General features: G+C 70.5%; 57 protein-coding genes, 2 tRNA genes and 1 pseudogene (1 of these 60 cut by a window edge). 37 read left to right on the top strand and 23 right to left on the bottom strand.

The annotated features are described in order from the left end of the window. Positions 1 to 189 precede the first annotated feature (189 nt). The 3 genes from AAW14_RS09860 (at position 190) to AAW14_RS09870 (ending at position 3,790) form a co-directional block, all read left to right on the top strand. Entirely contained in the window at positions 190 to 792 is a 603-nt protein-coding gene (locus tag AAW14_RS09860) for an AmfC protein (protein WP_265562136.1), read from the top strand. A 525-nt stretch (positions 793 to 1,317) separates the two neighbouring features. Beyond that, positions 1,318 to 2,574 carry a GNAT family N-acetyltransferase gene (locus AAW14_RS09865; RefSeq protein WP_265562138.1) on the top strand — a complete coding sequence of 419 codons (1,257 nt, stop codon included), beginning with the start codon at positions 1,318 to 1,320 and terminating at the stop codon, positions 2,572 to 2,574. Positions 2,575 to 2,881: 307 nt separating this feature from the next. After that, complete coding sequence (locus AAW14_RS09870; RefSeq protein WP_265562461.1) at positions 2,882 to 3,790, top strand: winged helix-turn-helix domain-containing protein; 909 nt, start codon at positions 2,882 to 2,884, stop codon at positions 3,788 to 3,790. Positions 3,791 to 3,811: 21 nt separating this feature from the next. On the opposite strand, the gene AAW14_RS09875 is transcribed toward AAW14_RS09870, so the two are convergent. Then, positions 3,812 to 4,000, bottom strand: coding sequence for a hypothetical protein (locus AAW14_RS09875; protein ID WP_265562140.1), 189 nt, complete (start codon positions 3,998 to 4,000; stop codon positions 3,812 to 3,814). A 210-nt stretch (positions 4,001 to 4,210) separates the two neighbouring features. Between AAW14_RS09875 and AAW14_RS09880 the strand changes: the two genes are divergently transcribed. The 3 genes from AAW14_RS09880 to AAW14_RS09890 all read left to right on the top strand — a co-directional run bounded on the left by AAW14_RS09880 (position 4,211) and on the right by AAW14_RS09890 (position 7,098). Beyond that, the gene (locus tag AAW14_RS09880; protein ID WP_265562142.1) at positions 4,211 to 5,089 is read left to right on the top strand and encodes a winged helix-turn-helix domain-containing protein; all 879 of its coding nucleotides are present in this window, start codon (positions 4,211 to 4,213) and stop codon (positions 5,087 to 5,089) included. Further along, complete coding sequence (locus AAW14_RS09885) at positions 5,038 to 5,826, top strand: HAD family hydrolase (protein ID WP_265562143.1); 789 nt, start codon at positions 5,038 to 5,040, stop codon at positions 5,824 to 5,826. Before AAW14_RS09880 ends, AAW14_RS09885 begins: the two co-directional genes overlap by 52 nt. Positions 5,827 to 5,991: 165 nt before the next feature. After that, positions 5,992 to 7,098: a phosphotransferase gene (locus tag AAW14_RS09890; RefSeq protein ID WP_265562145.1), complete on the top strand. Its 1,107-nt coding sequence runs from the start codon at positions 5,992 to 5,994 to the stop codon at positions 7,096 to 7,098. Between the two features lie 524 nt (positions 7,099 to 7,622). Here the strand turns inward: AAW14_RS09890 and AAW14_RS09900 are convergent. The 3 genes from AAW14_RS09900 to AAW14_RS09910 form a co-directional block, all read right to left on the bottom strand. Next, a complete protein-coding gene (locus tag AAW14_RS09900) occupies positions 7,623 to 10,010 on the bottom strand; it encodes an excinuclease ABC subunit UvrA (RefSeq protein ID WP_265562147.1) in 2,388 nt (795 codons plus the stop codon). Between the two features lie 164 nt (positions 10,011 to 10,174). Next, on the bottom strand, positions 10,175 to 10,387 hold the full coding sequence (locus tag AAW14_RS09905) for a hypothetical protein (RefSeq protein WP_265562149.1): 213 nt from the start codon (positions 10,385 to 10,387) through the stop codon (positions 10,175 to 10,177). A 74-nt stretch (positions 10,388 to 10,461) separates the two neighbouring features. Beyond that, positions 10,462 to 10,818, bottom strand: a complete 357-nt coding sequence (locus tag AAW14_RS09910) for a VOC family protein (protein WP_265562151.1) — start codon at positions 10,816 to 10,818, stop codon at positions 10,462 to 10,464. Positions 10,819 to 11,178: 360 nt separating this feature from the next. Here AAW14_RS09910 and AAW14_RS09915 point away from each other — a divergent pair, with 360 nt between their 5' ends. The 3 genes from AAW14_RS09915 to AAW14_RS09925 all read left to right on the top strand — a co-directional run bounded on the left by AAW14_RS09915 (position 11,179) and on the right by AAW14_RS09925 (position 12,901). Beyond that, positions 11,179 to 11,670 (top strand): helix-turn-helix domain-containing protein, encoded by a 492-nt coding sequence (locus AAW14_RS09915; protein ID WP_265562154.1) that lies wholly within the window; start codon positions 11,179 to 11,181, stop codon positions 11,668 to 11,670. A gap of 110 nt (positions 11,671 to 11,780) precedes the next feature. Further along, positions 11,781 to 12,434: a hypothetical protein gene (locus tag AAW14_RS09920; protein ID WP_265562156.1), complete on the top strand. Its 654-nt coding sequence runs from the start codon at positions 11,781 to 11,783 to the stop codon at positions 12,432 to 12,434. A gap of 128 nt (positions 12,435 to 12,562) precedes the next feature. Beyond that, positions 12,563 to 12,901, top strand: coding sequence for a DUF2516 family protein (locus tag AAW14_RS09925; protein WP_265562463.1), 339 nt, complete (start codon positions 12,563 to 12,565; stop codon positions 12,899 to 12,901). An 89-nt stretch (positions 12,902 to 12,990) separates the two neighbouring features. Here the strand turns inward: AAW14_RS09925 and AAW14_RS09930 are convergent, their stop codons facing one another. From AAW14_RS09930 to AAW14_RS09940, 3 genes are all read right to left on the bottom strand, one after another. Further along, complete coding sequence (locus AAW14_RS09930) at positions 12,991 to 14,286, bottom strand: PP2C family protein-serine/threonine phosphatase (protein WP_265562158.1); 1,296 nt, start codon at positions 14,284 to 14,286, stop codon at positions 12,991 to 12,993. A 299-nt stretch (positions 14,287 to 14,585) separates the two neighbouring features. Further along, positions 14,586 to 15,668, bottom strand: a complete 1,083-nt coding sequence (locus tag AAW14_RS09935) for a C40 family peptidase (protein WP_265562160.1) — start codon at positions 15,666 to 15,668, stop codon at positions 14,586 to 14,588. A gap of 426 nt (positions 15,669 to 16,094) precedes the next feature. Further along, positions 16,095 to 16,913 carry a class I SAM-dependent methyltransferase gene (locus AAW14_RS09940; protein WP_265562162.1) on the bottom strand — a complete coding sequence of 273 codons (819 nt, stop codon included), beginning with the start codon at positions 16,911 to 16,913 and terminating at the stop codon, positions 16,095 to 16,097. A gap of 215 nt (positions 16,914 to 17,128) precedes the next feature. On the opposite strand from AAW14_RS09940, the gene mshA reads away from it, so the two are divergent. The 3 genes from mshA to AAW14_RS09955 all read left to right on the top strand — a co-directional run bounded on the left by mshA (position 17,129) and on the right by AAW14_RS09955 (position 20,875). After that, positions 17,129 to 18,469, top strand: a complete 1,341-nt coding sequence (mshA, locus tag AAW14_RS09945; protein ID WP_265562164.1) for a D-inositol-3-phosphate glycosyltransferase — start codon at positions 17,129 to 17,131, stop codon at positions 18,467 to 18,469. A gap of 23 nt (positions 18,470 to 18,492) precedes the next feature. Beyond that, entirely contained in the window at positions 18,493 to 18,993 is a 501-nt protein-coding gene (locus AAW14_RS09950) for a YbjN domain-containing protein (protein WP_265562166.1), read from the top strand. A gap of 208 nt (positions 18,994 to 19,201) precedes the next feature. Further along, positions 19,202 to 20,875, top strand: coding sequence for a glycosyl hydrolase family 28-related protein (locus AAW14_RS09955; protein WP_265562168.1), 1,674 nt, complete (start codon positions 19,202 to 19,204; stop codon positions 20,873 to 20,875). 68 nt (positions 20,876 to 20,943) lie between these two features. On the opposite strand, the gene AAW14_RS09960 is transcribed toward AAW14_RS09955, so the two are convergent. Further along, complete coding sequence (locus tag AAW14_RS09960; RefSeq protein WP_265562170.1) at positions 20,944 to 22,197, bottom strand: MDR family MFS transporter; 1,254 nt, start codon at positions 22,195 to 22,197, stop codon at positions 20,944 to 20,946. A gap of 187 nt (positions 22,198 to 22,384) precedes the next feature. Here AAW14_RS09960 and AAW14_RS09965 point away from each other — a divergent pair, with 187 nt between their 5' ends. From AAW14_RS09965 to AAW14_RS09980, 4 genes are all read left to right on the top strand, one after another. Beyond that, complete coding sequence (locus AAW14_RS09965) at positions 22,385 to 23,146, top strand: phosphoglyceromutase (protein WP_265562172.1); 762 nt, start codon at positions 22,385 to 22,387, stop codon at positions 23,144 to 23,146. Between the two features lie 290 nt (positions 23,147 to 23,436). After that, positions 23,437 to 23,733 (top strand): L,D-transpeptidase family protein, encoded by a 297-nt coding sequence (locus tag AAW14_RS09970; RefSeq protein ID WP_265562174.1) that lies wholly within the window; start codon positions 23,437 to 23,439, stop codon positions 23,731 to 23,733. Between the two features lie 58 nt (positions 23,734 to 23,791). Continuing rightward, complete coding sequence (locus tag AAW14_RS09975; RefSeq protein WP_265562176.1) at positions 23,792 to 23,938, top strand: sigma factor; 147 nt, start codon at positions 23,792 to 23,794, stop codon at positions 23,936 to 23,938. A gap of 496 nt (positions 23,939 to 24,434) precedes the next feature. Further along, positions 24,435 to 24,995, top strand: a complete 561-nt coding sequence (locus AAW14_RS09980) for a hypothetical protein (protein ID WP_265562178.1) — start codon at positions 24,435 to 24,437, stop codon at positions 24,993 to 24,995. Positions 24,996 to 25,087: 92 nt separating this feature from the next. Here the strand turns inward: AAW14_RS09980 and AAW14_RS09985 are convergent, their stop codons facing one another. After that, complete coding sequence (locus AAW14_RS09985; RefSeq protein ID WP_265562180.1) at positions 25,088 to 25,339, bottom strand: hypothetical protein; 252 nt, start codon at positions 25,337 to 25,339, stop codon at positions 25,088 to 25,090. 140 nt (positions 25,340 to 25,479) lie between these two features. Between AAW14_RS09985 and AAW14_RS09990 the strand changes: the two genes are divergently transcribed. Then, complete coding sequence (locus tag AAW14_RS09990) at positions 25,480 to 26,955, top strand: glycoside hydrolase family 47 protein (RefSeq protein ID WP_265562182.1); 1,476 nt, start codon at positions 25,480 to 25,482, stop codon at positions 26,953 to 26,955. A gap of 37 nt (positions 26,956 to 26,992) precedes the next feature. Here AAW14_RS09990 and AAW14_RS09995 read toward each other — a convergent pair whose 3' ends face one another. The 5 genes from AAW14_RS09995 to phoU all read right to left on the bottom strand — a co-directional run bounded on the left by AAW14_RS09995 (position 26,993) and on the right by phoU (position 32,366). Beyond that, positions 26,993 to 27,244 (bottom strand): SCO4226 family nickel-binding protein, encoded by a 252-nt coding sequence (locus AAW14_RS09995; protein WP_265562184.1) that lies wholly within the window; start codon positions 27,242 to 27,244, stop codon positions 26,993 to 26,995. Between the two features lie 83 nt (positions 27,245 to 27,327). After that, complete coding sequence (locus tag AAW14_RS10000) at positions 27,328 to 30,555, bottom strand: M48 family metalloprotease (protein WP_265562186.1); 3,228 nt, start codon at positions 30,553 to 30,555, stop codon at positions 27,328 to 27,330. Then, positions 30,552 to 31,154, bottom strand: coding sequence for a hypothetical protein (locus AAW14_RS10005; RefSeq protein ID WP_265562187.1), 603 nt, complete (start codon positions 31,152 to 31,154; stop codon positions 30,552 to 30,554). Before AAW14_RS10005 ends, AAW14_RS10000 begins: the two co-directional genes overlap by 4 nt. Before the next feature lie 190 nt (positions 31,155 to 31,344). Further along, positions 31,345 to 31,602, bottom strand: a complete 258-nt coding sequence (locus AAW14_RS10010; protein ID WP_265562189.1) for a hypothetical protein — start codon at positions 31,600 to 31,602, stop codon at positions 31,345 to 31,347. A 74-nt stretch (positions 31,603 to 31,676) separates the two neighbouring features. Further along, positions 31,677 to 32,366, bottom strand: coding sequence for a phosphate signaling complex protein PhoU (gene phoU, locus AAW14_RS10015; RefSeq protein WP_265562191.1), 690 nt, complete (start codon positions 32,364 to 32,366; stop codon positions 31,677 to 31,679). A gap of 240 nt (positions 32,367 to 32,606) precedes the next feature. Here phoU and AAW14_RS10020 point away from each other — a divergent pair, with 240 nt between their 5' ends. Both AAW14_RS10020 and AAW14_RS10025 read left to right on the top strand, forming a co-directional pair. Next, on the top strand, positions 32,607 to 33,875 hold the full coding sequence (locus AAW14_RS10020; RefSeq protein WP_265562193.1) for a sensor histidine kinase: 1,269 nt from the start codon (positions 32,607 to 32,609) through the stop codon (positions 33,873 to 33,875). Next, on the top strand, positions 33,872 to 34,552 hold the full coding sequence (locus AAW14_RS10025; protein WP_009340348.1) for a response regulator transcription factor: 681 nt from the start codon (positions 33,872 to 33,874) through the stop codon (positions 34,550 to 34,552). Before AAW14_RS10020 ends, AAW14_RS10025 begins: the two co-directional genes overlap by 4 nt. Before the next feature lie 473 nt (positions 34,553 to 35,025). Here the strand turns inward: AAW14_RS10025 and AAW14_RS10030 are convergent, their stop codons facing one another. Continuing rightward, on the bottom strand, positions 35,026 to 35,700 hold the full coding sequence (locus AAW14_RS10030) for a copper chaperone PCu(A)C (protein ID WP_265562196.1): 675 nt from the start codon (positions 35,698 to 35,700) through the stop codon (positions 35,026 to 35,028). 655 nt (positions 35,701 to 36,355) lie between these two features. On the opposite strand from AAW14_RS10030, the gene AAW14_RS10035 reads away from it, so the two are divergent. The 7 genes from AAW14_RS10035 (at position 36,356) to AAW14_RS10065 (ending at position 43,515) form a co-directional block, all read left to right on the top strand. Continuing rightward, on the top strand, positions 36,356 to 36,838 hold the full coding sequence (locus AAW14_RS10035; RefSeq protein WP_003953493.1) for a CarD family transcriptional regulator: 483 nt from the start codon (positions 36,356 to 36,358) through the stop codon (positions 36,836 to 36,838). Between the two features lie 376 nt (positions 36,839 to 37,214). Continuing rightward, a complete protein-coding gene (gene ispD / locus AAW14_RS10040; protein ID WP_265562198.1) occupies positions 37,215 to 37,988 on the top strand; it encodes a 2-C-methyl-D-erythritol 4-phosphate cytidylyltransferase in 774 nt (257 codons plus the stop codon). Continuing rightward, positions 37,978 to 38,472, top strand: coding sequence for a 2-C-methyl-D-erythritol 2,4-cyclodiphosphate synthase (gene ispF / locus AAW14_RS10045; RefSeq protein WP_265562200.1), 495 nt, complete (start codon positions 37,978 to 37,980; stop codon positions 38,470 to 38,472). Before ispD ends, ispF begins: the two co-directional genes overlap by 11 nt. A 54-nt stretch (positions 38,473 to 38,526) precedes the next feature. After that, positions 38,527 to 38,934: a PPOX class F420-dependent oxidoreductase gene (locus tag AAW14_RS10050; protein WP_265562202.1), complete on the top strand. Its 408-nt coding sequence runs from the start codon at positions 38,527 to 38,529 to the stop codon at positions 38,932 to 38,934. A gap of 208 nt (positions 38,935 to 39,142) precedes the next feature. Next, complete coding sequence (cysS, locus tag AAW14_RS10055) at positions 39,143 to 40,543, top strand: cysteine--tRNA ligase (RefSeq protein ID WP_265562204.1); 1,401 nt, start codon at positions 39,143 to 39,145, stop codon at positions 40,541 to 40,543. A 96-nt stretch (positions 40,544 to 40,639) separates the two neighbouring features. Further along, positions 40,640 to 41,578 carry a 23S rRNA (guanosine(2251)-2'-O)-methyltransferase RlmB gene (gene rlmB, locus AAW14_RS10060; protein WP_265562206.1) on the top strand — a complete coding sequence of 313 codons (939 nt, stop codon included), beginning with the start codon at positions 40,640 to 40,642 and terminating at the stop codon, positions 41,576 to 41,578. 146 nt (positions 41,579 to 41,724) lie between these two features. After that, entirely contained in the window at positions 41,725 to 43,515 is a 1,791-nt protein-coding gene (locus AAW14_RS10065) for a DoxX family protein (RefSeq protein WP_265562466.1), read from the top strand. 101 nt (positions 43,516 to 43,616) lie between these two features. Here the strand turns inward: AAW14_RS10065 and AAW14_RS10070 are convergent, their stop codons facing one another. From AAW14_RS10070 to AAW14_RS10080, 3 genes are all read right to left on the bottom strand, one after another. Continuing rightward, positions 43,617 to 44,348 (bottom strand): nucleotidyltransferase family protein, encoded by a 732-nt coding sequence (locus AAW14_RS10070; protein ID WP_265562209.1) that lies wholly within the window; start codon positions 44,346 to 44,348, stop codon positions 43,617 to 43,619. A gap of 123 nt (positions 44,349 to 44,471) precedes the next feature. After that, on the bottom strand, positions 44,472 to 44,918 hold the full coding sequence (locus tag AAW14_RS10075) for a hypothetical protein (RefSeq protein ID WP_265562210.1): 447 nt from the start codon (positions 44,916 to 44,918) through the stop codon (positions 44,472 to 44,474). A gap of 233 nt (positions 44,919 to 45,151) precedes the next feature. After that, positions 45,152 to 46,288, bottom strand: coding sequence for an ABC transporter ATP-binding protein (locus tag AAW14_RS10080; RefSeq protein ID WP_265562212.1), 1,137 nt, complete (start codon positions 46,286 to 46,288; stop codon positions 45,152 to 45,154). A gap of 226 nt (positions 46,289 to 46,514) precedes the next feature. Between AAW14_RS10080 and AAW14_RS10085 the strand changes: the two genes are divergently transcribed. The 3 genes and pseudogenes from AAW14_RS10085 to AAW14_RS10095 form a co-directional block, all read left to right on the top strand. Further along, positions 46,515 to 46,588, top strand: a tRNA-Thr gene (locus AAW14_RS10085). A gap of 298 nt (positions 46,589 to 46,886) precedes the next feature. Next, positions 46,887 to 47,321 carry a hypothetical protein gene (locus AAW14_RS39720; RefSeq protein WP_265562214.1) on the top strand — a complete coding sequence of 145 codons (435 nt, stop codon included), beginning with the start codon at positions 46,887 to 46,889 and terminating at the stop codon, positions 47,319 to 47,321. Between the two features lie 138 nt (positions 47,322 to 47,459). Beyond that, positions 47,460 to 47,686, top strand: a pseudogene (locus tag AAW14_RS10095) (hypothetical protein); the annotation flags it as partial. A gap of 54 nt (positions 47,687 to 47,740) precedes the next feature. On the opposite strand, the gene AAW14_RS10100 reads toward AAW14_RS10095, so the two are convergent. The 4 genes from AAW14_RS10100 to AAW14_RS10115 are packed head-to-tail and all read right to left on the bottom strand — an operon-like array spanning position 47,741 to position 49,952. Next, positions 47,741 to 48,754, bottom strand: a complete 1,014-nt coding sequence (locus tag AAW14_RS10100) for an iron-containing redox enzyme family protein (protein WP_265562216.1) — start codon at positions 48,752 to 48,754, stop codon at positions 47,741 to 47,743. Next, positions 48,751 to 48,963, bottom strand: coding sequence for a CDGSH iron-sulfur domain-containing protein (locus AAW14_RS10105; protein WP_265562218.1), 213 nt, complete (start codon positions 48,961 to 48,963; stop codon positions 48,751 to 48,753). The genes AAW14_RS10100 and AAW14_RS10105 overlap by 4 nt, the downstream gene beginning before the upstream one ends. Beyond that, complete coding sequence (locus AAW14_RS10110; RefSeq protein WP_265562467.1) at positions 48,947 to 49,627, bottom strand: HemK2/MTQ2 family protein methyltransferase; 681 nt, start codon at positions 49,625 to 49,627, stop codon at positions 48,947 to 48,949. Before AAW14_RS10110 ends, AAW14_RS10105 begins: the two co-directional genes overlap by 17 nt. Before the next feature lie 31 nt (positions 49,628 to 49,658). After that, positions 49,659 to 49,952 (bottom strand): DUF5133 domain-containing protein, encoded by a 294-nt coding sequence (locus AAW14_RS10115; RefSeq protein WP_322741050.1) that lies wholly within the window; start codon positions 49,950 to 49,952, stop codon positions 49,659 to 49,661. Between the two features lie 194 nt (positions 49,953 to 50,146). On the opposite strand from AAW14_RS10115, the gene AAW14_RS10120 reads away from it, so the two are divergent. Further along, positions 50,147 to 50,659, top strand: coding sequence for a hypothetical protein (locus tag AAW14_RS10120; protein WP_265562219.1), 513 nt, complete (start codon positions 50,147 to 50,149; stop codon positions 50,657 to 50,659). Positions 50,660 to 50,844: 185 nt separating this feature from the next. Then, positions 50,845 to 50,913: transfer RNA gene (locus tag AAW14_RS10125), tRNA-OTHER, on the top strand. A gap of 510 nt (positions 50,914 to 51,423) precedes the next feature. Here AAW14_RS10125 and AAW14_RS10135 read toward each other — a convergent pair. Beyond that, positions 51,424 to 51,906: a DUF5994 family protein gene (locus AAW14_RS10135; protein ID WP_265562221.1), complete on the bottom strand. Its 483-nt coding sequence runs from the start codon at positions 51,904 to 51,906 to the stop codon at positions 51,424 to 51,426. A gap of 251 nt (positions 51,907 to 52,157) precedes the next feature. Here AAW14_RS10135 and AAW14_RS10140 point away from each other — a divergent pair, with 251 nt between their 5' ends. The 6 genes from AAW14_RS10140 to AAW14_RS10165 all read left to right on the top strand — a co-directional run. Continuing rightward, a complete protein-coding gene (locus tag AAW14_RS10140) occupies positions 52,158 to 52,418 on the top strand; it encodes a hypothetical protein (protein ID WP_265562223.1) in 261 nt (86 codons plus the stop codon). Between the two features lie 77 nt (positions 52,419 to 52,495). Continuing rightward, complete coding sequence (locus tag AAW14_RS10145; RefSeq protein ID WP_265562225.1) at positions 52,496 to 52,780, top strand: hypothetical protein; 285 nt, start codon at positions 52,496 to 52,498, stop codon at positions 52,778 to 52,780. Positions 52,781 to 52,930: 150 nt separating this feature from the next. After that, entirely contained in the window at positions 52,931 to 53,152 is a 222-nt protein-coding gene (locus tag AAW14_RS10150) for a hypothetical protein (RefSeq protein ID WP_265562493.1), read from the top strand. 62 nt (positions 53,153 to 53,214) lie between these two features. Next, on the top strand, positions 53,215 to 54,372 hold the full coding sequence (locus AAW14_RS10155) for a SchA/CurD-like domain-containing protein (protein WP_265562226.1): 1,158 nt from the start codon (positions 53,215 to 53,217) through the stop codon (positions 54,370 to 54,372). Positions 54,373 to 54,437: 65 nt separating this feature from the next. After that, positions 54,438 to 54,905, top strand: a complete 468-nt coding sequence (locus AAW14_RS10160; protein ID WP_265562228.1) for a cupin domain-containing protein — start codon at positions 54,438 to 54,440, stop codon at positions 54,903 to 54,905. Continuing rightward, a protein-coding gene (locus AAW14_RS10165) for a beta-ketoacyl-[acyl-carrier-protein] synthase family protein (RefSeq protein ID WP_265562230.1) crosses the window boundary here: on the top strand, positions 54,902 to 55,484 show its beginning. It continues 686 nt past the right edge of the window; 583 of the gene's 1,269 nt are visible here — the first part of the coding sequence; the start codon lies at positions 54,902 to 54,904; its stop codon lies off the right edge, out of view. Before AAW14_RS10160 ends, AAW14_RS10165 begins: the two co-directional genes overlap by 4 nt.

A 55,484-nucleotide genomic window follows, 5' to 3' on the forward strand; every position in this document is an offset into this window, starting at 1 on the left:
CGCTTACGAGGGCATTCCATGATCTGTCCAGTGATCTCTTACGAGGGCATTCCTATTGCCCCTTAACACCTCCATCCGGGGCAGATCGGTGGCACTCGGTCACATGGCGGGCACTTGGGGTGGCACGATGCGTGTGTTGCGGCGCATCCGTGGGGGGTGCCGCGCCGGTCGAGGGGACGGTAGAGGTACATGAGCACACCGAGTACCGGGCGGCCGCCCGGGGCTGTGGCGCCCGCCCGTACGGGAAGCACTAGGGAATGCCGGCCGCCCGTGCAGCGCACGGACAGCCCCCTGCCCGCGGAGTTGCCCCGGCCCGACCTGTCCGCACTGCTGCTGCCCGAGCTGCGCGCGCTGCGCCGGGACGCCCAGCGGGACGAGGCCGATCTCAGTTACGTACGCCGGCTTCTCCAGGGCCGTATCGACATCCTGCGGGCGGAGCTGGCCCGGCGCGGAGGCGCGGCGGCGCCCGAGGGGGTCATGGAACGGCTTCCGGAGATCCTCGTGGATGCGCCCGCCCGTCAGCGCTCCTCGGCCCGTCATGTGACGGTCGGCACGCCGCACGGCGAGGAGTACCGGCGGCTGGCGGCCGAGATGCTCGCCGAGGTCGAGCTGTCGGACCTCCAGGCGCGCACCGACGAGGAGTTGGGCGCGGGCATGGTCCGGCTCGTGCGGTACGAGCAGCAGGTCTCCCGGCGGCGGCAACGGCTGCAGCGCACGGCGGACGACTGCAGTGCCGAGATCGCGCGCCGGTACCGCGAAGGAGAAGCGCAGGTGGAAGACCTGCTCATGTGATGCGCAGGGCCCCGGGCGAACCCCGGGGCCCGGGAGCGAGCACGACGGCCCCGGGGTCCGTCGGCCGCCGCGAACCCCGCAATCCGGCGCTCGCGACGGCCGGGAAGGCTCGTGGCCGCCCGCGGTGCCATGCCGGGTCCCCGTCTCCCTGGTCCCGGACGGACCCCGTCTCCGGGCCCGCCCGGGACCAGGGACGCAGTCACCGGCGGGGGAACCCGGCGCTGGAGTCCCGGAGTTGAGACGGGCAGAGGCGGCGGTCACGAAACCACCTCGCGGACCCGTACACCCGTACACCTGTACACCTGTACACCTGTACACCTGTACGAGCCTTGCGGACTGCCCTGCATGAGGCCGCACAACCGCCCGGGCCCCACAACCCCGCCAGGGGCCCCACACCCCGCCAGGGGCTCCGCAGCCCCCGAACGCCCCTCCGGCAGCTCCCGCACGGTCCCCGCGCCACCGCCCGAGCCCCGTGCCCCCGAAATCCGCGCGACACCTCCCGGCCGCTCGCCCTAGCGTGAGCCCATGAGCTGCCCCGAGGACATCGACATACGCCCGATCACCGAAGCCGAGATCCCGGGCTGGATCCGCGCCCTCAATACCGGCTTCCTGCGTGCCCCCCACGTCTCGGACGACGAGATCGCCGACCGCAGCAGCTACATCGTCCTCTCCCGCACCTTGGCCGCCTTCGACGGCGACAAGTGCGTGGCCACCTTCCGTTCCTTCCCGCAGGAGCTCACCGCGGTCGGCGGTGCCGCCGTCCCCGCCGACGCCATCACCAACGTCAGCGTCACAGCCACCCACCGCCGCCGCGGACTCCTCACGCGCATGATGGCCCTCGACCTCGCCGCCGCGAAGGAGCGTGGTGACGTCGTCGCCACGCTCATCGCCGCCGAGTACCCCATCTACGGCCGTTACGGCTTCGGCCCCGCCGCCCACGCCGCGGAGTGGACCATCGACGTCCCCCGCACCGGCCTGGACCGCAACCGCCCGGCCCCGGACGACGGTGGACGCGTCGACCTGGTCGACGGCGCCGAGGTCCGCAAACTCGGCCCCGAACTGCACGAGCGCCTCCGCCGAAGCAGGCCCGGCACCGTTACCCGCGACGACCGCTGGTGGCAGCTGAACACGGGCGCCCTGCGGCTGGAGCGGTCGTCGTGGAAGGAACCCTTCTACGCCGTTTACCGCTCCCCCTCCGGTGACGTCGAGGGCCTGGCCGCCTATGTGTGCGACGACCACTGGGGCGACGACAAGCGGCCCCTGAACACGGCGACCGTCAAGGGACTGATCACCACCGGCCCGGCCGCCGAACGCGCCCTGTGGCACTACCTCTGCTCGATCGACTGGATCACCACGGTGAAGACGGGCGGCCGTGCCCCGGACGACCTGCTGCCGCACCTCCTGCCCGATCCCCGTGCGGCCCGCCTGACCACGTACGCGGACTGGCTGTGGGTGCGGATCCTGGACGTCGTACGGGCCCTGGAGGCGCGTACGTACGAAAGTGCCGGCACGCTCGTCCTCGAGGTCGTGGACGAGGCGGGACTGGCCGGCGGCCGCTATCTGCTGGAGGCGGGCCCGGACGGCGCCCGGTGCACGCCGAGCGACCGGGAGCCCCAGCTGACCCTTCCCGTCGGCGAGTTGGCGAGGCTGTGGCTGGGCGACGAGTCCGCCGTACGGCTCGCGGCGCTGGGCAGCGTGCGGGAACAGCAAGAGGGCGCCGCCTCCGTCGCCGACGCCCTGCTGCGGACGTCCAGGCGACCGTGGTGCCCGGACATCTTCTGAGCTGTTGCAGGCCTGAGCTGCTGAGCCCTCGCGGGCTGCCGGGTGACACTCCTTCCGTGCGGGTGGGTGGCTCCTGTGCCGTTCATCCGTAGCGATTCAGTTGTGGTTGTGGTGGTCACCGACCGGACTCCCGGCTCCCCTCCGGAAGGGAGTCCGGTCAGAGGTACGACCATGTCGTTCAAGAACGCTCAAGCTTGTTCAAGCTCGCCGAAGTTGGTGACCAACTTCACCTCACTTATCTCCACTTGGAGTCGTCTCATAACCACCTCATTCTGAACTGCCGAAAGATGGCGTGAAGTTGTACTGTTTGGCCGTGGAGCCGGAACATGCCGCCGTCAATGCACGGAAGACGTCACAACGGCCACAGAAGTCACACCACGACGTGGCGGACGAGCTGCGCAGCAGGATCCGGTCCGGAGTGCTCCGGCCGGGCCAGCGCATGCCCACCCAGGCGAAGCTGGCGGACGAGTTCGGCGTGGAGCGGGGAGCCGTACGCCAGGCGCTGCGCATCCTGCAGTCGGAGAACCTGCTCACCAACGTGTCCAAGGGCAGCCCCGCGACTGTCGCACACCACGCCGGCGAGGCGCTGGCCGGGCCCGAGACCCCGCCGCAACCCACGATGGTGGCCCTGGCCCCGCGGATCTCCGCTGCCTTCGCGGCCCCGCACGTGGAGATCGACGCCCTCTGTCTGACGTCTGTGTCGCTGAACCTCGCCGTGGGCGGGCCGTTGCGCGAGATTCACGCGGGGCGCATAAAACCGGCCAGGGTCGACGTGCGGGTCCTGCTGCCGAGCGGCCGGATCGACCTGGCGTTCCCCACCCCGGTGGAGGGCAGGGACGACGACCGGCTGCACCGGCGCTGGCTGGCGCAGCGCAACGCACAGGGCCGGGTGCTGAGGCACAACCTGCTGGCGCTGCGCGGTACGCACGGCATCGACGTGCACGTCTCCTTCCGCGCGCTGCCGTTCACCCCTCCCGTCAAGCTGTACCTGCTCAACGGGTCGGAGGCACTGTTCGCGTACTACACGCTGACGCGCCGGGGCGAGGAGATCGATCACGAGTACCTGGAGATGTACGACGCCCAGGGCACGCGGTCCATGCTGTTCCCCTTCGCGCAGGGGGTGGGTCTGAGGGACACGACCTTCGTGGAGCAGTCACATCTGTGGTTCAACGCGCTGTGGGAGACCATCAGTTCGGACCTGGAGTTCGAAACCTGACCGGTCTCCCGGGGAGGCTGCTCAGAGGGCCGGCTGGGCGACCATCAGGGCGAGGACGACGGCCCCGATGGAGCTGCAGGCGGGGCTGTTGGCCTTGATGCCGATGGTGATCAGCAGCAGACCGATGATGCCCATGGTGCCGTACTTCCACTGGACGAACTGCTCGAAGCCGACGACGAAGACGGCGGAGAGGAGAGCTATGGCGGGCATGGTGGCACCTCTTTCCGATGGATCGGGCGGAACAGGGAGGAATGAGCCGTCTGCATGGGGTGACTACCTGCGGGTGATGTGCGAGAGGAGGCAAACCCTCCACCAACTCAATGAAGTTGGCAGCCAACTTCATTGAAGTTATCCCCAGTTGGTCAGTGGTTATAAACAACCACCAAACAACTCCACATAGATGGACGTCGGTTGTAGCGTTTGGTCGTGGCTCAGGAGAACGTCGCAGTGAACGGCAGCAGAAGACTCTCGCCCCAGGAGATCGCCGACACGTTGCGGGCCCGTATCCGCACCGGCGACCTGAAGGCGGGCGAACGCCTGCCGACCCAGGCCGAACTGGCCGAGGAGTTCGGGGTGGAGCGGGGCACGATCCGCCAGGCCCTGCGCGCGCTCCAGGAGGACGGCCTGCTCAGCAACGTGAGCAAGGGCAGCCCGCCCAGGGTCGCCGAACCCCAGCCGGTCAGGGACGAGCCGCAGCCCACGATGGTCGGCCTCGCGCCGAGGCTCGCGGCTGCGTTCGCGGCACCGCAGGTCCGCGTGGACGCCGCCTGCCTCACAGCGGAAACGCTCATGCTGGCGCTGGGCGAGCCGGTGCGGCTGATCCACGAGGGCCGCATTCGCCCCCGGTCGATCGACGTACGGATCCTGCTGCCCTCGCGGGAGATCAACCTGGCGTTCCCGGTCTCGGTCGACAGCCCCGGCGACGAGGACCCGGTCCACAGGCGCTGGCTCGAACAGCGCAACGCCCAGGGCCACGTCCTGCGCCACAACCTCCTGGCCCTGCGCTCGTCGCACAACATCGACGTCCGCGTGACGTTCCGCGCACTGCCCTTCACCCCGCCGGTGAAGCTGTACCTCCTGAACGGCACCGAGGCCCTGATCGCCTACTACATGCTCACGAAGCGGGAGGAGGAGGTGGAGAGCCGGACCCTCGAGATGTACGACACCCTGGGCTCCAAGTCCCTGCTCTTCTCCTTCGAACGCCGGGCGGGCCGGCGCGACGCGGCCTTCGTGGAGCAATCCCAGAAGTGGTTCGACGCCCTCTGGGAAACCATCACCACGGACCTGACACTCTCCTAGTGACTTCTGATACGAAGCAGACTGATCCGGTGACGGCACAGACGGAAGAACTGCGCGAACTGATCACGGGCGCGCGCTTCGTCCTCTTCGACTTCGACGGGCCGATCTGCCGGCTGTTCGCGGGCTACTCGGCGGAGGAGATCGCCCGGGAGCTGGTGGAGTGGCTGGAGCGGCAGGGGCTCCTCTGGCTGCTGACCGCGGAGGAGAGGGTGCACCCCGATCCACAGGTCGTCCTGCTCGCGGTCAACCAGCGACACCCGGGAAGCGATCTGGTGGCCGAACTTGAGGAGATGCTCACCCAGCAGGAGCTGAGAGCCGTCCCCACCGCGCAGCCCACCGCCTACGCGGATCCGCTGATACGCACCTGGACCGCCCTCGGCGCACGACTCGCCGTCACCACCAACAACTCGGCGCGCACGGTCGCCGCGTACCTGGCAGGCCGCGGGACCGCCGAGTGCTTCGCGCCGCACGTCTACGGCCGCACGCACGAACTCCACCAGCAGAAGCCCGACCCGTACCACCTGAACCGGGCCCTGCAGGCCATGGGAGCGGCCGCCGGGGCCGCCCTGATGATCGGGGACGCCCCGTCGGACCTCCGGGCCGCCGAACAGGCCGGCGTGCCCTTCCTCGGCTACGCGCGCGACGAGTACAAGGAGAAGCTCCTGCGCGACGCGGGCGCCGCGGTGATCGTACGGTCGCTGGAGGCGGTGCTGCGGGTCCTGCGGGGGCGGGCCTGAACCGGACCGTCGTACTCCGTGCAGGCGGACGCCCCGGCTTGTTCCATCCCCCGGGCAGGGGACCGACACGGGAATCGAGCCCTTTCCGGCGCCGCGCTCGACCGCGGGGAGGTACCGTGCTTCACTTCCGCACCATCGGTGCGCTCTCATGCCAGGGAACGAACGATGCAAGCCGACTGTGTCTCTTCTCCCGCGCGGGAACGCGCCGCCGGAATCAGCCGCGACCCGAGCGCGGTCGAGGGACCGCTCGAGGGCTACCACCACGAGACGTATGTGATCCCGCTGCCCCCGGAAGCCGTGGGCCCGGGTCCGGTCCGGGGCAAGTGCCGGGAGCCGCGGAGCAATCTGCTCTGGTTCGACCGCCGGTGTTTCGCGTCGGAGGAGACCCTGCTCGCCGATCTCCAGGGCCGCATCACCCGCATCCCCGAACTCATCACGGTGAGCGACGATGTGCGCGATGTGCGCCTGCAGAAGTTCATCGAAGGGACGACGCTGGGTTCGCTCCACGCCTCAGGTGAGGAGGTTCCCGACGACATCGCAGGCCAGATCCTGGACCTGTTCCGGCAACTGGCCCGGGTGACACCCAAATCGCTCGGTGTGGAGCGCGAGTGCAAGCCGGAGGACCGGTCCCCCGAGGGCGACACCGCGGACTTCCTGGACCGGCTGATCTGCTTCGCCGAGCAGCGCGTGTACCGGGAGAACCTGGAGAGGTTTCCGGGGCTGTTCTCCTCCCTGGGGCTGGACGGAGCCTCCTTCGGGAGGCTCAGAAAGCGTGTCGCAGGCCTGAGCGAGCGCCCCTTCTGTCTGTTGCACGCCGATCTGCACCGGGAGAACTTCGTCGTCGACGACCAGCGGCGCCTGTGGGCCATCGACTGGGAACTGGCCATGTTCGGCGATCCCCTCTACGACCTGGCCACCCACCTGTATCTGATGCGCTATCCGAGACCGCAGCACGAGCTGATGGTGAAGCAGTGGTGCGAGGTGATGGAGGAGGAGAGGAGCGGCAGCTCCAACGGCTGGGAGGAGGACCTGCCGAGACTGCTCGACTTCAAACGGGCCCAGTCCGTGTTCACCGACGTCATCCGGGCCACCCAGTTCCTGGACTCCCGGCCGGAGGCGGGTGCGCTCGTCCTCGAGCAGGAGGCCGCGAAGGTGCGGCAGGTGCTGACCGCCGCCGCGGAGCCGCTGGGCCTGGACACCGTTCCCACTCCGGAGGATGTCATGTCCGCACTCGGCCCATGGAGGCGAACGGGCCACGGGCCCGGGGAGTAAGGCGCGCGGCACCGCCTGGGCCCGCTGCCAGAAGGCGATGGCGGTGTGCCGGAGCTCGTCGGGCAGGATCTCGCTGTGGGCCGGACGGAGTGATCGTCGACGGCGGGGTGGAGGTAACTGCAGCCGATCACCGGGTGGCCGCCCTGGCGCCGGCCGGTGGTGGCGAGCTCGTGCTCCATCGCGTTGCGGCGGTCGATCACCCCGTGTCCGTCGGCGTCGGGGACGTTGCCGGGATTCTTTATGTCGACGTGCACGAGCTCGCCATGTCGACGTGCACGAGCTCGCCATGTCGACGTGCACGAGCTCGCCATGTCGACGTGCACGAGCTCGCCCGCGCGGGTGCGTTCGTAGCGGTGGCTCGGCCGGCAGGTGGGCCGGCCGAGCCGATACCCGTCTCCGCGGCCACGTGAGCCGTCGGGCGTCCAGCGAGGACAGGTTCGATCAGGAGCCGCCTGCCATGCAGGGTCAGCAGGGCATGACGGTGGGACACGAGGGCGTCGTCCCGCGGTGCCCGTGAGTTTCGGTCAGGTGCCGACGTAGGCCCCGAGGTGCTCGCCGGTGAGGGTGGAGCGGGCGGCGACGAGGTCGGCGGGTGTGCCCTCGAAGACGATCCGGCCGCCGTCGTGGCCGGCGCCGGGACCGAGATCGATGATCCAGTCGGCGTGCGCCATGACTGCCTGGTGGTGCTCGACGACGACGACCGACTTGCCGGAGTCGACGAGCCGGTCGAGCAGGCCGAGCAGCTGCTCGACGTCGGCAAGATGCAGGCCTGCGGTCGGCTCGTCGAGGACGTAGATACCGCCCTTCTCGGCCATGTGGGTGGCCAGCTTGAGCCGCTGCCGCTCGCCGCCGGACAGCGTGGTGAGCGGCTGGCCGAGGCTGAGGTAGCCGAGCCCGACGTCGGCGAGCCGGCCGAGGATGCGGTGCGCGGCCGGCGTGTGCGCCTCGCCGGCGCCGAAGAACTCCTCGGCCTCGGTCACCGACATCGCGAGCACCTCGCTGATGTCGCGGCCGCCGAGGTGGTGGTCGAGGACCGATGCCTCGAACCGCTTCCCCTCGCACTCCTCGCAGGTGGAGGCGACGCCCGCCATCATCGCCAGGTCGGTGTAGACGACGCCGACGCCGTTGCAGTTGGGGCAGGCGCCCTCGGAGTTGGCGCTGAACAGTGCCGGTTTCACGCCGTTGGCCTTGGCGAACGCCTTGCGGATCGGGTCGAGCAGTCCGGTGTACGTCGCCGGGTTGCTCCGTCGTGAGCCGCGGATCGCGCCCTGGTCGATCGACACCACACCCGCGCCGGCGGGGATCGACCCGTGCACGAGCGAGCTCTTGCCGGAGCCGGCGACGCCGGTGACGACGACAAGCACCCCGAGCGGGATGTCGACGTCGACGTCCTGCAGGTTGTGCGTCGTCGCGCCGCGGATCTCCAGCGTGCCGCCCGGCGTCCGCACCGTCTTCTTCAGGGAGGCCCGGTCGTCGAAATGGCGGCCGGTGACGGTGCCGCCGGCCCGCAGCCCCTCGACGGTGCCCTCGAAGCAGACGGTGCCGCCCGCCGTACCGGCGCCGGGGCCGAGGTCGACGACGTGGTCGGCGATCGCTATCACTTCGGGCTTGTGTTCCACGACGAGCACCGTGTTGCCCTTGTCCCGCAGCCGCAGCAGCAGGTCGTTCATCCGCTGGATGTCATGGGGGTGCAGGCCCGTGGTGGGCTCGTCGAAGACGTAGGTGGTGTCGGTGAGCGAGGAGCCGAGGTGGCGGATCATCTTGACGCGCTGCGCCTCGCCGCCCGAGAGCGTGCCCGACGGCCGGTCGAGCGCGAGGTAGCCGAGGCCGATCTCCACGAACGACTCGAGGGTGTGCTGCAGCTTCGCGAGCAGCGGCGCCACCGAGGGCTCGTCGAGGCCGCGGACCCATTCGGCCAGGTCGCTGATCTGCATCGCGCAGGCGTCGGCGATGCTGATCCCCCTGATCTTCGACGACCGGGCAGCCTCGCTGAGCCGGGTGCCGTCGCAGTCGGGGCAGGTGGTGAAGGTGACCGCCCGGTCCACGAACGCCCGGATGTGCGGCTGCATCGCCTCCTTGTCCTTGGAGAGCATCGACTTCTGGACCCGCGGGATCAGCCCCTCGTAGGTCATGTTGATGCCCGCGATCTTCATCCTGGTCGGCTCGTGGTGGAGGAAGTCGTGCAGCTCCTTCTTGGTGTACTTGCGGATCGGCTTCTCCGGGTCGACAAAGCCCGACTCGCTGTAGAGCCGGTAGTTCCAGCCGCCCGCCGTGTAGCCGGGGATGGTGAGCGCACCCTCGGCGAGCGACTTGGAGTCGTCGTAGAGCTGGGTGAGGTCGATGTCGGAGACCGCGCCCCGGCCTTCGCAGCGCGTACACATGCCGCCGGTGCGGCTGAAGGTCGCCTTCACCGTCTTCTTGGCACCGCGCTCGACGGTGATCGCTCCGCTCGCCCGGACCGAGGGGACGTTGAAGGAGAACGCGTTGGGCGAGCCGATGCGCGGCTGCCCGAGCCGGCTGAAGAGGATGCGCAGCATCGCGTTCGCGTCGGTCGCCGTGCCGACCGTGGAGCGGGGGTCGGCACCCATCCGCTGCTGGTCGACGATGATCGCCGTCGTCAGCCCGTCCAGTACGTCGACCTCGGGCCGGGCCAGCGTGGGCATGAAGCCCTGCACGAAGGCGCTGTAGGTCTCGTTGATCAGCCGCTGCGACTCCGCGGCGATCGTGCCGAACACCAACGAGCTCTTGCCCGAGCCGGAGACGCCGGTGAACACCGTCAGCCGGCGCTTGGGGAGCTCGACGCTGACGTCCTTGAGGTTGTTCACGCGCGCGCCGTGCACGCGGATCAGGTCGTGGCTGTCGGCGATGTGGAGCGCAGCCGACTCCGTGTCCGTCCTTGGGGCCGTGCTCATCGTGTCTCCATCTCCTGGGCGGGGCCGCCCGTGCGGTCTCCGTCGGCGTCGCCTGGCTCGATCCGACCAGCTTCGAGCAGCACGTCCGGTCTCGTTCACTTCGGCGCGTGGAGCCCCCGGCCCCCGGCCCCCTTGCCCCCGGCGCGCCCGGCCGAGGCGTCGGATCATCCGGCGGTGCCGTCGCACATCAGCCGGCGGTCGGACATCCCGTCCACCTCGCGCCAAGCCTGGACGCGACGCGGGGAGATGCGGAACCAGCGGTACGGCGTGGCCGGCGCACGCAGGTCGAAGCCGGTGCGCGTGACGCACCGGTCACCCCGCTCCCGCGTCGGCGCGTCTGTCTCGAGGACCTCGGCTTCGCCGTCGATCAGGGACACGTCGTGGGTTCGGCCCGGCCCAGCCTAACGGCTCGGTGCCGCGACGACGCCGGGCGCGGGAGCGGGGGAGGCACTCATCGGTCCTGAAGCAGTCCGAGGACGTTCCCGTCGGGATCGGTGACGGTGGCCACCAGGCGCCCGCCACCGACGTCGTGCGCGGGCTCCTTCACGGTGGCACCCGCGGCGGTCACCTCGGCCAGCTTCGCCTCGATGTCCGGCACGTGCCAGTAGGCCACCGGTGAGGTCATGCCCTGCGGTCCGCCGCCCGGCACCAGCCCGATGTGCTGGCCGGCGACCTCGAAACCGACGTAGTAGGACTCGTCGGCCTGCGGCGCTACGCCGAGCAGGGCGGTGTACACCTCCTTGGCCGCCGCCAGGTCGGAAACGGGGTGCAGCACGGTCTTGATTCCCTGGGTGGAAGAGCCGGTCATGGTCACTCCTGAAGTCGTGGGTCCGGTCGGGATCGGCTGGCTTGAAGACGATCCGGTCGGGATCGGCTGGCTTGAAGACGATGGGAAGGCCGGAAAACGACGGCCCGATCGCCACGGACGGCGAGCCTCCCGTTGCGCACGCCCGGAGGCGCTCCTGTGCGGGAGGAAGCTCGCGTGAATGGCGATGTCCACGGCGGTCACGCTAGCTGCGGCTCGGGGGAGGGCGCTTCTCGAATCCTGATCGGTTCGGTCACCTCGACAACCGTCCTGCTCGGCCTCACCCGCGGCCCGGCCGTGGCGCGGCGCACTTTTGCAAGCGGGTGCTTGCAAAAGTTAGCGTTCTTGCGGCAAGGTGGAGGCATGGCATCGCTCAATGTCGGCAACCTCGGCGAGTACCTGCGCGAGCAGCGGCGCAATGCGCAGCTGTCGCTCAGGCAGCTCGCCGACGCCGCCGGGGTGTCCAATCCGTATCTGAGCCAGATCGAGCGCGGGCTGCGCAAGCCGAGCGCGGAGGTACTGCAGCAGGTCGCCAAAGCCCTGCGCATCTCCGCCGAGACGCTGTACGTGCGGGCCGGCATCCTCGACGCCGAGCGGGACCGGGACGAGGTGGAGACGCGCGCCGTCATCCTCGCCGATCCCACGCTGACCGAGCGGCAGAAGCAGGTGCTGCTCCAGATCTACGAGTCGTTCCGCAAGGAGAACGGCTTCGAGATAGTCCGCGCGGACCCGGCGGACAAGGACGCACGGGCGGCTCGGCAGGCCCGCGACACGGACGACGCCCAGGGCAACGGCGCCCCCGGCCACCGCACGGCCGACGGCGGCGATGCCGGTCCGCAGCAGACCGCCAGTTGACCGAGACGATCGGAAACGAACCGAACAGCCGGGACGATCAGGACGACCGGAGAGCGTCCCGCGGACCGATAAAACCCTCAGACGAAAGCCGAACCGGGAGGACCATCTCCATGGCCATCACCGACGACCTGCGCAAGACCCTCAGCGACCCGACCCCGCTCTACTTCGCCGCCGGCACCGCCGACCTGGCCCTTCAGCAGGCGAAGAAGGTGCCCGGCCTGGTGGAGCAGCTGCGCGCCGAGGCCCCGGCCCGTATCGAGGCCGTACGCAACACCGACCCGAAGGCCGTCCAGGAGAGGGCCGCGGCCCGCGCCAAGGAGGCCGGCGCCCGCGTCAAGGAGACGCAGGAGACCCTCCAGGCGAAGGTCAACGAGTTCATCAGCGGCCTCGACTCCGACCTCAAGAAGTTCGGCACCAACCTGGACGCCGATCTGAAGAAGCTCGGCGAGACCGCCCAGGACCTCGCCCTGCGCGGCGTCGGCGTCGCCGCCGAGTACGCGGTCAAGGCCCGCGAGACCTACGAGAAGGTGGCCGAGCACGGCGAGCAGGCCGTGAAGACCTGGCGCGGCGAGGCCGCCGAGGAGATCGAGGAGCTGGCAGTCGCCGTCGAGGGCAGGCCGGAGCCCGTCGAGGTGAAGGACGAGCCGAGGCCGGCCGAGGCCAAGGCGGAGCCCGCCGAGTCCAAGAAGGCCCCGGCGGCGAAGAAGGCCACCCCCGCTGCCCGCAAGCCGGTGGCGAAGAAGACCACGCCGCCGGCCAAGTAGGCCCGGCGGGCCGAGGACGTACGACGGGTCGGGCACTCCTGGAGTGCCCGACCCGTTCTTACGGGTACACGGCCCCCGGACACGGGTACGGTGGCCGTAGAAACGACTCGACTCGGGTGGTGGGCATTGTGCTGATGACGGCATTCGGCGGCCTGATGTGGCTGCTCTTCACCGCCATGCTGGTGCTCGCCGTGGTGGCACTGGTGATGGCCGCGCTGTACCGCAGGGACGCGTACACCGCCGCAGACAAGCAGAACAAGGGCTTCTGGCTGATCATCCTCGGCATCACGGTCGCGGTGAACCTGTTCGTGCCGATGCTTTTCCTGCAGCTCGCGGGCCTCGTCGCCACGATCGTCTTCTTCGTCGACGTCCGGCCCGCACTCAAGCACGTCTCGGGCAGCGGCTGGGGCCGCCGCCGCGGAAGCAGCAGCGACGGCCCGTACGGTCCGTACAACGGCGGGCGCTAGGCCGCACCCGCCGCCCCCGGCGGCAGGCCCACGTCCCGGGCGGGGTTCGACGGCCGTGGTGCGCCAGGTGCGCCGTCCCGGGACGCCGCCTAGGGGCCGCGGTCGAGCAGGACCACCGCTACGTCGTCCGCCAGTTCCCCGCCGTTGAGGTCACGGACCTCGCTCACCGTCGCGCGCAGCAGCTCCTCGCCGGTCAGGCCGTCGGCCAGCTGGCGACGGACCAGCTCCACCATGCCGTCCTGGCCCAGGCGCTCCCTGCCCTCGCCGATCCGGCCCTCGATCAGACCGTCGGTGTAGAGCATCAGGCTCCAGGCGGGGCCCAGCTCGACCTGCAGGCGCGGCCAGCGGGCGCGCGGCAGCAGACCGAGCGCCGGGCCGTTGTTGACGTACGGCAGCAGCTCGGCCGGCCGGTCCGGGCGGGCGACCAGCGGCGAGGGATGGCCGGCCAGGCACAGCCCGGCGCGGCGGCCGTCCGGTGCGATGTCCACCGTGCACAGCGTCGCGAAGATCTCGTCGTTGTCCCGCTCGTGCTCCAGGACCTGCTGGAGCGTGGAGAGCAGCTCGTCACCGGACAGTCCCGCCAGCGTCAGGGCGCGCCAGGCGATGCGCAGCTCCACGCCGAGCGCGGCCTCGTCCGGGCCGTGCCCGCAGACGTCGCCGATCATCGCGTGCACCGTGCCGTCCGGCGTACGGACCGTGTCGTAGAAGTCGCCGCCGAGCAGCGCCCGCGAGCGGCCGGGGCGATAGCGGGCCGCGAAACGCAGCGAGGAGCCCTCCAGCAGCGGGGTGGGCAGCAGACCGCGCTCCAGACGCGCGTTCTCCTGCGCCCGCAGCCGGGACTCGGTCAGCCGCCGCTCGGCCGTGTCGGACCGCTTGCGCTCGACGGCGTAGCGGATCGCGCGGCTCAGCAGCCGTCCGTCCAGCTCGTCACGGAACAGATAGTCCTGGGCGCCGACGCGCACAGCCTCCGCGCCGCGCTCGGCGTCGCCGGACGTGGTGAGCGCGAGAACGGCATGGCGGGGCGCGAGCTGCAGCACGTGCCGCAGCACGGCGAGCTCGTCGTCCTCCTCGGCGGCCCGGCCCGGGGCGGGCAGAGCGAGGTCCAGCAGGATGCACTGGACGTCGTCGGTGAGCAGCCGCTCGGCCTCGGTGAGGTTGCGCGCGGTGCGCAGCCGTATGGGCCGGCCGGCCGCGTCGAGCATCTCGGGCACGATCGGCGAACCGGCGGGGTCGTCCTCGATCACCAGCAGGGTGAGCGTGTCGGCCGGGGCCTTGCCACGGGCAGTCGGCCCCTTTACGGCCGGGGTCCCGGGCGGGGGTGCGGCTTGAGCCTGACCACTCTCCGCGGCCGGGATCGCCCTCTGCCGCGGTACGGGTACGGGCATCGTGTTGGTTCCTTCCCTCCCCCCGAGGGCATGGTGGGGCAAGGGACCTCGACCCACCGAGTGGGGACCATAGCGGTAGCCGAGGCCGCAGCGGAATGCCCTGGCCGATGATGTAGAGCAACCGGCCACCGTCATATGCCGCATCCACGCCGCAGTTGGACAAGGGGGCACACGACGGCGGATGACGAACGTCACGTCGGGTGCAGGTTTGGGGTACCGGTGGCGTGCGCCCCGTCACATGGAACACGTCACGTGGGCCGCATCACTCGCCGGCGTCGGCACCGCCGGACGGCACGGGTTCACTCGTCCGGGCGTACGACCCCCAGGATCGGCATCGAGCCCGCGCCCGCGACCGTCACCGTTCGCCCCGGGCGCGGGGCGTGGATGATCGCGCCGTCGCCGACGTACATCGCCACATGGCTGGCGTCACCGAAGTAGATGATCAGGTCGCCGGGGCGCATGTCCTTGACGTCGACGTGCTTGAGCTGTTTCCACTGCTCCTGCGAGGTGCGCGGAATGGGCGTGCCGGCCGCCGCCCAGGCCTGTGACGTCAGTCCTGAACAGTCGTACGACTTCGGTCCCTCGGCGCCCCACACATACGGCTTGCCGAGCTGGTCCGTCGCGAAGCTCACGGCCTTCGCGCCCTCTGCCGACGCCTTGCCGCGGATCTCCTGGAGTATCCCGGAGTCCAGCCAGGCCGTCTGTGCCTGGTACGCCGCCTGCTCCTCCAGCTTTTGCAGGCGCTCCTGCTCCTGCTTCTTCAGCCGGGACTGGAGCTTCTCCGCGGCGGCGATCTGCTGCTCGATCGTCTTCTTGGCCTGGGCCTTGGCCTTGCGGTTGGCGTCGAGTTTCTGCCACTGGTCGGCGGCGTCACGCGCGTACTGCTTCAAGTCCTCCTGGGTGCGCGTCATCTCGGAGAGGAGGCCCTCGGTCGCGTGCTCGCCCTGGCGGGCGACGCCCGCTTCGTCGAGGAACTGCTGCGGGTCGTTGCTCAGCCAGAGCCGGACCTCGGGCGGAAGGCCCCCGCCGCGGTACTGGGCGCGGGCGGCTGCACCCGCGCGGTTCTTCAACTCGTCCAGTTTCTCCTGGCCCTTGACGATCTCCCGCGCCAGGTCCACGATCCGCGCCGACTGTTTCTTGGTCTTCTCCTCGGCCGCGTCGTACGCGTCCGTGGCGACGGCGGCCTCGTGGTACAGCGTGTCCAGTTTTCTGCGGACCGCTTCGAGATCGTTGCCGGGCGCCGGAGCCGCACTGCCGGACGGAGCGGGCGTCGGGGCCGGCCGGCCCGGGCTCGCGCAGGCCGTGCCCGACGTGCCCAACACGGTGACTGTGCAGACCAGGGCGATGGCCGCCGTGGTCAGGGTCCGCTTCCCGGATCCCATACTTCGCCCCCAAACCTGATTAACCGTCAGTAACTTCCGGACGCCTCGGGATCGTGCCACGCCGATGGGCAAAGTGACAGACGTGGGACTCAGCCGCGCGGAAAACTCCCTCTCCTGCCGCACCTCGTACGACGATCTCCCTTGCCGCTACCCGCAGTTGTCCGATGATCTCCACGGGCATGTGACGAAAGACCCGGAAAGATCGTTCCCTGCAGATCAAACGCGTCGAGCACGTATCGAGCGCGTCGAGCTTGTCGGGCCCGTCATGCGCATCAAGCCCTCGAGCCTCTCGAGCCCGACGAGCCTGTCGGGCGCATCAAGCCCGTCGGGCGCATCAGCTGCGTCGAGCCTCTTGAGAGCGTCGAGCGCATCAGCTCCGTCAAGCCGGTCGAGCCCGTCAGGCAGATGTGCAGATCGGGCGGCCGGTCAGGCGCGTGGCGCCAATGCGCCCCAGGCGACGGTGACTTCCCCCTGGCGCCAGCGCGCCGGGCCGTCGGTGACCGGCCAGTCCGCCGTCAGCCGGCGGACCGTGCGTATCCAGCGCTGGCGCGCGCCGTACGAGGCGTAGGGCGCGGCGGCTGCCCAGGCGTGGTCGAAGTCGCGCAGGAAGGCGTGCACGGGCTCGCCCGGGACATTGCGGTGGATGAGCGCCTTCGGGAGCCGCTCGGCCAGGTCGGACGGGCGCTCCAGGGAGCCGAGCCGGGTGGCGAAGGTGACCGTGCGCGGGCCCTCGGGGCCGAGGGCGACCCAGACGTGGCGGCGGCCGATCTCGTCGCATGTGCCCTCGACGAGCAGGCCGCCGCGGGAGCCCGTCACGGGGTCGGCCGGGGCGAGCCGGGCGCACAGCCGCTCCCAGGCGGTGGCGACCTCGCCCTCCTCGTACTGCCGCAGCACGTTCGCGGCGCGGATGAGGGCCGGGCGGCCCCGCACGGGCACCTCGAAGCCGCCGTGACGGAAGACCAGGCCTTCGCGGGCGTACGGCTGTGCGGCCGTGACCCGGGCGGGCTCGATCTCGACGCCGACGACGCGGGTACGGGGCGCGGCGGTGCGCAAGCGCTGCAACAGCTCGACCGCGGTCCACGGGGCGGCCCCGTACCCGAGGTCGACGGCCACGGGGTCCGCCGTGCGGCGGAGCTCCGCGCCGTGGACCGCTGCGATCCAGCGGTCCATTCGGCGCAGCCGATTCGGATTGGTGGTCCCGCGCGTCACCGTACCCACGGGGCGGGACGCGGCGCGGGTTGACATGCGTACGAGAGTAAGCGGCGGGGGAGGAGGCCGGGCCGGCCTGTGGATAACCACGCTCGCCACCATCGAACGGTTGATCGACAATAGGTAATGATTCGGCAAATCCGCCCGCGAGGGAAATGGGAGCACCCGGTCCCGGCGTTCGCACTGCTTGGAGGTCGTTCCGCGTCCTTCCGTCAGCCGTGCATGCCCGCAGCAAGGAGGAGGAACGCCAGGTGAGCCAGTACGTCAGCAGGCTCGGGCGTCGCTCCACGGCGGCCCCCTCACGGCTGCGGTTGCCGCACCGCAGGCCACGCCGCGTCGCCATGCTCTCCGTGCACACCTCACCGCTCCATCAGCCCGGCACGGGCGACGCCGGCGGCATGAACGTCTACATCGTGGAACTGGCCCAGCGACTCGCCGCGATCAACATCGAGGTCGAGATCTTCACCCGGTCCACCACGGCGGCTCTCCCGCCCGCCGTCGAGCTCGGCCCCGGCGTCCTCGTCCGGCACGTCGACGCGGGCCCCTACGAGGGGCTCGCCAAGGAGGACCTCCCCGCCCAGCTGTGCGCCTTCACCCACGGAGTGATGCAGGCCTGGGCCGGTCACCGCCCCGGCTACTACGACCTCGTGCACTCCCACTACTGGCTCTCCGGTCATGTCGGCTGGCTCGCCGCCGAGCGCTGGGGCGCCCCCCTGGTGCACGCCATGCACACCATGGCCAAGGTCAAGAACGCCGCCCTCGCCGACGGTGACACCCCCGAGCCCGCCGCCCGCGTCATCGGCGAGACCCAGATCGTGGCTGCCGCGGACCGGCTCATCGCCAACACCGCCGAAGAGGCCGACGAACTCGTACGGCACTACGCGGCCGAGCGCGGCAAGGTGGCCGTGGTGCATCCGGGGGTGAACCTCGAGCGCTTCCGCCCGGCCGACGGCAGGGCCGCCGCCCGGGCCCGGCTGGGGCTGCCCAAGGACGCGCTGATCCCCCTTTTTGCGGGGCGCATACAGCCCCTCAAGGCGCCCGACGTGCTGCTGCGCGCCGTGGCCGTCCTCCTCGACGAGCGCCCCGAGCTGCGCTCCCGCATCGTCGTACCCGTTGTGGGCGGTCCGAGCGGCAGCGGGCTTGCCAAGCCGGAGGGGCTGCAGAAGCTCGCCGCGCGGCTGGGCATAGCCGATGTGGTGCGCTTTCGGCCGCCCGTAGGGCAGGAACAGCTCGCGGACTGGTTCCGGGCCGCGTCCGTGCTGGTCATGCCGTCCTACAGCGAGTCCTTCGGACTCGTCGCCATCGAGGCGCAGGCCGCCGGTACGCCCGTGCTGGCGGCCGCGGTCGGCGGGCTGCCCGTCGCCGTGCGGGAGGGGCGGACCGGATTTCTCGTCCAGGGGCACGATCCCGCCGCCTACGCGCGCGTGCTGCGCGACTTCGCCGACGACCCGCACCTCACCGCCCGCATGGGCGAGGCCGCGGCCCGGCACGCGGAGTCCTTCGGCTGGGAGAACGCGGCCTCCGCGACGGCAGGGGTGTACACGGCGGCCATGCAGGCCCACCGGCGCCGGCTGCGCGCGCACCAAGGCTGACACCCGTCGATTACGCTCCCAGCATGTCTGAGGAACAGCGGGCGGCACAGGTCATCGAAGACGTCCTCAAGGACGCCGAACTGGAGTGGGAGAGTCCGGCGACGGGCTCGTACGTCGTGAAGCTTCCCGGCTCGCGCAAGCTGTCGACGACCGTCTCGCTGATCGTCGGCAGGCACTCCCTGTCCCTCAACGCCTTCGTGATCCGGCACCCCGACGAGAACGAGGCCGGCGTGCACCGCTGGCTGCTGGAGCGCAACCTCAAGCTGTACGGGGTGAGTTACGCCGTGGACCCGCTCGGCGACATCTATCTCACCGGCAGGCTGCCGCTGTCCGCCGTGACCGCGGACGAGGTGGACCGGCTGCTCGGCTCGGTCCTGGAGGCGGCGGACGGCAGTTTCAACACCCTTCTGGAGCTCGGTTTCGCGTCCGCGATCCGCAAGGAGTACGCCTGGCGGGTGGCGCGCGGCGAGTCGACGCGCAATCTGGAGGCGTTCAGCCATCTGACCCAGCGCTCAGAGGACTGACGCTCGAACGACCACGGGCCGTCGCCACCGTCCGCCGCAGACCGTCGTCCTCGGCAATCACTGCTCTCCCCGCCAATCACTGCAAGCCCCTTCCCCCGCCCATGGACTCCGTGGCATGCTCACTGCTATCGCACATCTGAACGTCGTTCATATCCATGGAAATTCACCTCGCTGAGAGTCGTTGGAGTCCTGGAAGGCGGTTCGGGGCATGGGCATGGGGCACGCGGACATCAGCAGACGGGGCCTGCTCGGCGGCGCCGTCTCCGTGGCGGCGGCGGCGACAGTCGGCACCGCGACACCGGCCGCCGCGTTCGCCCGGCCGAGGGACGAAGTCCCCGTCCTGTGGCGCGAGTTCGTCCGTTCCCCCTTCGCGCACCCGCAGATCCCGTACATCGGCCGGGCCGGCCGGCGCGGCGGGGCGGCATGCCTCCCCCACCCGCCCGTGGTGGCCGACGTGACCGCGTACGGAGCCGTGACGGACGGGACGACCGACTCCGCCCCCGCGATCAACCGCGCCATCGCGGCAGCCGGACGGGCCGGCGGCGGCACGGTTCTCGTCCCGCCCGGCACGTTCCGCATCGACGGTCTGATCCGCATCGGGTACGACAACGTCGTCCTGCGGGGCGCGGGCAGCGACCGTACGACGCTGTACGCGACCAAGAACCTCACCGAGCTGATCGGCGTCTACGGATCCCGGTACGGCGGTGACAAGTCCGCCTGGTCCTGGGCGGGAGGCCTCATCTGGCTCGCGCCCACGGCTCGTTGGGACTCCCTGGTCGCGGCCGTCCGGGCGAAGGCGTGGCCGTTCGAGGGCTGGACCGGCAATCGGCGCGACGAGTGGCAGACGCTGACAACGGTTGCCCCGGCCCGGCAGGGCTCCTGGACGGTGACGGTCGCGGACGCCCGGCGGCTGCGGCCCGGCCGACTCGTCCTCCTGCGCCTCGCGGACGATGCCGGGCACACCCTCCTGGAGCACATGTCGGGCGGCGGCCCCGGCCCGGAGGCGTACCGCTGGGACGACAAGACGAAGCTGACGTCGTACGTCCCCTATGAGTGGCCCGCGCGCATCGCACGCGTGGCGGGCCGGAAGGTCACGTTCGAGCGACCCCTTCCGCTCGACGTGCGGCCCGAGTGGGATCCGCGCCTGACGACACACGTACCGGCGCTGACCGGCGCCGGCGTGGAGGGCCTGACCCTCCAGGCCATCGAGACCCCCCAGTCCCCGCACCTGCTGGACAAGGGCTACAACGGTGTCGTCTTCCAGTGCGCGTACGACTGCTGGGCGGACGACGTCGTCGTACGGCATGTGGACAACGGCTTCGGCCTGGTCGCCGCCTCCTCCTGCACACTGCGCCACACCCGCGTGACCGGCCGGGGCTCGCACCACCCGTACTTCTGCCGGGAGGGCTCGCACGACAACCTGATCGAGGACTTCACGATCGAGCAGCGGACGGTCCCGGCCCCGCCGGACACCCAGCTCCACGGCATCAACGTGGAGGGCCTGTCCTCGTACAACGTCTGGTCGCGCGGCGAGATGCAGATGGGCACCTTCGACTCGCACCGGGGTCTGCCGTTCGCGAACGTCCGCACGGACATCACGGTGAACAACAACGGCCGCCACGGCGGGGACGCGTCCGCCGGTCCCCTCTTCGGTGCGCGCTTCAGCCACTGGAACATCCGCGTGACGAACGGCCGCGCGGGACTGATGAAGATCGACGGCCTGGCGCCCTGCTCCGCGACCGTCGGCCTGAACGTGGTCTCGGAGTTCGACCAGATCGACGTACCCGACTTCACGGGCGATCTGCACTCCCGCCTGGAGCTGTACGGCACGACGGACGTCGTACGGCCCCGGAACCTGTACGAGGCGCAGCGCGAGCTGTGACGCGGTGCGCTGCCCTGAGCGCCCGTACCGCGGCCCGCCCGGCGCCGCCGGGGGCCGGGCGTACCGACTCAGGCCGCGCCCACCTCCGCCTCGGTCGTTCCCACGGTCGTGCCCGTCGCCGTCCTCTCCGCAGGGAGGCTGCGCATGAGCACCCCGTATCCGGCCGCGGCAACCGTGCCGACCGCCGCGCACAGGCCCCACAGCCACTCCGCGCCGAACCGGTCGATGACGAAGCCGGACATCAACGGGGCGACCAGGGCCGCCACCGACCAGGACAGGGTGTACACGCCCTGGTAGCGCCCCCGCCCGTGCACCGGGGAGAGCCGGACGACGAGACCCGTCTGGGTGGGTGCGTTGACGATCTCCGCGAGCGTCCATACGCACACCGTCAGCACGAAGACGCCGACCGAGCCCGCGAAGGCGGTGAGCCCGAAGCCGTATCCCGCGATCAGGGACGAGAGCACCATCAGCCGACGCGGGTCGCGGTGCTCGATGAAACGCGTGACCGGGATCTGGAGCGCGACGATCAGCACGCCGTTGACGGCGATCGCCATGCCGTAGTCGGCGGGAGCGAACCCGGCCCTGCCCATCGCCAGCGGCAGGCCCACGGCCCCCTGCTGGAAGACCAGCGCGACGAGGAAGCACAGACCGACCACGCTCATGAAGCGGCCGTCGCGCAGAACGGTGCCGAGACCCACTTCCTGGGCGGTCTCCTTGGCGACCCGCTGCGGACGCGACTCGGGCAGTTTTGCGAAGACGACGATCGCGCAGGTCATCGTCATCCCCGCCTCGATCAGGAACCCGGCGAGATAGCTGAACTCGGCGATGAAGCCGGCGGCCATGGAGGAGACCGCGAAGCCCAGGTTGATCGCCCAGTAGTTGAGGGAGAAGGCGCGGACCCGGTCCTCGGGCCGGACGATGTCGGCCATCATCGCCTGCACGGCGGGGCGGGAGGCGTTGCCCGCCATGCCGACGAGGAAGGCGACGGCGGCGATCGTGACCGGGTCCCGCATGAAGCCGAGCAGAGCGACGGAGACGGCCGTGGAGGACTGGGCGATCAGAAGGGTCGGCCGCCGCCCGAGCCGGTCGGCCATCACGCCCGCGCCCAGGGAGGAGACGACTCCGCCGAGCCCGTGCAGCGACGCGACGAGACCGGCGTACGAGGCGGAGTAGCCGCGGTCCAGGGTCAGGTAGAGCGCCATGAAGGTGGCGACGAAGCTGCCGAGGCGGTTGACGAGCGTGCTGGTCCACAGCCACCAGAACTCGCGGGGGAGCCCGGACACGCTCTCACGGGCGGCGCGTCCGAGGGTGGCGAGCGGCATGACGAGGTCCCCCCACGGGTCGGCAGATATGTAAGTGGCTCAAGTGGTTCCCACAACTTACGGGCGGGGGCCCGGGGACGGCCAGCCAATTAACGGATCCCGTCAACCGTTCCAGGGCCGAGCGAGCGGCGGTCCGCCAGTCGGGCGGATGCGCGGGCGATCAAAGGGTTCGATTACGCTCGGAGCCATGGCCGACGCACCGTACAAGCTGATCCTCCTCCGCCACGGCGAGAGCGAGTGGAACGCGAAGAACCTGTTCACCGGCTGGGTGGACGTCAACCTGAACGAGAAGGGCGAGAAGGAGGCGGTCCGCGGCGGTGAGCTGCTCGAGGACGCCGGCCTGCTGCCCGACGTGGTCCACACGTCCCTCCAGAAGCGCGCGATCCGCACCGCGCAGATCGCGCTGGAGGCGTGCGACCGCCACTGGATCCCGGTCCACCGCTCCTGGCGCCTGAACGAGCGCCACTACGGCGCCCTCCAGGGCAAGGACAAGGCGCAGACGCTGCAGGAGTTCGGCGAGGAGCAGTTCATGCTGTGGCGCCGCTCCTACGATGTGCCGCCGCCGCCGATCGAGGACGACTCGGAGTTCTCCCAGGCGAACGACGCGCGCTACGCCTCCATCCCGCCGGAGCTGCGCCCGAGGACGGAGTGCCTGAAGGACGTCGTCTTCCGCATGCTGCCGTACTGGTACGACAACATCGTCCCGGACCTGCTGGCCGGCCGCACGGTCCTGGTCGCGGCCCACGGCAACAGCCTGCGCGCGCTGGTCAAGCACCTCGACGGCATCTCGGACGCCGACATCGCGGGCCTGAACATCCCGACGGGCATCCCCCTCTACTACGAACTCGACGCCGACTTCAAGCCGGTCACCCCGGGCGGCAAGTACCTCGACCCTGAGGCGGCCGCGGCGGCGATCGAGGCGGTCAAGAACCAGGGCAAGAAGAAGTAGATTGTGTGATCATGCCTCCGGCCTGCGCTTTCGGCGCGGATCGGGGGCATTTTCACGGCCTGGGCCCACTGTGGGCCTTCGGTGCCCGGGAGCCCACTGTGGCCCTCGGCGCCCGGGATCTTGCGGGCGAAGCGTGCGACCGAGCGCCTTGCGGGCGCGGTTCCGGCTACCGGGCATGAGGTGCGCGTACACCTTCCGCGGCAACGTGACCCCGACGGGTGGGGAAGCGCTCGACCGTGGCGGTACGTGCGGCGAAGACCCGTTCCGGCTGCCAGGGGACGACACGGGGCATGCCCATCTCGGGGAGCGTCACCGTGCGCGAGTTGCAGGGGTTTCGGTGTGCCGCGTGCACCAGAACCCGCGCGAACACCGAGGCCGGACACCGCAACGTCACCCACGGCTGTGTCGGCCTCGCCACCGACGGCACCGCCCGGCGCTTCTACGACCAGGTACTTGTCGGCGACGTCGTCACGGTCACCGGGTCGGCGAAGGACACCGTCGCCGCCGGCAACGGCTACGGCGACTGGAACCTGACCTGGAATCAGTGGCTCGCGCACAGCGCCGCCGGGGTCACCACGACCGTATGACCCCCACCGAACTGCCGTACACCACGGGCCCCGCGCCGTAAGGAGAGAGCACGACAAGGTGACCGAGGAGGAGTTCGACCTCTGCTGCGCGGCTGCCTGTCCGCGTCCGGTCGGCCGGCTGTATGCCCGGACGGGCGACTACGCCGAAGCCCAGGACGTGGTCCAGGAGAGGTTCGTATGCGCCTGGGAGCGGCGTCCGTCCTGACCGGCGGCCGGGATCCCGTGCGTGGATCCGCACGGTGTCACACCGTCTGGCGATGAGCCGCCGGCGGCGGGCGCGCTCCTGGTGGGAGCTGGTCCAGGGCGAGTCCGTTCGCGGGCGGTGCCCGAACCGGGCCCGGACCATGTGGCGTTGGTCGCCGCTCTGCGGCGCCTGCCGGAGGTCCGGCGGACGCGAGGCAGAGGCACACTCCCGCTTTGTTGCGAGCTCGAACGTGGAGTAGATCGGCCGGGCGTACGATCCCCGGACGCCGTTCTCCTGGAGATCCCGCACCCAGTTCCGGATGTGAGCGGGCTGGAAGGATGCGAGGGGACACAAGTGCCCTCCACGCCGCAGGGGCCGGCCGACGAGGTCGTTGCGCTCACCCGGATGCCGATCGGCGCCTCCTGGTGCGGTGCCGGAACCGTGGATACGTTCGGTGATGTTCCATGGGCGTTCGGTAATCGCTCGCCTGTTTCCCCGCTCCCGAGGAGATCCGAACATGCGCCTGATCAAGCGCCGCTTCCTGGGCGTAGCCGCGGCCACGGCCATTGCCCTTTCCTGCGCTTCCCCTGCGATGGCCGTCAGCAGTGCCGACCCTGGACAGAGCGGTTTCGGCAAGCTCGCCGCCGGCGGTCCGGGCCGGGGCGGCAGCCGGACCCTGCCGGGCTCGCCGAGCCAGCGCGAGGAAGTCTTCCAACTGGTGGCCAGGTCCACGCAGGTGAACTCCATCGACTTGGCTCCGAGCGGCGCCAGCCAGGGGGACGAAATCGTCATCAGCGGGATCCTGCTCAGGCAGGACGTCCCCGTGGGCACCTACGGTGAGGTCTGCACGGTGACCCGCACGGGCCCGATGGACGACTTCGATCTGCAGTGCGTCGGAACCTTCACCCTGGACCAGGGGCAGATCACCGTGCAGGGGCGGTTCGACCCCAATGTGCAGGGCGGGGTCGACCTGGCGATCACCGGAGGCACAGGGGAGTTCCGCACCGCCGGCGGCTTCGTCCACGGTGTCAACATCAACAGCACGGACACGAGGGTCACCGTTCACCTCGTCCGGTGACCCCGGGCGCGCCCCGGACCCTCCGGCCGGAGGGTCCGGGGCGTTCTGCTGGGTGGTGCGCATGCGTCGACCAAAGGGCTGCGGTGGGGCGGTCATCGATTTCGCAGGAGAAGGCGTCCGTCTTGTCCGGCCGGAACAGTTTGCCCCCGTCCGAGGTTCCGCAACTCCCACCAGGCCGCGGGGGTTCGGCCGCGCTCCTGCCAGTACGGGTGGAAGAGCACTGCCGTCGACAGCCGGTGGAGGCGCCGACGCAGCTCGGTCCGGCCGGGGCGTTCGGCGAGCCGGTGGTACGTGTCGCTCCACTCCTGCTGCGCCTGGACGAGGTCGTCGGGGAACGGTCGCATACCTGAATTCAATCATGTGTTCGATTTTGGGTCCATCGAGGACCTGGCGCCCGGCAGGGCGTGGCTCCCACCGCTCGTAGCGATGCGCATACACAATGTGGCCGCCCTGTGATCCGCTACGGTCAGGAAGGCCCCGCACCATGACGCACCTCGGGCGGCCTCGCGAGGACTCCCCCTCCCGTCGCGGTGTGTTGCGCACGGTGTCGGCACTCGGCGCGGCCCTCATGGCGGGGGCACCGGGTGTTCCGGCGCGTGCGGCAACCCCGTCCCCACCAGATGCCGACGGATACCCGCCGGAGTCGCCGGCCACGTCGATCGGGACACCGGACCCGCAGAAGGCCCAGGAGATCAAGGCCGAGTTCCTCCATGCGTGGAACGGATACCGGGAGTACGCCTGGGGGCATGACGAAGTGCTTCCGGTCTCGGGCGGGTACCGGGAGTTCTTCTCCGGTCGGCATCCCGTCGGTCTCTCCATCGTCGAAGCCCTCGACACCCACTACGTCATGGGGCTGGACGCCGAGGTGGACCGCAGTCTGTCGTGGATCGGATCCCATCTGGACTTCGACCTGGATGCCGACTTCCCGGTCTTCGAATCGATCATCCGCCTCGTGGGCGGCCTGCTGGCCGGCTATCTGGCCACGGGTGAAACACATCTGCTCACCCAGTGCGTCGACCTGGCGGACCGCCTGCTGCCCGCCTTCACCAAGTCCCCGACGCGTATGCCCTACCGGTACGTCAACCTGCGCACCGGCGTCGTCTCCGGTGTCCGGGTGCCGCTGGCGGAGATCGGCACCAACATCCTGGAGTTCGGGGTTCTGTCGCAGCTCACCGGCGACTCCCGGTACTACCGGGCGGCGAAGGGCGCGCTTGCGGCGGTGGTGGAGCGCCGCTCCCCCCTTGATCTGCTCGGCACCACCTTGAACGTCGAGAGCGGCAAGTGGACCGACTGGACGGACGTCGCCCCCAACCCGCCCGCAGACTCCTTCTACGAGTATCTGTGGGGCGGCTGGGCGATGTTCGGCGACAGCGACTGCCTGAACTGGTTCCGCATCTTCGACGCTTCCCTCAAGAAGCGCCTCGCGGAGAGGGCGGGCGGCCTGCTCTGGTTCAAGCAGGTCGACAGCCGCACCGGGGCCCTGCTCGGCCGGCAGCAGTCCTCCCTCGCCGCGGCCATCCTGCCGGTTGGCGGGGACAACCCCCTGGCCGCGGACTACTACCGGTCCTGGACCGCTGTCCAGGACAAGTTCACGGTGATCCCCGAGGAGATCGAATACACCCGCCTCACGGCCGTGGTGCCCGTCAACGCTCTGCGTCCGGAGTACGCCAACTGCGCCTTCGACCTCTACCGGCAGACCGGGGACCCGTTCTACCGGTCCACCGCCTGGCGCTACTTCCAGAGCCTGAAGGCCTACCACCGGGTCCCCGGCGGCTACACCATCGTCACCGATGTGACGAAGCGCCCGATGACCAAGGGCGACTACTGCCCGGCATACGTCTTCGCCGAGAACTTCAAATGGCTCTATCTCACCTTCGCCGACGCCCCGCGCTTCGACTACGCCAGCGGCTACCTCAGCACCGAAGCCAAGATCCTCCGCGGCATCAGGCATCCCAAGTAGCCACACCTGCCGCGGACGTGGAGCCGTTGCGTCGGGGTCACCGGACGGACAGCGGGACCGGGCGGATCTCGTCGGGCCTGTGACCGGCGCGTTCGTGGACACGGCGGACCGCGTCGGCCGAGGGGGCCTCGGAGAGGCAGTACACCGTCCCGGACTCCGGGTCCGCCCACGCCCGCTCGAAGTGCACGCCCTCCTCCTTCTCTATCGCGAGGTCGGCCTGGTGTGCCTGCTTCAACTGCTCGTCCGTGATGCCCCGCATCCCGTAATGGACATCCATGAACTGGGCCATGGCCTCGCACCTCCTTCCGGGTGCGCTCGCTTGCTCTCCACTCCATGCTGCGCTTGTAGGGTCCCTGGGGCGACCCCGGACCTTCAGAGCCCCGGTGCCGCGCTCTTCGTTCGGGATCCGGTGGCCACTTTCTCGATCTTCTCCAGCGTGGGCGTGAGGGTCTCCACCGCCTTGAGTGCCCCGTCGAGCGACCGGTTGAAGGCCCGCTCGCGATCCGCGTCGGTTCGATACGCGCCGTCGTGGCCGGAGGTCATCGTGTCACGGCACACCCGGCCGTTCCGGGCGATCGCGGCCAGGGCACCGGACCAGTCCTTCTGGGCGCTCCTGTCGGGCACGGGAAAGTAGGCCAGGGCTTCGTCGGCGCGCTGGGCAAGGGTGCCGCACAATCGGGCGAACTTCTTGGTGTCCAGGCTGACCTTCCCGTTGGCGCCGGGCTTCTGCCGGCCTGCGGCCGTGAGCGCGTCGCCGAGGTCGCCGACGGCCTCGCCGATCCGCCGGTAGTGCGTCAGCCCGCCGTGTTCGAGCCAGGCCAACGCCTGCCACGCGCGTACCTTGGCCCGCCGCGCGGTCGGCGGGGAGTCGACCAGCGCGCCCACCGAGTCGGCCGAGGCGCCGGACTTCGCCGCGACCGATGACGACGTGCTCGTGCCCGAGTGGAACGAAGCCGCGAGGAGCAGCGGGGGTGCGCTCAGTGCGAGCACCGTTCCCAAGGACAGGAGCCGATTCCATCGGGGGAGAGCGGGGGCCGAGACCGGGGTCGGGGTCGGGGTCGGGGTCGGGAGTGGGACCGCGCCCCCGACCGCTGCCTCGTCCCTGGCCGGTACGACCGCTGCCTCGTCCCCGACCGGTACCTCGTTCGGGGCCGCCGCCTCGCCCCCGACCGGTACCTGGTCCGGGACCGGTACCTGGTCCGGGCGCGGGTCCTTGGGCAGGCCCGGGCGCGCGGCCTCGGGCGTATCCGGGCGCGCGGCCTCGGGCGTATCCGGGCGCGCGGCCTCGGGCGTATCCGGGCGCGCGGCCTCGGGCGTATCCGGGCGCGCGGCCCTTGGCAGGTCCGGGCGCGGGTTGGGCAGGTCCGGCGGTGCCGGTGGCGTCCGGCGCCGTACGAGTCGTCGTATCGCCCGTACAGCCCGGGCCGCACCCGCACCGCCCAGCGCCGCGCACGCCGCGAGGAGGACGGCCGGGGTCAGGGAGGGTGCGGCGATGGTCTTCGTGAAGATCCAGCCGGCCGCGGGCACCCAGTGGCACTGGTCGGCCATGGTGCTGAACCGCCCGAGGCAGCCGTCGGCCGAGTACAGCACGAACGCCCCTGTGTATCCGACGAGTTGGGCCACGGCCGCCGCCAGCAGCGCGCGTGGCAGCCAGTAACGCCGGGAGACGGCGGCGACAACGGCGGCCGTGAGCAGACCCGTTGCGATGAGCACCCCGATCGCCAGCCAGCCGTCGACGAACGCGTACGTCCCTGAGCGTGCGCTCCATGTCGCGGGCCGTCGGCCGTGCTGGAGGTATCCCAGCCCGGTCAGTCCCGCCCAGCACCCCAGCCCGCCCGCGAGTCCGGCCATGAGCGTCCCCGGGACCCGGAGTCCCCTCGCGCCCGCCATGGCCCACAGCGTCAACGGGAAGAGCCACAGGGCGAAGGCGGCGCCCTCGAGCAGCACGCTCGTCTTCAGCGCGGTGAGCGTGGGCAAGGCCGTGGTGATGGCCGACAACTCCCTGGAGTAGTCCTGCCACGGCCCGGGGCTCGCCTTCTGAACCAGGTCGCGGAACGTCTCGGCCTGGCTGTACATGCCCGCGGCCTCGTACTGGCCCGTCTCGTACCACCAGTGCAGCCCGCCCCACAGCACCGCCGCCGTCACCAGCAGGTTCACCAGCCCCGCCGCCACACGCGACGCCCTCGTCGACAGACCGAGCGCCAACTGGGCGCACTGGGCCGACCACACCGACGCGACGAGCGCGGCGAAGAGGAGACCGAGCAGGAACTGGGGCTCGGGGCCCACCCATTCATTGCCGTGCGTGCCACGTGCGAACTCGCCGAGAACCAGGCCGCAGCCGAGCCACAGTCCCACCCGGACGCCGGTCTCCGTCCGTCCGGTGACGCGCGAGGCCAGTACCGAACGCCTCAGCGAGAAACAGAGCACCGGTGCCACGAACGCGGCTGTGAACCGGGCGGCACCCGTGCTGGTGGAGAAGCCGGGCACCACGACGAGTTCGTTGACGAGCAGTGAGGCGCTCACGCCGATCAGGAACATGGCCAGCGCACCCACCCCCGACAGCCGGGTGGGGTCGGCCAGTGCGCGGCGGCGCTCGGCCCAGGTCGGATGCGTGCGCAGCGCCGAGGTGACGCGCCGCACCGAGGCCACCACGGCGCCGTCGGGGTCCTGGTGGTCCCATGCGTCCGGGAGCGCCCCGCAGCCGACCGCCCGGGCGTCGGCGTGGAGTTCCCGGCTGCGCAGCAGGTCGGCTCGGGCCAGATGCACCAGGCCGACCAGCAGCAGCCCGGAGAGCAGGGAGTAGCCGATCGCGGACGCGGCCCCGGGCCAGAACGGCGAGTCGGTCAGACCGAGCAGGCCTTCGAGGAACAGGCGCCCCTCGTGGAAGAGGTACGGCAGCAGCGCCAGCAGGACGAAGACCCGCCACAGGGCGGTACTGGCGGAGGCGTGGTCGACGTCACGATTGCGGATGTGGGCGAGTTCGTGCAGGACGACCGCGCGGAAACCCTCGGGGTCCGTGGCGCGCCGCACCAGCAGTCCGGCGTGCAGGCACACGGTGTAGTTCCCGAAGTGTCCGTAGACGACGGCGCCCGCGGTCGTGCGAGCCGGATCCACGCGGAACCGCACCCCCGAGGTGATGCCGGCACGCTCCCGCAGTTCGGTGAGTGCCGTGCGGAGCGTGCCGTCGGTGTCCACGGCCTCGGCGGGCACGGTGCGGCGCCACCGGTCACGCAGCCGCGGCTGCCACCAGTACACGGCCGCGGCCACCAGGAGCAGGGCGAGCGTCGCGACCATGCCCTTCCAGTACTCGACCGCCGGCACGCCGGACATGCACCTCAGCAGCGGCTCCGAGCTGCGCACGCTGACCATCAGATTGTCGAGATTGCGGCCGTCGGGGTCGAGGCCGGCGGCGAGCAGACAGCCCAGCGCGTCGCCCGGGGTGTCATTGGGGCGGGGCGCGATCACCGTGTTGAGCATGGTCACGCTCGACGCGGTGACCACCACCATGAGCAGGGCGAACCGTGGTCCCGTGTCGGCGAGTCCGTAGCGACGAGCGCCGCTTGCCGCGGTGGCGGTCTTCCCGGTGACGGGAGTCTTCATGATCCCGCGCCGGAAGCCCTGGGGCCGTCTCCGCTCGTGTGTGCGGAGTCGGCCCGGGAGCCGGCGCCGTCGGCTCCGGGTACGTCCGAGGGGGCGGCCGCGTCGTCCAAGGCCCCGGCCGGCGCGGTCCCGGAGTCGCTTGTGGCGAGCCTTGCCACGACGGCGTCCGCGATGGCCTCCGCCTCCCGGGCGGTGATGCCGTGCTCGGTCGCGCGCTGCAGGATCTGCGTCCTTACGACGGCCAGCTGGTCGGGTTCCAGCGCCGGCAGGGTGCGCGGCGGGTCGCCGGGGCCGCGGCGCAGCACCCGGCGGAGCCCGGCCCTGCCCCGCTCGATCAGGCCGTCGGTCGCGGCGTCGGCGGCACGCCGGGCCGCCTGGTCGAGCACCAGCCACACCACGGGCGTGACCAGCCCGGTGGCCTCGGTCAGACCGAAGCCGAGCGGTTCCCTGCGGGCGCCCCGCCCGGCGAGCACGCGGACGGCCTTGTCGTCGTCGAACCGCAAAAGCCCCTCGACGAGGGGCAGCTCGTGCGGCGCGCACTCGGTCACCACCGCACGTACGACATCCCGTACCTTCGTCGGTCCGGCCGCTTCGGTCACAGTCAACTCCCGTGCACGCAAAAGACGTTGCGTCACATGTGAGCACACTGACACCGTCGGTCGCCACCCGTGCGGTACGGGTGACGACCGGTCCGTACGGGCAGACGAAGGGCCCCGGCGCGCTGCCGGGGCCCTCCATGGTCGTACTCGGTGTTCGGTTGTGCCGCGGTGGCGTCCGCGTCGGGCGTGGTCAGCCGCACTGGCACGGGGCACCCTGCTGGCATCCGCACCCGCAGCCGGAGCCGCAGCCGCACGCGCCGACCAGCGGCAGGCTCTTGATCTCGGCGGGTTGTTGGGTGTCGCGCTCCTGCGTGGGGTTCGGCGTGCTGGGGGTCTCGGCCATGGGTCCCTCCTCGAGGACGGGTGCCTGTGCCCATTTCATGCCCGCGGTGACGGGCGCATCAACGGCGCACTGGTGCTCGCACACGCCCCGGCCGGGCTCCTTCAAGCCGCCGGTTCCTTCGGGCCGCCGATTCTTTCAGGCCGCCGGTTCCCTCAAGGCCGTCGGATCCGGCACGCCAGTCAGGCGCTCTCGACGCCCGTCACCGGCTGGATGTCCTGCTGGAGCTCGTCCGCGTGCTCGCCCGTCACCAGGTACACCACCCGCTTCGCCACCGCCACGGCGTGGTCGGCGTAGCGCTCGTAGTAGCGGCCCAGCAGGGTGACGTCCACGGCCGTCTCGATGCCGTGCTTCCAGCGCTCGTCGATCAGGTGCTGGAAGAGCGTGCGGTGGAGGAGGTCCATCTCGTCGTCGTCCTGCTCCAGCTGCAGCGCCAGGTCGACGTCCTTCGTGACGATCACTTCGGCCGCCTTCGCCATCAGGCGCTGGGCGAGCTGGCCCATCTCCAGGATGGTCGCGTGCAGGTCGTGCGGGACGGCGCGGGCCGGGAACCGCAGCCGGGCCAGCTTCGCCACGTGCTGGGCCAGGTCGCCCGACCGCTCGAGGTCGGCGCTCATCCGCAGCGACGTGACGACGATGCGCAGGTCGGTCGCCACCGGCTGCTGGCGCGCGAGAAGGGCTATGGCACGCGCCTCCAGGTCGTGCTGGAGGTCGTCGACCTTCTTGTCGCCCTCGATCACGGATTCGGCCAGCTTCAGGTCGGCGTCGAGGATCGCCGTCGTGGCGCGCCCGATCGCCGACCCGACAATCCTGGCCATTTCGACCAGGCCCTCGCCGATCGAGTCAAGTTCCTCGTGGTACGCGTCCCGCATCAGGATGTCCCTCTCTTACGTGTGTTCGGGGCCGGGGGCCGGGGACCGTCGTCACGATCGCGAATACGGCGCACACAGCACCCTACGCACCCCACGCTCCCACGTTCCGGCCCGTACGCGACCGTTTCCGGCATCCCAAATGAACCAATACTGGCTCCAAGGTGAACTCTGGGCGACGAGTGTCCGAGGTCGCACTCCGATGGCTGTGGGCATCCGACACGACGTGCCTAACCTGGGTGCATGGACGTGAACGCGGCGGTCGCCGCAGCGGCAGCGATCGCCGGGGTGCTCACCGGCGTCATCGCCATGCTGGCGTTCCGCTGGAGCGAGCGCGACCAGAAGCGCCCGACCCGCACCTCCCTGCACACCGACCCCGTGCTGCCGCCGGGCGTGGATACGGTGCTGTCCGTGCTGCGGTCATCGGCCGTCGTGCTCGACGAGGCCGACGCCGTCGTCAAGGCCAGCTCCGCCGCATACGCCCTCGGGCTCGTGCGCGGCGGCAAGCTCGCCGTGGAGCCGATGCTCCAGATGGCGCGCGACACCCGGAGGGACGGCGAGATACGCCAGGTGGAGCTGGACCTGCCGCGCCGCGGCACCGGACGCGGAGAGGCCCTCGCCGTCTCCGCGCGCGTGGCGCCCCTGGGCTCCCGGCTGGTGCTGCTGCTGGTAGAGGACCTCACCGAGGCCCGTCGGATAGAGGCGGTGCGCCGCGACTTCGTGGCGAACGTCAGCCATGAGCTGAAGACGCCGGTGGGCGCCCTGTCGCTGCTCTCCGAGGCCGTGATGGACGCCTCGGACGACCCCGAGGCCGTCGAGCGCTTCGCGGGCCGGATGCAGATCGAGGCGACCCGGCTGACCAACCTCGTGCAGGAGCTCATCGACCTCTCGCGGGTGCAGAACGACGACCCCCTCGAGGACGCCGAGCCCGTGCGCGTCGACGAACTCGTCGCCGAGGCCGTCGACCGCTGCCGGCACCAGGCCGGCGCCAAGCAGATCACCATGGCCGCCGGCGGCACCGCCGACCTGCGTGTATGGGGCAACCGCGGCCAGCTGGCCGCCGCCCTCGGCAACCTCGTAGAGAACGCCGTCAACTACTCGCCCGCCCGCACCCGCGTCGGCATCGCCGCCCGCAGGGTGTCCGTGCCCAGCGGGGACCTGATCGAGATCGCCGTGACCGACCAGGGCATCGGGATCTCCGACAAGGACAAGGAGCGCATCTTCGAGCGCTTCTACCGCGTCGACCCGGCACGCTCCCGTGCCACCGGTGGTACGGGCCTCGGGCTCGCGATCGTCAAGCACGTGGCCGCCTCGCACGGCGGGGAGGTCACGGTGTGGAGCTCGGAGGGACAGGGCTCCACGTTCACCCTGCGGCTGCCGGAGGCGGGTGCGGCCCGTGACCGCGCGACCGACCATCCGTCCGACCTCGATGAAGAGGACGGCCGGCCCGACGGGACGACCACCGTCTCATCCCCGTACGAACCGCTTCCCGCCCCGGAGGTCCTTCCGTGACCCGAGTGCTCGTCGTCGAGGACGAGGAGTCCTTCAGCGACGCCCTGTCCTACATGCTCCGCAAGGAGGGCTTCGAGGTCGCCATCGCGACCACCGGGCCCGACGGTCTCGACGAGTTCGAGCGCAACGGCGCCGATCTCGTACTGCTCGACCTGATGCTGCCCGGCCTGCCCGGGACGGAGGTCTGCCGCCAGCTGCGAGGCCGCTCCAACGTTCCGGTGATCATGGTGACCGCCAAGGACAGCGAGATCGACAAGGTGGTCGGGCTGGAGATAGGGGCCGACGACTACGTCACCAAGCCCTTTTCCTCCCGCGAGCTGGTCGCCCGCATCCGGGCCGTCCTGCGCCGCCGCGGCGAGCCGGAGGAGGTGACGCCGGCCGCACTGGAGGCCGGGCCGGTGCGCATGGATGTCGACCGTCACGTGGTCACGGTCTCCGGTTCCAAGGTCGACCTGCCGCTGAAGGAGTTCGACCTCCTGGAGATGCTGCTGCGCAACGCGGGCCGCGTGCTCACCCGTATGCAGCTGATCGACCGCGTCTGGGGCGCCGACTACGTGGGCGACACCAAGACCCTCGACGTCCACGTGAAGCGCCTGCGCGCCAAGATCGAGCCGGACCCGGGCGCCCCGCGCTACCTGGTGACGGTCCGCGGCCTCGGCTACAAGTTCGAGCCGTAAGCCGAAGCCGTAAGTAAGCCTTGACACAAGCCGCGAGCCTTGACGTAAGCCGCAAGCTTTAGAGGGCCTCCACGCGTAAAGAGGGTCTCCACGCAAGGGGCCTCCGCGCGCGTACGGGCCCACGCTCTCCGCGCGCACGGCACGGCGCAGGGCGGTACCCCGCGGGGGACCGCCCTGCGTGCGTCCCTGGACCGGGACGACGTAGGCGCGCGTACGGCCCGCGTATTCGCGTATTGCGGGCGGACGACCTACGGCTTGCGGGGGACGACCTACGGCTTGCGGGGGACGACATGCGCCTTGCGGCGGACGACATGCGCCGTCTGCGCGGGGCCCGACGAGCCGCGCGTGTGCGGCACGACGAAGGGCGGCACCCCCGCTGGGGTGCCGCCCGTCCGCCTTCCGGGATTCCGGGCCCTTGAGCCCCTCCGCCGCGGCGGCGTGGCCGCCGCGGGATCAGGGCTGCCGCCGCGGGATCAGGGCTTGGGGGAGGTGGACGCGTGGGCCGACGCCGACCCCGACGGCTTGCCGGACGCCGACTTCGACGGCTTCGAACCGGCCGGGGCGCCGGGGCTCGAGGACGTGCTGGGGGAGGCGGTCGTCGACGCCGACGGCGACCCGGAGGCGGGCAGGGACGGGATGTTGCTCGGTCCCCACGCGGAGAAGTAGCTCTCGGCCGGGACGACGTACGCCCGCAGGGCGACGTCACCGGTCTTGCTGAAGGTGAAGGTGATCTTCTGGGCGTTGCCGTCCGCGACCGCGATGCCGGGGTTGTTCAGCGTGGCGGCGGAGTTGCCCTTGCCGCCGAGGACGACGGAACCGCCGGCCGGGACGGTCACCTTGCCCTTGCCCTGGGCGGGGGAGATCTGCGCGGTGCCGTCGCCCTCGACGCTGATCGAGTCCAGCGTCTGGGGGGTGGTGCCGGTGTTGAAGATGGTCACCGAGACCACGGCAGGGCCGGTGGACTTCGGGTTGGGCTGGGTGATGATCAGCGCGTTCTGGATCTTGATGTCACCGACGCTGGTCGCCGCATTGTCCGGCTTGATCTCGAGCGTCTGGCTGTCGTTGCCGGCACCGCACGCGGCGAGCGAGGCGATCGAGAACGCGATGGCGGCGGCGGCGAGGGCGCCGCGTCGAAGGCTGCTGCTCACGGCGGCGGCAACTCCTTGAACGTGGGCGGAGCAGGGCGACCCCCTGATAAAGCCGCCCTAAGTGTCTGTCAGCGGCCTTAGGTTACCGAGCCGGCCCCGGGCCCCCGCACCCGACCCGCCCCTACCCCCTCGCAGCCCCCTCGCAGCCCCGCCCCCGGACCGCTCTCACCGGCCGTCCCGGCCCCCTCGTCGCACAGTTCGCCTCCGTCTTGTCGGCCGCTTTGACCTCGCGTGGTCCAGCATTCACATAAGCGTCTCCAGTCCCGTCTTGAGGATTTCCCGTAAGGAATGCATGGCGGTACCGAAAATCGATGATCGGGATACCTGTCCGGGATCGCCGGGCCTCTTGATCAATTCCGGATTCGTCTCGTACCCGACTCCACGCACCGAACGGAGTAGCGGAAGTCGATCGCTTGGGGCCGGACAAAAAGGGATGATTCGGGCCTGGTCGGAGGCCTCCAACCTGTGTAACGTTCGCGTTTCACCCCGCCCGCAGAGCCGCTCCGACCTGCGAATACCGTCTTCCGCTCACCCCTCGAAGCACGTTCCTGTTGCCGTTGTCAAGCCCCGAGATATGCCCTGACCTGCGAAAACGCCATTCAGAAGACGCCGTTTCCGTGTTACCCTGGATAGCCACGGAAGGGGTACCTGTCACATGACGTTCAAGGTTGGCGACACCGTGGTCTATCCCCATCACGGGGCCGCGCTGATCGAGGCCATCGAAACTCGCCAGATCAAAGGCGTGGACAAGACCTACTTGGTGCTGAAGGTCGCCCAGGGCGACCTGACGGTGCGTGTGCCAGCGGACAATGCGGAGTTCGTCGGCGTGCGTGATGTGGTCGGTCAGGACGGACTGGACCGGGTCTTCGAGGTGCTGCGCGCGCCGTACGCCGAGGAGCCCACGAACTGGTCGCGTCGTTACAAGGCAAACCTGGAGAAGCTCGCCTCCGGCGATGTCATCAAGGTCGCGGAAGTCGTGCGTGATCTGTGGCGTCGTGAGCGTGAGCGCGGACTGTCCGCCGGTGAGAAGCGAATGCTCGCCAAGGCCCGGCAGATCCTGGTGAGCGAGCTCGCCCTCGCGGAGAACACGAACGAGGACAAGGCCGAGGCTTTGCTTGACGAGGTCCTCGCGTCCTGACGCCCTTCCGATCCGTGCGCTTCCCGGCCAGAAGCGCGGCGGACGGACCGGTGCGCAGCACATATGCAATGCCGCGGTGCCCGATGACGCAATAGCTGTCGCCGGGCGCTGCGGCATGTCCGTACCCGGACGCCGACCGGGAAGCCCTGCCGAAAACGGAGCCCTGCCGGAATGCCGTATGCCGGGGGAGACCCCGATACGGAGACCCCCGATACTTGGCGTGCCGGGCCCGGACAGCTGACTCGACCAGAGGTCACGGAAGGGTCCGGTCGAGGCTCGTGCCCGGCACTCCCCCAAGCTCTCAGCTTCCCTCGAGCAGGGGGCACCCCCAGGGCCATACCCATCCCGGCCGAGCACACAAACCTGACAGGAACCGATGTCTGACGATTCGCGCCCTTCGCCCACCGGAGTTCCTACCGCCGCCGTGATTCCGGCCGCCGGCCGGGGCGTACGCCTCGGTCCGGGCGCCCCCAAGGCGCTTCGCGCCCTCGGCGGCACCCCCATGCTGATCCACGCGGTGCGCGCGATGGCCGCGTCCCGTGCCGTCTCCCTCGTGGTCGTCGTGGCACCGCCCGACGGGGCTGCCGAGGTCAAATCGCTGCTCGACGCCCACGCCCTGCCGGGCGCCCCCAGCGGCGGCCGGGGGAGCACCGATTTCCTGGTCGTGCCCGGCGGGTACTCGCGCCAGGAGTCCGTGAAGCTCGGCCTCGACGCGCTGCCGCCCGAGTACGAGATCGTCCTCGTCCACGACGCGGCACGGCCGCTCGTTCCGGTGGACACGGTCGACGCGGTGATCGAGGCCGTACGGGAGGGGGCGCCGGCCGTCGTACCGGCGCTGCCGCTCGCCGACACGGTCAAGGAGGTCGAGCCGGCCGACACGCCCGGTGAGGCGGAGCCGGTCGTCGCCACGCCCGACCGGTCCCGGCTGCGCGCGGTGCAGACCCCGCAGGGCTTCGACCGCGCGACGCTGATCCGGGCCCACGAGACGGTGACGGACAACGTCACGGACGACGCGAGCATGGTGGAGCAGCTCGGCCTGCCGGTCGTGGTGGTCCCCGGGCACGCGGAGGCCTTCAAGGTCACGCGGCCGCTGGACCTGGTGCTGGCGGAGGCGGTCCTGGCGCGCAGGAGGATGACCGATGGCTTCTGAGGCGCCGCTGCTGCCCCAGGTGGGCATCGGGACGGACATCCACGCCTTCGAGGAGGGGCGGGAGCTTTGGTGCGCGGGCCTGAAGTGGGAGGGCGAGGGGCCGGGGCTTGCGGGTCACTCGGACGCGGACGTGGTCGCGCACGCCGCGTGCAACGCGCTGTTCTCGGCGGCCGGTCTCGGTGACCTCGGGCAGCACTTCGGCACGGGGCGCCCCGAGTGGTCGGGTGCGTCCGGCGTCACGTTGCTGACGGAGGCGGCCCGGATCGTGCGTGCGGCGGGATTCCGGATCGGGAACATCGCGGTTCAGGTCGTGGGCCCGCGCCCCAAGATCGGCAAACGCCGTGAGGAGGCGCAGAAGATCCTCTCGGAGGCGGCGGGGGCTCCGGTCTCCGTGTCCGGCGCGACTACGGACGGCCTCGGCTTTCCGGGCCGGGGCGAGGGGCTGATGGCGATCGCGACGGCGCTCGTGGTGCGGGTGAACTGAGGGCGTGCGAGGGTACCCGGAGAGCGACGAGTGATCGAGGTTCGGAGGTACTCCATGCCAGGCACCGCCCTGTCCGACCGGCTCAAGGCCCTGCTCGACAGGCCCGTCTTCGTCGTCGTCGGCACGATCCAGCCCGACGGCAGCCCGCAGCTCTCCCCGGTGTGGGTCATGCGGGAGGGCGACCACATCCTCTTCTCCACGACCGCCGACCGGCGCAAGAGGAAGAACCTGGACCGTGACCCCCGGGTGAGCGTCGTGGTCCAGGACCCCGAGTCGCCGTACGAGTACGCGGAGATCCGGGGGACCGCGGAGCTGACGACCGAGGGCGGCCCGGAACTCATCGACGAGCTGTCGCTGAAGTACACCGGCAAGAAGTACGCCGAATTCAATCCGGCGGCGGCGCAGGACGCGGAGCGGGTGGTGGTGCGGGTCGTGCCGCGCAAGGTGGTGGGCACGCTCTGAGGTGAGCGGGGTGAGAGGGGTAAGGGCGGTGAGGCGGTGAGGGGGGTGTTCGTGGCCCCTGAGGGCCCCTGAAGGTCCCTGGTGGTGCCATGTGCTGACGGCGTCCCGCGCCCGTCCTGGCCGGTGTGGCGTCCTTCGCGGGTCACGAATGCGTGGCCTTGGGGCGTAGGGGCGCCAGGCACTCTTCCCGGCCCACTACCCTGGACTCGTGACTATTCGCCTGTACGACACCAGCGCCCGGCAGATCCGTGACTTCACCCCGCTCAAGCCGGGTTGTGTCTCGATCTACCTGTGTGGCGCCACCGTGCAGGCCGCGCCGCACATCGGGCACATTCGCTCGGGCATCAACTTCGACATCATGTGCCGCTGGTTCGACTACCGCGGCTATGACGTCACGTTCATCCGGAACGTGACGGACATCGACGACAAGATCATCGCCAAGTCGGCCGACCAGGGCCGCCCTTGGTGGGCGATCGGGTACGAGAACGAGCGCGCCTTCAACGAGGGGTACGACGTCCTCGGCTGCCTGCCGGTGACGTACGAGCCGCGGGCCACGGGCCATGTGACCGAGATGGTCGAGATGATGCGCGCGCTCATCGAGCGCGGGCACGCCTACGAGGCCGACGGCAACGTGTACTTCGACGTGCGGTCATTCCCCGGGTACCTCCAGCTCTCCAATCAGGAGTTGGAGAACCTGCGTCAGCCCGAGGGCGAGGGCGAGACCGGCAAGCGGGACGCACGCGACTTCGCCCTGTGGAAGACCGCCAAGCCGGGCGAGCCCTCCTGGGAGACGCCGTGGGGCCGCGGGCGGCCCGGCTGGCACCTGGAGTGCTCGGCGATGGCCCACAAGTACCTGGGCTCCGCCTTCGACATCCACGGCGGCGGCCTCGACCTGATCTTCCCGCACCACGAGAACGAGATCGCCCAGGCCAAGGCCTTCGGCGACGACTTCGCCCAGTACTGGGTGCACAACGCCTGGGTCACCATGAGCGGCGAGAAGATGTCCAAGTCGCTCGGGAACTCGGTCCTGGTGAGCGAGATGGTCAAGCGGTGGCGACCCATCGTGCTGCGCTACTACCTCGGCACCCCGCACTACCGCTCGATGATCGAGTACAGCGAGGACGCCCTGCGTGAGGCCGAGTCCGCGTTCGCGCGGATCGAGGGTTTCATGCAGCGAGTGGTGGAGAAGGCGGGCGGCGCGGTGGAACCGGCCGCCGAGGTGCCGCCCGCGTTCGCCGAGGCGATGGACGACGACCTGGGTGTCCCGCAGGCGCTCGCCGTGGTGCACACCACCGTCAGGCAGGGCAACAGCGCGCTGGCCGCCGACGACAAGGAGGCCGCCGTGGCCCGGCTCGCCGAGGTGCGGGCGATGCTCGGCGTCCTCGGCCTGGACCCGCTCGACGCCCGGTGGGCCGGCGAGGGCGCCCGCGGCGAAGATCTGCACGGGGTCGTCGACAGCCTCGTGGGCCTTGTGCTCCAGCAGCGCGAGGCGGCCCGCGCCCGTAAGGACTGGGCGACCGCGGACGCCATCCGCGACCAGCTCAACCAGTCCGGGCTCGTGATCGAGGACAGCCCCCAGGGGCCGCGCTGGACGCTCGGCCCGCGCTGAACGCGCCACCGATCCGATGATCGATTGTGCCGCCCGGCCCTCCGGGCGGCACACTGCATAGACGTACATACGAAGGTTTCAACAGACAGGTAGGTCATGGCCGCGAACAACCGCCGCATGTCCGGCAAGAAGGGCGCGCAGGTCGGCAGCGGCGGCCAGCGGCGCCGGGGCCTGGAGGGCAAGGGTCCGACCCCGCCCGCCGAGATGCGCAAGGGACACGCCAAGCAGCGTGCCGCACAGGCAAAGGTGCGCCGCGTACAGGGGCGCTCCCAGCGTCGTCCGGGCGGGAAGGCGTCCTCCGAGCTGGTCGTCGGGCGCAACCCGGTCGTCGAGGCGCTGCGCGAGGGCGTGCCCGCGTCCACCCTCTACGTCCAGCAGTTCGTCGACAACGACGAGCGCGTGCGCGAGGCGCTGCAGCTCGCGGCCGAGCGTGGCGGCATCAACCTCATGGAGGCCCCGCGCCCCGAGCTGGACCGGATGACGAACGGGCTGAACCATCAGGGCCTCGTGCTCCAGGTGCCGCCCTACGAGTACGCCCACCCGGAGGACCTCGCCGACGCCGCCTACGACGAGGGCGAGGACCCGCTGATCGTCGCCCTCGACGGGGTTACCGACCCGCGGAACCTGGGTGCCGTCGTGCGGTCCGTCTCCGCCTTCGGCGGTCACGGGGTCGTCGTGCCCGAGCGGCGTGCGGCGGGTATGACCGCCGGTGCGTGGAAGACGTCCGCCGGTACGGCCGCCCGTACGCCCGTCGCGCGCGCCACCAACTTGACGCGCGCCCTGGAGGCGTACAAGAAGGCGGGGATCACGGTCGTCGGGCTGGCCGCCGACGGGGAGGTCGAACTCGGCGAGCTGGAGGCGCTCGAGGGGCCGGTCGCCATCGTCGTCGGCAGCGAGGGCAAGGGGCTGTCGCGACTGGTCGGCGAGACGTGCGACGTCCGGGTGCGGATCGCGATGCCGGGCGGAGCCGAGTCGCTCAACGCCGGTGTGGCGGCGGGGATCGTGCTGTACGAGGCGGCTCGCAGGCGAGCCTGACGCCGACGGTCCCGGATGTCTGAACGGGCGTTCGGGGTCTCACTCGTACGGCGTAATTCGGTCGTTCAGGACGAGCTTGACGGAGTCCGGACAGATCCGCGCGGTCGAAGCAGTGTCCTATCCACACGTCACTCGGTTAGATGAGTGTGGAGACCAGAACACGTCGCACACCCACGGGTGACCGATCGTCGGGATTCGACGACACTCCCGCGCTGAGCATGGTGAAGGTGCCGAGCGACCCGGCGCAGGTCATCGTCAATCATGCGAGCTTCCGGGTGCAGTTGGGTGCGTCGGCGCGGCGCGCCCAGTCCCCGCGGGTCGCGCACATGCCCTTCGCCGACGCGGCGGGCGGGGCCGACGCGTCGGACGGCGTCGCCGGACGCCGCAGGCCCGTCGTCTGGAGCGGGCGGTCCGCGCCCGACGACACCGGTGCCCACCGGCTGTTGCAGGCCGTGCGGAACTCAAGCGTGCGCCACGGCGAGGACCCGGCCGCCGACGGCGGCGTCACCCAGGTCATTCCCCGTTTCGACACCGAGGGCCTGCCGGGAGCAGACGGCTACGACGACCTGACCGCTCGGACCCTGGGGACCCCGGTGGTCGGCGGCCAGCGCGGCCCCCACTACGGCGAGACCCGGCTGCTGCCGCACATGCGGAGCGCCGGTGGCGCATACGACGAACTCACCCACGACCAGCCCGCCTACGGCAGGCCCGTCCATGACGGACCCGTCCACGGCGGACCTCTGTACGGCGGATCCGCCTACGACGGCACCGTTTACGACGGCACCGCTTACGGCGGACCTCTGTACGGCGACCCCCTCTACGGCGAGCCCCTCTACGGTGAATCCGCCCACGGCGGCGCGGAGTTCGCGAGCACGGTCGGGTCCGGCCCGGGGGAGCCGACGCCCCGCGCCAGGCGCCACGGCGCCGACCATGTGCGGCACGCCTACTACCCCGGCCGCCGTATGAACCTCGGCGTGGTGCTGCTGCCGCTGCGTGTATTCCTGGGCTCCATCTCCGTCTACGCCGGTATGGGCAAGCTCTGCGACCCCGTCTATTTCGACGGCGGCAAACGGGGCTCCATGGTCACCTGGCTCGACACGCTGCACCCCTGGCAAGTCGCCGAGCCACTGCGGCAGTTCGCCCTCCAGCACCCCGTCGGCACCGGTCTGGCCGTCGCCTTCCTCCAGGTGATCGTGGGCGTGCTCACGGTCCTCGGCCTGTGGCAGCGCGTCGCCGCCACGGTCGGTGCGATGTTGTCCGCAGCACTGATCGTCACCGTGAGCTGGCGGACGGTTCCCGCCTACGACGCGCCCGACATCATCTGCCTCGCCGCCTGGTCCCCGCTCGTCATCGCCGGGGCCCCGGTGTACTCCGTGGACGGCCGTCTCGCGGGCAGCGCATGGCGTCGGCTCGGGCCGCGGTCCGACATCTGGGAGCTGCGGCGGTACGTACTGCGCCGGGGGGCGCTGGTGACGGCGCTCGTGGCTGGGCTGACGCTGCTGGTCGGATCGCTGCTCGGCGGGGCGGTCCGGGACGCGGACCGTGTCGTCGTACCCGGCCCCGGCGAGGCGCCGCGCAACGAGCTGCCGGGTTCCCCGCTGCCCGGGACGCCGGGACAGGGCGGGCACAGGGCGAGCCGCCCTGTCTCCCAGTCGCCGGCGACGCAGGGCACGACGTCGTCGCCGTCGAGCGCGGCCAGGACACCGGGCGCGGCCGGCGCCACGGGCTCGGTCATGGGCGGCCTGCCGAGCCAGACCCAGGGCACGGCGGGTCAGGCCCCGTCGCGGCACTCGGCGCCGGCGCAGCAGGCCCCGAGCACGAGCGCGGGTCCGTCGTCCTCGGGCGGCAGCGGCACGGGCGGTCCCACGGGCGGGGCGAGCGGCGGAGGCAGCAGCTCCGGGGGTTCGGACCACCTGGTGGGCGGACTGCTGGGGTGACTCCGGCGAACCCCTGTCCGTGATGGGCCCCGCACACACCGTGTGCGGGGCCCATCTGCAGAACACGGCGGAGAGTGCCTCCCTGTCGCAGCCCGCGGATGTCAACGGCCCAGCGCGGCCAGCTCCTTGGCGGCCTCGGAGAGGTCCTTCGCCGTGTCGATGGCCCGCCAGTACGCGCCCTGCGGGATGGGGAAGCCGGCCAGTCGGCGCTCCCGGGCCAGGTGGGGGAACGTCGTGCGCTCATGGTCGCCGCGCTCGGGCAGCATCTTGGCGAACTCCGCCGAGAAGACGTAGACGCCCGCGTTGATCTCGGATGTCGACGGCGGGGCCTCGATGAAGTCCGTGACATGGCCGAAGCCGTCCGTCTTGACGGCGCCCCACGGGATGCGGGGGCGCGCGAGCGCGAGCGTGGCGACAGCGTCGCGCTCGGTGTGGAAGTCCGCCATGTCGCGCAGCGAGAACCGGGTCCAGATGTCGCCGTTCGTCGCGTACCACGGCTTCTCGGGGTGAGGGAGGTGCTCGGCGGCGTACCGCAGGCCGCCGCCGCGGCCGAGCGGCTCCGTCTCTACGACGGTCGTGACCCGTACGGACAGGTCGGTGGAGTCGAGCCACCGTTGCAGGACTTCGGCGAGGTGGCCGCAGGAGACCACGACGTCCTTGACGCCTTCTTCGGCGAGCCAGGCGAGCTGGTGTCCGATGATCGGGGTCCCCGTGCCCGGGATCTCCACCATCGGCTTGGGTCGGTCGTCGGTGTACGGACGCAGCCGCGATCCCTGGCCCCCGGCCAGGATGACGGCTTGAACGGGGCGCGAGGCGGCGGTCGGATCGGTCATGACCGAAACTCTACGTCGCGCCCCGTCCGTCACTTCGGGCGGCAGGCGGACCTCCGCCGGCCGTTGTCCGGGCTTCCCGCCGGGCCGGCCGCTTGCCGGAGGGCCCGACGAGGCCGGGGCGGGTCAGCCGTGCTGTGTCGCCACGCCCGAGGCGAAGGACGTGTCGCAGACCGGGCGGGCGTAGGACTGGGCGCGCGCGGGGCCGTACACGCGGACCGCGGCGCGGCCCAGTGCGCGGGCGATGGACGCGCAGTGCTTCGCCAGAGAGGGGCGATCGTTGACCGCCTGCTGGAGGTGGGTGAGCGCGACGCCCGGGTTCTTCTCCTGCAGCTCGAGCAGGAGCTTGTCGCGCAGTACGTCCTGCGGGGCGCGGGAGGAGGCGCGCGTGGAGACGTCTTCGGAGGACGCGGCGAGCACCGAGTTCGAAGAGCCGCCTGACCAGTTCACGCGGGTTACCGCGAGGGTCCCGGAGAGCACCAGGACGACGGGGAGGACGAGGGCGAGGGTACGGCCGATGCGGCGGGCGGGGCCGGGGCCGCGGTGTGTCCGTGGGGTAGTGGAGTGCTTCACGCGAGTGAGGGTAGCGTGGTGTAGTGATTTGGCGACATTTAGTCACCGGTTCGGGGGATGTGAAAACGGTGATTTCGGGGTACGGAGTTGACGCCACCGCTCGGAATGCCCCGTTTGCCGGGGTATTTGTCGACAACGAAGAGGGCCCCGCGGCAGGCTGCGGGGCCCTCTTCGTCAATCTGGGGGAATGCACCCCGTTACGGGTGATCCACCCGGCTCGCGGTGGACGGACCTCAGTCGGAGAGGCGCTCGCCCGTCGACGTCGAGAACACGTGGGTCTCGCCCGGCCGCGGCACGACGTGCAGCTGCGCGCCCTTCTCCGGCACCTCACGGCCGCCCACGCGGACGACCAGGTCCTTGGTCTCGCCGCCGACCTCTGCGGTGCCGTAGACGTAGCCGTCGGCGCCGAGCTCCTCGACGACGTTCACGGAGACAGCGAGGCCGGCCGGGGCGTCCTCGCTGTCCTTGGACAGGGAGGCGGCGGCGGAACCGCCCAGCTCGACCACGTCGAAGTGTTCGGGACGGACGCCGACGGTGACCGTGCGGTCGCCCTTGTCGGCCGCGGCCTTGAGGGCGTCCCGGTTGACCGGCACCACGCTGTTGCCGAACTTCACACCGCCGTCGGCGATCGGGACCTCGACGAGGTTCATGGCCGGGGAGCCGATGAAGCCGGCGACGAAGAGGTTGGCCGGGCGGTCGTACATGTTCCGCGGCGAGTCCACCTGCTGGAGGAGTCCGTCCTTCAGGACCGCCACGCGGTCGCCCATCGTCATGGCCTCGACCTGGTCGTGGGTGACGTACACCGTGGTGATGCCCAGGCGGCGCTGGAGGGACGCGATCTGCGTCCGGGTGGAGACGCGGAGCTTGGCGTCCAGGTTGGACAGCGGCTCGTCCATGAGGAAGACCTGCGGCTCACGCACGATGGCGCGGCCCATGGCGACACGCTGGCGCTGACCGCCGGAGAGCGCCTTCGGCTTGCGGTCCAGGTACTCGGTGAGGTCGAGGATCTTCGCGGCCTCCTCGACCTTCTGCCGGATCTCCGCCTTGTTGACGCCCGCGATCTTGAGCGCGAAGCCCATGTTGTCGGCGACCGTCATGTGCGGGTAGAGCGCGTAGTTCTGGAACACCATGGCGATGTCCCGGTCCTTGGGCGGCAGGTGCGTGACGTCGCGGTCACCGATGCGGATGGCGCCGGCGTTCACGTCCTCGAGCCCCGCCAGCATGCGGAGCGAGGTGGACTTGCCGCAGCCGGACGGTCCGACCAGGACGAGGAACTCCCCGTCCTCGATCTCGATGTCGAGCGCGTCGACGGCGGGCTTGTCGGAACCCGGGTAGATCCGGGTCGCCTTGTCGAACGAGACAGTGGCCATGGTGAATGGGCCCCCTTCACCGGCAGGAACGTGCCGGACGATCCGTTGTAAAGGTGGTGTGCCACTACGGGTTTCCGTTGTGGTGTAGTCCACAAGAGTGAACTGGCTCAGGACGGTACCTGCCGTTCGCCTGATCTGTCAGTACCTGGGGGACTGTGAACTTCGCGGAAATTTTCGACGGACCCGGTCCGGGACGTGGGTACACTGCACGGGCGCGCATGTGCACGCCTCCTTAGCTCAGCTGGTCAGAGCGCCGCTCTTGTAAAGCGAAGGTCGTCGGTTCGAATCCGACAGGGGGCTCTGAAAGACCCCCTCTGACCTGGTGTTTCTCCAGGTGGAGGCGCTCTATTCGGCCTCGGACTTCACGTCCGGGGCCGTTTGCGTGAGCGGCACGTGAGCGGATGTGTCCCCACGGCCCGGGCGGACTGCGGATCCTCCGGCATCCGTCGGCATCTCCTCAATGCCGGATTTCGCTCCGTCGACCGCGTCGCGCTCGGCTTCGGGCCTCTCGGCGTCGCCCGTTCGGCGGGCGCGGGGTACGAGCCGCGCTGCGGCCTCTGCGATCGCGCGGTCCGCCTCGGGCAGCAGGCTCGTGTACGTGCCCGCCGTGATGGCGATCGAGGAGTGGCCGAGCATCTCCTGGATGTCCTTCAGGTCGGCGCCGGCCGCGTGGGCGAGGGTCGCCGCGCACGTGACGGAGGTCGTGGAGCCGGATCGGTGGGAGGCCGATCTCCTCGTACAGCTCGATGAAGCGGCGTGTGATGTTGGCGGGGTGGAGCATTTCGCCGTTCTCCTTGGTGAAGACGCGACCGGTCTCCACCCGGGCGGTGCCCCACTCCGCCCGCGGAGCCTCGTCGACCCGGCCTGGCCGGCGCTCGATACCGTCCTCGACTACCCCATGGTCCAGTCCGGCCGTGCCGACGATCGGATCAAAACCATGTTCAGCCTCCTCCGCCCCCACCTGAAGAACGCGACCGCGCGGGACCTGCACGACCGCGCGCGGACGGTAGCCCCACCATCCCTGGTGCTTTGAGCGTGCTGGGCCGTTGAGCTGGACGATCAAGGCCATGACGAAGAGGGGCTGAACTTCGCTGACCTTCCCATTGGATGCCGTGCCGCCTACGGTTCTCACCTCCTCCAATGCAGCCAGGACAGCAAGTTCGCCCAGGGCGTGCGGGATGGCTCTGCCGGTTTCACAGTCACGTGCAAAGCCAGCGGGCCCTCCCCGTCAGGAAGAGCGAACCCGGCGAACCCATCCCCGAGACCGGCGTACGCGAGACGTACGTGGAGACCGGCCTGACCGTGAAGCCCAAGTCCCCGAAGGTCTGGGATGTCATCCACGGCGCTCGGGTCGTCGAAGCCCCAACGGCTTCGTCACGGACGGCCCTCAGGTGTCACTGAGGGGTTGGACGCAGGCACGACGGCGGCGTCGCGAGTCCGCGTCCCCTGCGCTCATGTGCCCTGCTTATCCAGAGCGGTCGGGGTGATGCGGCCCGTGCGCAGTGCGGTCCGGCCGTCGCGCCAGGCCGCCAGCAGCTGGGCGGCCAGCCGGTCTTCCAGATGCCCGGTCGTTCGGATCCCGAACACCACGTCGGCTTCCAGGCTGGGCTCGTCTGCCAGCAGGCCCGCGACCACCTCGTGCCGTACGACCTGTTCGTGCACCGCGTCCGCCTCGACGTGCTCGGTGTAGAACCGCACGGCCGCAGGGCCGGCGCCCATCCGGCACAGAGCCTCGGCCAGGCGGCGGGAGGCGGGTGACGAGGTCACTTCGACGGCCGCGAAGTGACCGACGAGCGCCCCACGCAGGGCGCGGTGCAAACCGAAGAGCGACATGAGATTGACGGTGGCGAGGGCCTCGGCCGGTGCGGCGTCGACGTAGTGGCCGTACGACGTCTCCAGGCCCAGGTCCGCCATGAGGTGGGCGAACAGCTCTGCGTGGATCTCGTCGGCGCGGCCGGCGCCGAACTCGTCGAACTCCACGGCGGCCATGGCGGCCTTGGCCCGCCCGCGCAGCCGGGGGATCATCCAGGCGTGCGGATCAGCCTCTTTGAGGTGGTAGAGCGAGCGCAGTGCGGCGTATTCACGGAACTGGTCGAGGGTGCCGTGGCTGCGCAGGAAGTGGGAGACGCTTGAAGTGCCGTCGCCGCCCGGTTCGAGCTGGAGTTCCTCCAGCGCGCGGTCCGCGGTGTCGGATCCGTCGATCGGCACGTCCGCACGCAGTGCGCCGAGGAAGCGGCGCTCCAACGCGGCGCGGATGGCCAGGAGTTCGGGGTCCCACTCGCGGTCGTCCGGTACGCCGTCGAAGCCTAGGTAGTGGAGTTCGTAGAGGATGTACAGGGCGAGTTGGAGATCGTCGTCGTGGTCGTCGGTGGGGAGCGGTGCCAAGCCGGGGTCCGTTCCCCGCAGTGAGGCGACGACGGCGTTTGAGAGCGGGCCGCGCGGCTCCGGCAGACGCACGCTGGTCATGACGTCTCGTCCCGTTTGGTGCGCCGGCGGTGGCTGGTGTCGCACCAGGGCGGGGTGCGGGTGCGGCGGCAGGTGCAGATGGCCACCGTGAAGCGCCGGGACACTGTCACCTGGCCGTTCTCGTCCACAACTTCGACGGGTCCCTCGATCAGGATCGGGCCGTCGCGCTGCACGTGGATGAGACGGGGGCGTTCAGGCGTGTTCGGCACGGATCACCACCAGCTCCTCGGTAGTACGGTCGGCCACCAGCTCGCGCTCGCGCAGCCAGGCGAGGCGGGAGCGGAGCACCCAGCCGAAGGGCAGCCGCGTACGGTCGACGATCTCCGCGTGCAGGCCGGCCGCTCGCAGCCGGGCCAGCGTCTCCTCGGTGCCGATGAGGTGCGAGTGCACCATCAGCAGCCTGCCCGCCGGGCGCAGGAACGCGGGTGCCGCCCCGCAGATGCGGTCGATCAGCAGTCGGCCGTCCGGGCCGGCGTCCCAGGCCCGGGCGCGGCCCCGGGGCGGGCCGACGCCGGGTGGGGCGGGGACGTACGGCGGATTGGTCACCACCAGGTCGAACCGACGACCCGGCACGGCGGACGTCAGGTCGCCATGGCGCACGCGCACCAGCTGGCCGTTCAGCAGGGCGTTGCACCAGGCGGCGGCCAGCGCACGCCACGAGATGTCCACCGCCGTGACCCGGCCGCCCAGCCGAGCCGCCTCCACTGCGAGCGCACCGCTGCCGGTGCCGAGGTCCAGCACCTCGGTTCGGCTGGTGATCCGCTCCCGGCGCAGCGCCCGGCCGAGCAGGCCGGTGTCGGTCTGCGGCCGGTAGACCCCCGGGGGGATCCAGCAGCGGAATCGAGGAGCGGCGGTGACCGATTCGGACGGCATGGTGGTGCCTCTGGTCTGCTGGCCCATGGCTTCAGCGGTTTCGCCCCGACGGCTCTGACTGGTGGAGAGGCTGCCGCCGTGCCAGAGGGTCGGCCAGCTGCCGGCGGGCCACGAACAGCGCTGCATCCAGTTGGCGAGTGCCCGTCGTCGCATCCTCAAGCTTGCGGGCAGTCTCGATGCTCCCGCCGCCCCGCGCCAGACTCCGCCTGAGGCTTTCGCACCGCTCGACCAGCTCCCGCAGAAGCGACGGATCCGCCATCACCATGGTGACCGCCTCCGTCCCGGCCCCCTGGACCTGCCTCATCGCTCCCACGGTCGCAGGCATCCGTCATCGCCGCACCTTGAACCGCATGACGTCTGCGCCATGGTGCTCAGCAACGCTGTGACGCGGGTCATTCCCTCTTCCAGATCGGCCACCTACGCTGTTGTGCCAGGAGCGGGGCAACGCGGCTCCGCGAAACAGCTCGCGGAAACCGATCAGCCGGACACAGGCGAGCATGCTCCCGAGAGACCACCGCCGTGTCCGATGACCTGACCCCTGTCATAGCCGCCTCAGCGCGCTGGCTCCTGGCCGCCTACCCTGCGCCCGCAGGCGCGCTCAACCGAGCGCTGGCCGAGGCCCAGGCCCGGCAGGCCGCCGCACTCGCCGCTGCCCTGCGCTATCCCACTGGCCTCGACGTGCAGCTGCTTCATCTGCTCGCACCTGGCGGATCGCATCCCCTGGACTGGCTCACCGGGTGCGATCCGCATCCCGATGACCACGCCTGGCGGACGTGGGTCGACGAAACCGTCGTCAGCTGGGCAGCCTGTCTGCTGGCGGACCCCGCCTTGGCCACACGTGCCCACCAGGCCCTCAAGAAAGCTGAGCACGGTAGCGAAGCCGTCGGCCTGCAGCGGCTGACCGACCCCGGCGACCGGGATTACGAAGCTGCCGTCCTGCTCCGCCATCCCGACCTGCTCGAAAACGTCGCCGGCCTGCACCGACACCAGCTCATGGAGCTGCTCAGTGGCGACGGCGCCGGGCTGCGGTGATCCCTCCAAGGCGGGAAGGAAGCGGAGGCTGAGTACGCCCTCCTGGTTGCCGACGGCGAGCCCACATGCACATGCGTGCGCGATGCGTGAGCGGATGGTCTGATACGAGGCGGCACGAGCGGCGGGATGGGACGTGACGCGGCAGGGCGCTGTTCAGGCAGAACAGCACCCTGCGGCAGCGTCGAGCACCACCCGGCAAGGATTCGATCCCACTTGTAAAGCGAAGGTCGTCGGTTCGAATCCGACAGGGGGCTCCGTGATCAACCCCAGGTCACCCCTGTGACCTGGGGTTTCTTGGCTCTTTACGCCTTGGATCCGTGCGAATCGGACCCGGGCAGGCCGCTCCCACCACCGATCCGCTTCCGGCCCGGACGTCGAGCCGGTTCGGCGAGCTTGCTGTCGTTGACGCGCACCACGTCGGCCACAACTGGGGCCGCAGGGTTGCCGGTGCCGGAGTAACGGCCCGATGACGTTGGCCATTTGGGGGCCGGAGCGGGTCCGTGTTTCGAGCTCGCGTGTCACGCGCTCGACGGTCGCGGAGTGCCGTGCCTGCAGGTAGGCGCGGACCAGGCCGTCCTTGCAGCCGAAGGCGCTGTACAGCGTTGCCGCGACCCCGGCGTGCTGGATGACCCGGTCGATCCCGACCGACCGGGCACTTCCGCTCCCGCCGCGGCCAGGTCCCTTTCGAGCGCCCGTAGGTGGAGCGCGTTGAGGAGGAGGTCGGGGCGGCGGCTGGTCAAACCCCTCGACGGCGCCGGGGCCCGTCAGTTCGACGATCCGTGTCCGCTTCCGGTGTCGATGAGGATCTGTTCCGCCTGGGTGATGTTGTCGGCCCGGACGGCCTGGGCCATCGCGGCGTGTGCGGCCTCAGGCGCCGCGTCCGGTGGGACCACCAGCAGTGAGAAGAGGTCCTCGTCGCCGCTGGTGATCAGGATGGTGTCGTCGCCGACCGGGAATGAGTCGATGTGCACCACGCGGCCCTCGACGACCAGCCGTGTCGGGAGCGCTTCCCAGGCCGCGACGTCCAGCCCGACGCGGGTGACGGGGCCGAGGTGCTCGGCGAGGGCGCTCAGCAGAGCGGGCAGCTCGGTGCCGATGTCGCGCGACCGCGGCCACCACGCACCGTCGAGGATGCCCTCGCGCGACTCCGTCGTCTCCAGCCGGAGCAGTGCGCACCCCGGCCACAGCATCTGATGACCGCCACTTGGCAGATGCCGGGAACCTGGTGGTGTATCGGAGCCGATCATGAGCGGGACCACCCGTCTTCGAGATTCGGTGCCCACGCGGTCGCGGCTACCACGCTACTCCGCGTGCCGGGACCGCCGGTCCCTGCGGTTCCCACGACACCGGTGCCCCGGGTTGGGGGGCAGGGACCGCGGCTGCGGGCATACGCTTCAGGAAAGGGGCGTACGTGGAAGTGCGGTGTGCACCTGGACCCCGGACGTTCCAAGCGGCGACCTCGTACGTCGTTGGGGTCGCCGTCCGCAGGAGGTACGCCGTGGATCATGAACCATTGCCCTCCGCGGGCCACGCCGAGGTCTGCATCGTCGCGGCGACGCCCGAGGTCGCTCGTCGCGTCGCCCAAGTGCTGCGTCGCTGCTTCGACTCGAGCGAGCAGCGCAGCTACCCCGCCGGCCGTGAGGGGGCGACCCGTCTCCATCTCACCATCGACACCACGCACGCCGCGCAGCCCGCACGGTCTTGGCTGTCATCCAGCGAATCGTCCTTCGACGACCACGATCCCGCGGACGAAGTGTGACAAGACCGTAAAGGCCACGAACCCCCGCCACCCCACCAGCGCACGCACCGTCGGCCACGAGCCCGGGAGCGACAGCCATGACGACACTCCGTGAACGCAAGACCTACCGGAAAGCGGTTCTCCAGTCTTTGTACGGGGCCGTCGAGCGCAATCGCCCCGAGGTCAGCGGAGCGACCCTCCGCGACGAGCTCAATCTGCCCGATGAGGACCTCTCCGCGGCCTGCGCCTATCTGGCCGGCGAGGGGCTGATCACTGTCGACTGGACATCGCACAAGACCCCCGCCATGGTCTCGCTGACTCATGAAGGTATCCGGTTCATGGAGGAGGAAGAAGAGTCGGATGCACCCCCTCAGGGTGCCTAGGTGCCCGGTCGCTCCCCACTGAGCCTCCCGGGAACCAGTCCCTGACGTGGTTGAACACCCTCCGCACTGACACGATCACCGACCGTGTCATCCGGGCGCCCCACCGACAGTGGTCACTCCTTCGGGGTCCTGCTCGAAGGAGGCCGGCTCGTGGGAGGACCTGAGCTCGCCGTCGAGTTGCCGAGCACCGTCGAGCAGTACGGGTTCGAGGTCGTTGCCGGGGTCTGCGGGATGCCGTGGTTGTCCGCCAGGAGTGCGCGGGCGCGTTGGAGTTTTGACGCCCTGTGGGAGCGGGGCCGCGTGCCCCATCACCCACGTGGTTCATACGAGTCGCGCGCTCCCTTCGACCGGCTCACGATCGAGGAACGCTGACGTCGCGTCACACCCGTGGCCGACGTCGTACCTCTGCCCCCGGCTAAGGAGATGTGCGCAGGATGACCACAACATCTGAACGAGTCTCAGAACCGCTGACGCGACAGGTGTCGAGACGTGTCTCCCAGTCCGTGTTCGACGGATCCCGGCTCCGGGTCGTCCTGCTGGTCGACGTCTACGACGGGGCCCAGCAGCAGTTCCTGGAAGCGTACGAACAGCTGTGCAAGCAGGTCGCGTCCGTCCCCGGACACGTCAGCGACCAGCTCTGCCAGTCGATCGAGAATCCCTCCCAATGGCTCATCACCAGTGAGTGGGAGAGTGCCCCGCCGTTCCTCGACTGGGTGAACAGTGAGGAGCACGTGCAGATGGTGCGGCCGCTGCACAGCTGCGTCCGGGACACCAGGTCGCTGCGTTTCCACGTCGTACGCGAGACCGGCCGGGCGACGCCGGCCGCCGAGTCCGCCCGGGGCCGGCTCCAGGTGGCCCCCAGGATTGGTGACGGTGTGATCCGGCATGCGCTCACCTTCTCCGTCAAACCGGGCAGCGAGGAGGTCGTGGCGGAGATCCTCGCGAACTACGCCTCGCCCCAGGCACGGGTCGACGACAGCACGCAGCTGATCCGCACCTCGCTGTTCATGCACGGCAACCGGGTCGTGCGGGCCATCGAGGTGCGCGGCGACCTGCTCGCGGCACTGCGGCACGTCTCCCGGCAGCCCGAGGTGCGGGCCGTCGAGGAGGCCATCAACCCCTATCTGGAGCAGGAGCGGGATCTGGCGGACCCGGAGTCCGCCCGGGTCTTCTTCACCCGAGCGGCGCTGCCCGCCGTACACCATGTGACGACGGCTCAGGAGTGCCCGGACGGGGAGCGTCACGCCCTGTACTACCCGGCCCGGGAGGGCTGCGGCATGCGGTTGGCCCGGCTGCTCTCCGAGCAGGACGAGGCGGCGGCGGACGACCCGCGCAGCCCGGTCTGCGGCAGCACGATCTTCCAGCGCGACGACTTCGTGGTGCGGCTGATCGACGTGCGCGGCGGTCTCGACAGCGACCCCGCACGCTCCCTCGGTCTTCCGGACGCCCGGCAGGCGGCCGAGCTGACGACCCTCCTCGACGGCCCCGCCGTCACAGCGGACGGTTCCGCGCCGAGGAGCGGCGACCTCGGGCGCTTCCTCACGCTCGCCCGTATGGACCTCATCACCGACCGCCGGTCGGCCGAGGCCTGACCGCGCCCTCGGGGCCGCGGCGGCCGCGCCCCATGTCGACGCAGCACACCATCGGAGGAATCGACGTGATCAAACCCCGTCCCAGAATCGTGGACCTCAGTGAGATTGACCCCAACCGCAGACGCGGAGGCGATCTGCGCGCCATGCTCACCCCGGCCACGGTCGGCTCCACCAGCGGCTTCATGGGTGTGGCCATCGTGGAGCCCGGCGACCGCATCGGCGAGCACTACCACCCGTACTCCGAGGAGTTCGTGTACGTCGTCTGCGGGCAGCTGGAGGTGGACCTGGACGGCGACCCCCACCCCCTGCGGCCCGAGCAGGCGCTCATGATCCCCGCCTATATGCGGCACCGCTTCCGCAACGTCGGTGACGTGGAGGCCCGCATCGTCTTCCACCTGGGCCCGCTGGCCCCGCGTCCGCAGCTCGGCCATGTCGACACCGAGGAGACCGACTCCGTCGCGGTCGCGGGTGCGCCGGAAGGAGCCGAGGCGGGGGCTGCCCGCCCGGCCGAGCGAGACCAGGTCCGTTCATGACCAGGCGCGTGGCGGTCACCGGCATAGGCATTGTGGCACCGGGCGGCATCGGCGTACCGGCGTTCTGGGATCTGCTCGCCAACGGCCGTACCGCGACGCGGGGCATCACCTTTTTCGATCCGACCGGCCTTCGCTCGCGGATCGCCGCCGAGTGCGACTTCGACCCGGTGGCCTGCGGGCTGGACCCGGAGCAGATCGAGCGCGCCGACCGGTACATCCAGTTCGCCCTGGTCGCGGGCGAGGAAGCGGTACGGGACGCCGGTCTCGACCTTGCCCGGGAGAACCCCTGGCGGGTCGGGGTCTCCCTGGGCACGGCGGTCGGCGGCACCACCCGTCTGGAGCACGACTACGTCCTGGTCAGCCATCGCGGGCAGCGCTGGGACGTGGACCCCCGGGAGGCGGGTGCCCATCTGCACCGTGCGTTCTCGCCCAGCACGCTGGCCTCGATGGTGGCGGAGCGTTTCGGGGCGCGGGGTCCGGTACAGACCGTCTCCACAGGCTGCACCTCGGGGCTCGACGCCGTCGGTTACGCCTTCCACACCGTCGAGGAGGGGCGGGCCGACATCTGCGTGGCGGGAG

Origin of the sequence: Streptomyces hygroscopicus (genome assembly GCF_026168105.1) — a bacterium.
Lineage (GTDB): Bacteria > Actinomycetota > Actinomycetes > Streptomycetales > Streptomycetaceae > Streptomyces > Streptomyces hygroscopicus_D.

Bases quoted from the DNA above. Each gene is read 5' to 3' on its own strand.
- AAW14_RS09920 (WP_265562156.1), top strand. From the start codon at position 11,781: ATGGCCATCACCGACGACCTGCGCAAGACCCTCAGCGACCCGACCCCG.
- rlmB (WP_265562206.1), top strand. From the start codon at position 40,640: ATGGCCGCGAACAACCGCCGCATGTCCGGCAAGAAGGGCGCGCAGGTC.
- AAW14_RS09935 (WP_265562160.1), bottom strand. From the start codon at position 15,668: ATGGGATCCGGGAAGCGGACCCTGACCACGGCGGCCATCGCCCTGGTC.
- AAW14_RS09915 (WP_265562154.1), top strand. From the start codon at position 11,179: ATGGCATCGCTCAATGTCGGCAACCTCGGCGAGTACCTGCGCGAGCAG.
- AAW14_RS10110 (WP_265562467.1), bottom strand. From the start codon at position 49,627: ATGCCGTCCGAATCGGTCACCGCCGCTCCTCGATTCCGCTGCTGGATC.
- phoU (WP_265562191.1), bottom strand. From the start codon at position 32,366: ATGCGGGACGCGTACCACGAGGAACTTGACTCGATCGGCGAGGGCCTG.
- AAW14_RS10050 (WP_265562202.1), top strand. From the start codon at position 38,527: ATGCCAGGCACCGCCCTGTCCGACCGGCTCAAGGCCCTGCTCGACAGG.
- AAW14_RS10070 (WP_265562209.1), bottom strand. From the start codon at position 44,348: ATGACCGATCCGACCGCCGCCTCGCGCCCCGTTCAAGCCGTCATCCTG.
- ispF (WP_265562200.1), top strand. From the start codon at position 37,978: ATGGCTTCTGAGGCGCCGCTGCTGCCCCAGGTGGGCATCGGGACGGAC.
- AAW14_RS10155 (WP_265562226.1), top strand. From the start codon at position 53,215: ATGACCACAACATCTGAACGAGTCTCAGAACCGCTGACGCGACAGGTG.
- ispD (WP_265562198.1), top strand. From the start codon at position 37,215: ATGTCTGACGATTCGCGCCCTTCGCCCACCGGAGTTCCTACCGCCGCC.
- AAW14_RS10135 (WP_265562221.1), bottom strand. From the start codon at position 51,906: ATGATCGGCTCCGATACACCACCAGGTTCCCGGCATCTGCCAAGTGGC.
- AAW14_RS09965 (WP_265562172.1), top strand. From the start codon at position 22,385: ATGGCCGACGCACCGTACAAGCTGATCCTCCTCCGCCACGGCGAGAGC.
- AAW14_RS10020 (WP_265562193.1), top strand. From the start codon at position 32,607: ATGGACGTGAACGCGGCGGTCGCCGCAGCGGCAGCGATCGCCGGGGTG.
- AAW14_RS09990 (WP_265562182.1), top strand. From the start codon at position 25,480: ATGACGCACCTCGGGCGGCCTCGCGAGGACTCCCCCTCCCGTCGCGGT.
- AAW14_RS10100 (WP_265562216.1), bottom strand. From the start codon at position 48,754: ATGACCAGCGTGCGTCTGCCGGAGCCGCGCGGCCCGCTCTCAAACGCC.
- AAW14_RS09900 (WP_265562147.1), bottom strand. From the start codon at position 10,010: ATGAGCACGGCCCCAAGGACGGACACGGAGTCGGCTGCGCTCCACATC.
- AAW14_RS10145 (WP_265562225.1), top strand. From the start codon at position 52,496: ATGACGACACTCCGTGAACGCAAGACCTACCGGAAAGCGGTTCTCCAG.
- AAW14_RS09875 (WP_265562140.1), bottom strand. From the start codon at position 4,000: ATGCCCGCCATAGCTCTCCTCTCCGCCGTCTTCGTCGTCGGCTTCGAG.
- AAW14_RS09890 (WP_265562145.1), top strand. From the start codon at position 5,992: ATGCAAGCCGACTGTGTCTCTTCTCCCGCGCGGGAACGCGCCGCCGGA.
- AAW14_RS09950 (WP_265562166.1), top strand. From the start codon at position 18,493: ATGTCTGAGGAACAGCGGGCGGCACAGGTCATCGAAGACGTCCTCAAG.
- AAW14_RS09985 (WP_265562180.1), bottom strand. From the start codon at position 25,339: ATGCGACCGTTCCCCGACGACCTCGTCCAGGCGCAGCAGGAGTGGAGC.
- AAW14_RS09980 (WP_265562178.1), top strand. From the start codon at position 24,435: ATGCGCCTGATCAAGCGCCGCTTCCTGGGCGTAGCCGCGGCCACGGCC.
- AAW14_RS10080 (WP_265562212.1), bottom strand. From the start codon at position 46,288: ATGGCCACTGTCTCGTTCGACAAGGCGACCCGGATCTACCCGGGTTCC.
- AAW14_RS09930 (WP_265562158.1), bottom strand. From the start codon at position 14,286: ATGCCCGTACCCGTACCGCGGCAGAGGGCGATCCCGGCCGCGGAGAGT.
- AAW14_RS09970 (WP_265562174.1), top strand. From the start codon at position 23,437: ATGCCCATCTCGGGGAGCGTCACCGTGCGCGAGTTGCAGGGGTTTCGG.
- AAW14_RS10000 (WP_265562186.1), bottom strand. From the start codon at position 30,555: ATGAAGACTCCCGTCACCGGGAAGACCGCCACCGCGGCAAGCGGCGCT.
- AAW14_RS09910 (WP_265562151.1), bottom strand. From the start codon at position 10,818: ATGACCGGCTCTTCCACCCAGGGAATCAAGACCGTGCTGCACCCCGTT.
- AAW14_RS09995 (WP_265562184.1), bottom strand. From the start codon at position 27,244: ATGGCCCAGTTCATGGATGTCCATTACGGGATGCGGGGCATCACGGAC.
- AAW14_RS09940 (WP_265562162.1), bottom strand. From the start codon at position 16,913: ATGTCAACCCGCGCCGCGTCCCGCCCCGTGGGTACGGTGACGCGCGGG.
- AAW14_RS10115 (WP_322741050.1), bottom strand. From the start codon at position 49,952: ATGCCTGCGACCGTGGGAGCGATGAGGCAGGTCCAGGGGGCCGGGACG.
- AAW14_RS09860 (WP_265562136.1), top strand. From the start codon at position 190: ATGAGCACACCGAGTACCGGGCGGCCGCCCGGGGCTGTGGCGCCCGCC.
- AAW14_RS09865 (WP_265562138.1), top strand. From the start codon at position 1,318: ATGAGCTGCCCCGAGGACATCGACATACGCCCGATCACCGAAGCCGAG.
- AAW14_RS09960 (WP_265562170.1), bottom strand. From the start codon at position 22,197: ATGCCGCTCGCCACCCTCGGACGCGCCGCCCGTGAGAGCGTGTCCGGG.
- AAW14_RS10035 (WP_003953493.1), top strand. From the start codon at position 36,356: ATGACGTTCAAGGTTGGCGACACCGTGGTCTATCCCCATCACGGGGCC.
- AAW14_RS09955 (WP_265562168.1), top strand. From the start codon at position 19,202: ATGGGCATGGGGCACGCGGACATCAGCAGACGGGGCCTGCTCGGCGGC.